This window comes from Oceanotoga sp. (genome assembly GCF_030445905.1).
GTDB classification, from domain to species: domain Bacteria; phylum Thermotogota; class Thermotogae; order Petrotogales; family Petrotogaceae; genus Oceanotoga; species Oceanotoga teriensis.
The window spans coordinates 1-45,212 of the sequence record NZ_JASUSU010000022.1; the positions used below are offsets into that span (position 1 = coordinate 1).

Genomic DNA, 45,212 nt, shown 5'->3' on the forward strand with positions numbered 1-45,212 from the left:
CTTAACAATTTAATTATAACCTATGGAGGTAAATATCCCTTTTAACATCGTTTAAAATTACTTTAAATAAACGTTTTTAGAATTTAGAAAGATACTAATAAAAAAATAAAAGGAGGTAGTACTATGATAAGATTATTGAAATTAAGATATTATATTTTAGCATTTGCGGGAATAGTGTCCCAATTTATCGCTAATTTGCTCAATCCTCAAAAATCATGGGATAGTTCTGCCTCGAAGGTTTTAATTTTTTAAACTAATATCAAAGGCCGTGACTATCTATAGTCACGGCCTTTTTTTGTATAAAAACCGTGACGAAATGGTCACGGTTTTTTTTATTAAAAATAATTAAGGGGATGATACAAATGATGAAAAAAGTGATTAAAAATTAATTAATTAGTTTTTTAAAAAATAAAGTTATATAAAAAATAATTTTTTTGAAATGATTATTGATTAGATTTAATTAAATTAAAGTTAACGGGAGGAAAAGAAATGAAAAGATTAAAATATTTAAATAAAGAACAAAAAAACGAATTAATAGATAAAATGAATCAATATAAAAACATAGTATATGAAATTACGCGAAAAATTTGAGGTGAAAATATGAATAAATACTTAGAAAAAATATTGAATAAAAAACAAAAAAAAGAAATAGAAAACATATATAAATACATTCATTATGATAATATAAGAAAATTCTAAGGAGATAGAGATATGAAAAAATTAAAATATATAGAAATAAAAAAAGATATAAAAAAAACTGAAATAAATATATTTCAAATACTAAAATATGAAGAAATAAAAGTTCAAAAAAAGGTGGCTTAATAAAATGTTTAAAATATTAAAATATTTAAAAAAATATAAATTATTTACGTTTATATCCATATTAGCAATGTTAGGGTTTACGGGATTAGATCTCTTAAACCCTTATATAACAAAAACTCTTGTAGATAAAGTATTTGTTGAACAACAATATGATATATTTTTAAAATTAATATTAATACTTATTGGAATAATGATATTAAAATCAATTTTTGCATATACGAGAGAATTTTTATTTGATTATATAGGAACTAAAGTTATGGGAGATATAAAAAAAGATTTATTTTCGGAAATGCAAAAATATGATTTTTCATTTTTTGATAATAAAAATACTGGAGAATTAATGTCAAGAATAGGAGAAGATGCAGAAAATATATGGAATGCTTTAGGATTTGGAATAGGATTTTTAAGTGAAGCAATAATTACATTTATATCAGCAACAACTATATTATTTTATTTAAATTATAAATTAGCTATATTAAGTGTAATTACAATGCCAATAATATTTTATTTAGCTTTAAAAATGGAAAATAAAATATCAAAATCCTATGATGAAATATCAGATCAAGCAGCAAAAATAAATACAACAGCACAAGAAAATATTTCAGGAGTAAGACTTGTAAAGGCTTATGCGAATGAAAAAAAAGAAGTATTAAAATTTTTAAATCTTAATAAACAAAATTATGATTTAAATATGAAAAAAACAAGAATATTTGGAAAATACTATCCAGCAATAGAATTAGTTGGAAATATGACTATGATAATTGTGATAATTTTTGGTGGAATGCTTACAATTAAAGAAGAAATAACTATAGGTACACTCTTAGCTTTTACAGAATATATATGGCTTTTAATATGGCCTATGAGAACTGTAGGAATGTTTATGAATGTTATTTCACAAGCTAATTCATCAGCAAGAAAAATCCAAAAGATAAAAGATTATGAACCTAAAATAGTAGATAATAAAAAAGATTTAGAAATAAAAGATTCAAAAATAGTATTTAACAATGTATGGTTTAAATATAATGATAAATATATATTAAAAAATATAAATTTGAAAATACAAAAAGGACAAACATTAGCTATAATAGGACCTACTGGATCTGGGAAAACTTCTTTAGTAAACTTAATTGCAAGATTCTACGAAATAGATAAAGGAAATATATATATAGACAATGAAGATATAAGAAATTACTCATTAAAAAAATTAAGAGAAAATATAAGTTATGTATTTCAAGAAAATTTTCTTTTTTCAGAATCAGTAGAAGAGAATATAAAACTTGCAGGAAATGAAAATGATATAAAATTAAATGAAATATTAGAAAATTCTGGTTCAAAAGAATTTGTAGAAAAATTAAAATATCAAGAAAAGACAATAATAGGTGAAAGAGGGCAAGGATTATCAGGTGGTCAAAAACAAAGGCTTACAATAGCGAGGGCTTTAAATAAAAATTCAAAAATTGTAGTGCTTGATGATGCAACATCTGCATTAGATATGGAAACTGAATATGAAGTATTAAAAAATATAAATAAATTAAATAAAGAGCAAATAAAAATAATAATAGCACATAGAATATCGGCTGTAAAAAATGCAGACCAAATAGTATATCTTGAAGATGGTGAAATAAAAGAAATTGGAACACATATGCAATTGATAGACAAAAAAGGAAAATATTATAATATATATTTACAACAATTTAAAGACTTTATAGAAGAAGAAATTGATGAGGTGATATAATGGCCTATAATGCAAGTAAATTAGATGAAAAAACGATAAGAATGTCTCGAAAAGAATTATTTAAAAGATTATTTTCATATTTAAAACCATTTAAAAAAACAATTATATTGATAACATTTGTTATGATAATAATAATGTTTGTAAATCTATTAAATCCATACATATTAAAGATATCTATAGATAATTACATAAAAAATTCTGATGTAAAAGGTCTTTTAATAATTGGGATAATTGGAATAATATTGAATATAATATCTTCAATATTATCTAGATATAGAATAGTAACAATGGGAGATATAACAAATAAGATAGTAGTGAATATAAGACATGATTTATATAAACACATACAAAAATTATCTTTTGATTTTTTTGATGAAAGACCTGTTGGAAAAATATTAGCGAGAGTAATAGGCGATATAAATTCATTACAAAATTTTTTCCATTCAATAATAGTTAATTTTTTTCCGGAAATATTGACCATAATAACAGTGACTATAATAATGTTAATAATGAATTATAAATTAGCAATAGTAACTTTATTAGTAATTCCATTGCTAATAATTACTTTGGCAGTAATTCAAATACTTGTTAGAAAAAGATGGGAGAACTTCAGAAAAAAAAGGTCTAATTTAAATTCATACACACATGAAGAATTTTCTGGAATAAAGGTAATACAAGCTTTTAATGCAGAGAAAAAAGCAGAAAATACATTTTTTAATTATGTAGATGAAATGGTAAATTCATTTATACATGCAGTAAGATTACAAGATTTTTTAGATCCTGCAATCTTTATTTCTCAAGGAGTTGGATTGGTGATAATATATACATATAGTTTTAATCTAATAAAAAATAATCAACTAACAATAGGAGAATTATTTGCATTTACATGGTATATGTCTATATTTTGGAGACCTATATTCAATATAGCTAATTTTTACAATAATTTAATAACAAGTTTTTCAGCAGCTGATAGAGTTTTTGAAATATTTAATATAAAACCATCAGTTAAAGATACAAAAGAAAATAAAATGCCTGAAATAAAAGGAGAAATTGAATTTAAAGACGTGAATTTTTCCTATGATAGAGAAAAAAAGGTTTTGAAATCTATAAATTTTAAAGTAAAAGAAGGAGAATCAATAGCACTCGTAGGTCCAACTGGAGCTGGAAAAACTACTATAATAAATTTGCTGAGTAGATTTTATGATCCAAGCGAAGGTCAAATACTTGTAGATGGTAAAAATATAAAAGATTATTCAATAGAAAGTTATAGAGAACAAATGGGAATAATGTTACAAGATACATTTTTATTTTCAACTACAATAAAAGAAAATATAATTTATTCAAACCCAAATATAAATGAAAAAGAAATAGTAAAATCATCAATAGCTATTGGTTCTCATACTTTCATACAAAATTTAGAAAAAAAATATGATACAAATGTAAATGAAAGAGGAACAAGATTATCAGTAGGTCAAAGACAATTAATTTCTTTAACAAGAGCTATGATAGCAAATCCAAAAATATTAATACTTGATGAAGCAACTTCAAACATAGATACAGAAACAGAACAAAAAGTCCAGCAAGGAATAAAAGAACTATTAAAAAATAGAACATCTTTCATAATAGCTCATAGATTATCAACTATAAGAGATTGTGATAAAATATTTTATATAGATAATGGAGAAATAGAAGAAATGGGAACACATATGCAATTAATGGAAAAACAAGGAAAATATTATGAATTATATATGACACAATTTAAATTTTTAAAAGAAGGAGTATAAAAAAAGTTGGAATTAATTCCAACTTTTTTTATTTTAAATTCAAATATTATCTTTAATTTTTTGAGTCACAAAATGAAGTAAAAAAATACTTCCAATTATAACTATAAATCCTATTATAGATAAAGTTTTCCCAGTTAAAAATCCTTTTATTATATCAGCAGCTAATGTATACAATAAAATATTTGGCATCATAGTAATCCAAGTCCAAAAAGCATATTTATAAAAATCAACTTTAGTCAATCCAAAAATATAATTCATTAAATTAAATGGAAAAATAGGAATTAACCGTGTAATTGCTATAAAAGTAGTTCCTTTTGAGGCAGTTAATTCGTATATTTTATTATAATTAGGTTTTTTAGACAAAAAATTTTTAATAGAATCTTGAGCAAAATACCTTGAAATTAAAAAGGCAAAACAAGCTCCCAATGTAGAGGAAAAAGAATTAATAAAAAAACCATAAAAACTTCCAAAATTAATAGAAGTTAAAACAAACAATATAGAACCAGGAACAGCCATTATAACAGCAATAATGAATATTATTGAATAAATAATAAAATTATTATTGGAGAAAGAATTAATGAAATTAAGTAAAATATTCAAATATTTCTCTACATCCATAGTGCTTCCAATGATCATAAAAAACAGAACTATTGATATTAACAAAATAGGTTTCCATAGTTCTCTAAAAAAGTCTTTCATAAAAAATACTCCCTTAACGAAAATATGATATATAATAGAATTATAACATAGAGATTAATAAAAAATATGGAATAAAATAAAAAATTTTAAAATTGTATAGTTGATACACTCATAAGGTTAATGTATAATTAATGTATATCAATTAAAAATATACTAAATTATAATATTATTCTAATGAAAATAAGGGGGAGATTTTTATGGCAAAGAAAAATAATAAAATATGGCTAATATTATCTATAATAATAGTTATTATATTGATAATATTATTCTCTGTATTAAATATGAATTCAAACAAGGAAGAACAGATAAAAAGTCAAAATGAAGATACAAATCTCCAAAAACTCTATGAAGATGATCAAAAAATAAATAATGAAATAAGTGATGAATCCACAGATGATAAATTAAAAATTGATGAAATAACTGATGAGTCTACAAATATACAACAAAAAATAGAATATTCAGATAACGGCAAAAAAATAAATATGATAATAATAGCTACGAGTGATATACATGGAAGATTTATGCCTTATGAATATGCTATAAGAAGTGAAAATAAAAAAGGATCATTAGCTCAAATTTCTACAATAGTTAAAGAAATAAGAACAAAAAATCCAAATACAATAGTTGTAGATGCTGGAGATACAATACAAGATAATTATGCTGATATATTTATAAATGAAACAAAAAATCCTATAATAGAAGCTATGAATTACATAAATTATGATGCTTGGATACTTGGAAATCATGAATTTAACTTTGGTATAGAACCATTAAAAAAAATAATTAAAGAGTTCAAAAATGAAGTAATTTCATCGAATATATATGATGAAAGTGGTAATAGACTTGTAAAACCATATACAATATTAGAAATAGAAGATGGAATAAAAATAGGAATAATAGGAACAACCCATCCGGATATAATGAAATGGGATAGAGAAAATTTAAATGGTTATACAGTTACAGATCCAGCAATAGAGACAAAAAAAATAATAAATGAAATTAAAGAAAATGTAGATTTTATATTATCTGTAAATCATATAGGAATGAAAACAGATGAAAAAGATATTACAGGAATAAAAAATATCCTGAATAAAAATCAAGAGATAGATGCACTTATATTTGGACATGACCATAAGAAAATTCAATCATATTATTATTCAAATGGTCAAATATATGAAAAACCACAAAATCAAATTAAAGAAAAAATGATTCCTATAATAGAGCCTGGAAAATGGGGAGAAACCTTAGCAAAAATAGAAGTTACTTTCACAAAAGAAAATGGAAAATATGAAATAAAAAATAGAGAAGAAGATATAAAAATAAGTTTAATAGACATACAGACAAAAGAAAAAACAATAGAACCGGATCCGGAAATTGTAAAAATATTAAAACCATACCATGAAAAAGCCTTAAAAGATGCTGATACAGTAATAGGAACTTTAATGGGAGGAGATCTTGTAGAACCAAATCAAATAGAAAATATACCTCAAGTATGGCTTGAACCATCAGCAATGATAGATTTAATAAATAAAGTTCAAATATACTATGCAAACAAATTAACAGAACAAAATGTTTTTATATCTGCTGCTGCTGCATTTAGAGAAGATGCAAATATAAAAAAAGGATCTATTACAAAAGCTGATATATCAAAAATATACAAATTTGATAATACTTTATATGTATTACAAATGACAGGTAAACAATTGAAAGAGTATATGGAATGGAGTGTAGAGTTTTATAATCAATATCAGAATGATGATTTAACAATATCTTTTACTCAAAGACCCGGATATTTGTATGACATGTTTACAGGAATAAAATATCAAATAGACATATCTCAACCAAATGGAAATAGAATAAAAAATTTAAAATATATGAATGATGAAGAAATAAAAGAAAAAGATAAAATAAATATAGCTGTCAATAATTATAGAGCTAATACACAATTATTGACTCCAGGGATAATATTTCAAGAAGAATTACCAAAAGTAATAGCAAAATCAGACTATACAACTTTATTAGAAGATGAAAATATAAGAGAAATGATAATAAGATATATAAAAGAAGAAAAAAATGGAATAATATTTCCAACAAAAGATGATAATTGGAATATAATAGGAAATAATTGGAATTTAGTAAAATGGCATAAAATGATGAAATTAATAGAAGATAAAAAAATAGAAGTAGATCCTTATACATCCGTAAAATGGGAAAATATAAAAGATCTTGCAAAAAATATAATCTTAAAATATAAAGTTATAAAAGGTGATTGGTTATTAAAAATTTCAAGAATGTATGGAATAGAATATATGAAAATAGCCGAAGAAAATAACATAAAAAATCCAGATTTAATATATCCAAATCAGATATTTACAATACCTGAAAATTATATTGAATAATAATGAAAAATATTTCAAAAAATCATATGTTAAAATTTAAGTAATGAAAAAGTCAAAATACTATGTTATTTATATATACATACAAGTAAATAAAAAACGGAGGCGCAATCGAGAAAAGTAAAATCATGGAGCATTGAGAAAAGCTTTGAAATGATTTGAAAGGCGAGATTGCCGAAGAAAATAGAATTCTCAAACTATTTTTTGGGTGTATGATAAACAATCATACAACTGTCACGAATCAATTTCGTGGAGAGCCGTAAAAATCATATAAAAATATTTTTTATATAATAAACTCTCTACGTTAATCGTAGAGAGTTTTTTTTGGAGGTGTAAAAATGAAAATAGCGGTAGTTGGTGCAACAGGAGCGGTTGGGGAAAATATGGTAAAAATATTAGAAGAATTAAAAATAAAAATTGAAAAAATAGATCTTTATTCAAGTTTAAGATCAAAAGGGAAAAAAATAAAATTTAAAGAAAAAGAAATAATTGTAAAAGAATTAAATCAAGAAAGTTTTAATGAGGAATATGATTATGTATTATTTTCTGCAGGAGCATCCGTATCAAAAAAATATGCTCCTATTGCTGCAAAACATGGAAGTGTAGTGATAGATAATTCATCGGCTTTTAGAATGCAAAAGAAAATTCCACTTGTAGTTCCTGAAATAAACAAGCATTTATTAAAAAAATATAAAGGAATAATATCAAATCCAAACTGTTCTACTATACAAATGGTATTAGCTTTGAATCAAATACAAAAAAACATAGGAATAAAAACGATAGTAGTATCAACATATCAAGCCGTTTCAGGTGCTGGTAATCTTGCAATAAAAGAACTTATTGAACAGTCAGGAAATATAAAAAATGATAAAAAAATATTTTCAAAACAAATAGACAAAAACTTAATACCAATAATAGGAGAAACATTAGAAAATGATTTTACAACAGAAGAAGAAAAACTTATAAAAGAAACAAATAAGATATTTAATTCAAAAATTCATATTATTCCTACTGCAATAAGGGTACCGGTTATTTACGGCCATTCAGAAAGTGTTTATATAAAAACAAAAAAAGATACAAATAAAGAAGAAATAAAAGAATATATATTAAAATCGGAGCATGTAAAAATATATGAAAATGATTTATTGACCCCTAAAGATGTTGAAAATAGTAACATAACATATGTAAGTAGAATTAGGCAAATAAAAGAAAAAGAATATGCATTATGGATAGTTGCAGATAATTTAAGAGTTGGAGCTGCAACAAATGCTATAAGAATAATGTTAGAGCATATGAAAATAAATGGTGTTGATCATGAAGAAAATATATAATGCTATAAAACAAATAAATAAAGTTGAAAAAACTCCATATTATATATACTCTCAAGAACAAATAGAAGAAAATATAAAAAATCTTCAAGAAGCATTTAATTGGGCAGATTTCAAAGAATATTTTGCAGTAAAAGCTACACCTAATCCTCATATATTAAAAATAATGAAAAATAAACAATGTGGTGTTGATTGTAGTGGAATAAATGAAATAAAACTTGCAAAAATGGTTGATTATAAAGGTCAAGATATATTTTTTACTTCTAATAATACAACAGAAGAAGAATATAAATATGCAATAAAAAATGAATGTATAATAAATATAGATGATTATAAACATATAACCATGATAAAAAAAATAAAGCAAAAACCAGAAACAATAAGTATGAGAATAACCCCACTTCTAAAAGTTGGAAATGGAATAATAGGAAATCCTGAACAGTCAAAATTTGGCAATACTCCAGAACAGATAAAAGAAGGTTTAAAACAAATAAAACAAATTGGAATAAAAAAAATTGGATTACATACAATGATGGTATCAAATGAATTAAAAATAGAAACTTTGTTAAAAGTATACAAATATATATTCGATTTTGTAAGTCAAATAAAAGAAGATTTAAAAATAGAATTAGATTTTATAAATTTAGGCGGTGGAATTGGATATAACTATGAAAATAGAGAAAAACAAATAGATATTCAAAAGCTTGGCAAAAAAACGCAAGAAATATATTCAAAAAGTTTTAAAAAATTTGAAAATACTCCAAAAATATATATGGAAAGTGGAAGATACATAACAAATAATGCCGGATATTTAATAACTAAAGTAATAAATATAAAAAAAACATATAAAACATATATTGGGGTAGATGCCGGAATGCAAAATCTTATGAGACCTGGAATGTATGGAGCATATCATGAAATAGAAATAATAAACAAAGATTTAGAACAAAGAAAAGAGAATATACAAAAATATGACATAGTTGGATCATTATGTGAAAACAATGATAAATTTGCAATAGACAGATTATTACCAAAAGTTCAAAAAGAAGATCTATTAATAATAAAAGATGTTGGAGCACATGGTTTTTCAATGGGATTTAATTATAATGCTAAATTAAAATCAGCAGAATATCTAATAGAAAAAGATAATATAAAAAAAATAAGAAGAAAAGAAACATTTGAAGACTATATACAAACTATAATGGAGGTATAAAAATGTTTAAAGGCACAGCAACCGCGTTAATAACACCTTTTAATAAAGAAAAAGAATTAGATATAAAAAACTTTGAAAAATTAATAAATGATCAAATAGAAAACAATATAAATGCACTTGTAATACTTGGTACTACTGGTGAATCGCCAACCATAAATGAAAAAGAAAAATATGAAATAATAAAAAAAGCTATCGAAATAACCAATAAAAAAATACCAATAATAGTAGGAACAGGATCAAACGATACAAAAAAAATTTTAAAAAATAATAAAATAGCTGAAGAATTAAATGCTGATGGATTATTAATTGTTACCCCATATTACAATAAAACTACACAAAATGGACTATATGAAAATTATAAATATATATCTCAAAATACAAAATTACCTATAGTACTATACAATGTACCATCAAGAACAGGATTAAACATAGAACCTAAAACTACAATAAAACTTTTGAAAAATATAGAAAATATAATAGGAATAAAAGAAGCAAGTGGAAATATATCTCAAATAAATAAAATATTAAATGAAAAGCCTAAAAATAAATACCTTTACTCTGGAAATGATGATCAAATAATACCTATAATGGCTAATGGTGGTGATGGAGTTATATCAGTTATATCAAATTTAATACCGAAACAAATATCAAAAATGACAGAAAATATTTTACAAAAAAAATATGAAGAAGCATTAGAAATAAATAATAAATATTTAAATTTAATGAATATGATGTTTGAAGAAGTAAATCCAATACCGATAAAATATGCTATGAGTTTAAAATATAAAACAGAAAACACATTAAGATTACCATTAATATCTGTTACTAAAGAATTAGAAGAAAAAATAAAAAAAGAAATGAAAAGAGTTGAAATAATATGAAATATGGATTAATAGGGTATAAAGGAAAAATGGGAAATTCGATAAAAAAGTTGATGGATGAAGAAAATCACCAACTTGTATATAAATTAGATAAAAACATAGAAGAAGAAATAGATATACCTCAATTAATAATAGATTTTTCAAATAAAAGCCTTATAGATAAGGTAATAGAAAAAACACAAAAATATAAATCAAAATTAATAATAGGAACTACAGCATTAGAACAAAAAGACATAGAAAAATTAAAACAAATATCTCAAAATACAGCTATAATACAAAGTTATAATTACTCTATAGGAATACAATTATTAATAAAAGCAGCTCAAATGATAAACAAACAAACACTAGATTGGGATAAAGAAATATCAGAAATACATCATAGATTTAAAGTAGATAAACCTTCAGGAACGGCAATAATGATAAAAAATTCTTTAGACCAAGAAATAAATATAACTTCTAAAAGATTAGGAAATGTATTTGGAGAACATGAAATAAATTTTTCTTCTCTTGAAGAAATAATAACTATAAAACATCAAGCACTTACAAGAGATGTATTCGCAAGAGGAGTATTAAAATCTGTAAATTATATAAAAGATAAAAAAAATGGATATTACACATTCAAAAATGTTATGGAGGGTTAAAAATGGACTCATTTCAAATAATAGAATATATATCAAATTCAGAGAAAAAAACACCTTTAAAAGTTTATCTAAAAGGCGACTTAAATTTTTTAGAAAAAGAAGAGAATTATTATGGTGATGAAAAAAATGGAATATTATTTATTGAAGAAAAAATTTTTCAAAAAATATATCAAGAAAATAAAGAAAAAATAAAAAAATTTAAAATAGAATATGATAGAAAAAATTCAGCTATACCACTTGCAGATTATTCAAAATATAATGCAAGAATAGAACCTGGAGTTAATATAAGAGAAATGGTTGAAATAGGTAGTAATTGTGTGATAATGATGGGTGCTGTAATAAATATAGGGGCAAAAATAGAAGAAAAAACAATGATAGATATGAATGTAGTAATTGGAGGAAGAGCACAAATAGGAAAAAATTGTCATATAGGAGCCGGAGCTGTAATAGCTGGAGTTATAGAACCACCAAGTGCTCAACCAGTGATAATAGAAGATAATGTGTTAGTTGGAGCGAATGCAGTAATATTAGAAGGTGTAAAAATAGGGAAAAATTCTGTAATAGCTGCAGGATCTATAGTTACTAAAAATGTTGAAGAAAATACTGTAGTAGCAGGAGTGCCAGCAAAAAAAATAAAAAAAATAGACATAGAAACAAAAAATAAAACTCAAATAATGGAAGAACTCAGAAATTTATAGGAGATGAAACAATGAATATAATAGTACAAAAATATGGTGGATCATCTGTTGCTGACAGTGAAAAAATAAAACAAATAGCAAAAAAAATAAAAGAAAAGATAAAAGAAAACAATAAATTAATAATAGTAGTATCGGCTATGGGAAAAACTACAGACAATCTCCTCAAATTATCAAAAGAAATATCCAAAAAACCAAATCTTAGAGAATTAGATATGCTTTTAACTACAGGAGAACAAATATCTGCCTCATTATTATCAATAGCATTAAACGAAATAAAAATAAAAGCAAAATCTTTAAATGCATATCAAGCTGGGATATATACAAATAATGAATACAATCACGCAAAAATAGAAAAATTTGATACAAAAAATATATTAAATCATTTAGAAAATTATCAAGTACTTGTTATAACAGGATTTCAAGGAATTAATCAAAATGGTGATCTAACAACACTCGGAAGAGGTGGCTCAGATACATCAGCAGTAGCATTAGCTTCCTCTTTAAATGCAAAATGTGAAATATATAGTGATTACCCTGGTATATATACAATAGATCCTAAATTATATCCGAATGCAAAAAAAATTAAAAAAGTTAATTATGATGAAATGTTAGAAATGTCAAGACTTGGCTCAAAAGTATTACATTATAGATCTGTTGAAATAGCCAAAAAATATAAAACAATAATATATTGTGGAGCAACATTTAGTGAAGAGGAGGGCAGTTATATAATGCCAGGCATAGAAGACTCAGTAGTTACAGGATTAAGTGTTGACAGAGGTCAAACACAAGTTAATATAATAAACTTACCAATAAATTATAGTTTAATAAATGAAATATTTAAAATAACAACAGAAAAAAGTTTCAATGTAGATATGATATCCATAATAAATGCAAATGATAAAATAAATGTTTCATTTAGTATAGTTGAAAATGATAAAGCAGATATGGACGAATTTTTAAAAACACATTTAAAAGAATTTAAAGATGTGAAATTAAGCTATAGATATAATTTAACAAAAATATCTGTAGTTGGAGTTGGAATGAGAAGTAGCAAAGGAGTTGCAATGAGATTTTTTAAATCATTAGATAAAATACCTATAACTCTTGTAACAACATCAGAAATAAAAATATCTGCTTTAATAGATGAAACAAATTTATCAAAAGCGATAAAGAATATAGCAGAGGAGTTTAGCTTATGAATTATTTAAAAATGTATGATTCATTTGATATAGAAATTCAAAATACAGATAGAATGTATATATATGATATAAAAGGGAATAAATACATAGATACTTTTTCTGGAATAGGAGTAAATGCATTTGGCCATAGCTATAAACCATTAATAGAAACAATGGAAAATAAAATGAAGAAGTTTATACATATATCAAATTTAATTTTAGATAAAGAAATACTTCAAGTAAGTGAAAAAATATCAAAAAGAGTGGATAAAAAATCAAAAATATATTTCTCAAATTCTGGAGCAGAAGCAATAGAAGCTTCTTTAAAAGCAATAAAAAAAATATCAACGAAACAAAAAAATAAAATAATTTACTTTACAAATTCATTTCATGGAAGAACACTAGGAGCTTTATCAATAAATGGATTTGAAAATCTAAAAAAACCATTTTATCCATTATATGAAAATACTGTAGAATTACCTTTTAATGATTCAAAAAAATTAAAACAATATTTTGATAAAAATGCAGAACAAATAATAGCTTTATACATAGAAACTATACAAGGATCAGGTGGAGTAAATCCAATAAATCAAGAATTTGCTAATACTATAAATGACTTAAAAGAAAAATACAATTTTGTATTAATAGCTGATGAAATACAAAGTGGACTTGGAAGAACAGGAAAATTTTATTCATATGAAAATTTTAATATAAAACCTGATATAATAACATCAGCAAAAGCACTTGGCGGAGGATTACCACTTGGTGCAACAATATTCACAGAAAAATATGCAGATATATTACAAAAAGGAGATCATGGAACAACATTTGCACCAAATCCAGTAGCTATAAGTGCTGCAAACTATCTCATAGAAAATATAAACGAATTGATGCAAAATGTAAATGAACTATCTCCTTATTTTATGAATAAATTATCAAAGCTCTCAAAAGTAAAACAAATAAGGGGAAAAGGATTTATGATAGGAGTAGAAATAATAAAAGAAGATCCTGAATTAAAACAAAAAGCTTATGAAAATGGAATATTATTAAATATAATAAAAAATAAAACTATAAGATTATTACCTCCTTTAAATACTACAAAAGATGAGATAGATGAAATAATAAAAAAATTGGAGAGTGTAATATGATAAAAAGTGCTGAAGAAATAAGGCATCATCTTCATATGAATCCTGAAATCTCATTCGAAGAAAAAGAAACTACAAAATATTTAAAAAACCAAATAAAAGCTCTTTCGAAATACTATAAAAAAGAATTAAAAATATATACACCTTTGGAAACGGGATTAATAGTAGAATATAGTTATGGAGAAGGAAATTACGTACTATATAGGGCTGATATAGATGCATTAGAAATAAAAGAAACTACAGAATATGAATACAAATCAAAAAATGGAAAAATGCATGCATGTGGACATGATGTACACACATCTATACTCTATGGACTATTAGAATACTTATTAAAAAATGAAATACAAAAAAACATATTATTATTATTTCAACCCGGAGAAGAAACTGGTGGTGGAGCTTTAAAAATACTTCAAACGGGAATATTAAAAAAATTTTCAATAGAAAGAGCACATGCTCTTCATGTAACAGATGAATATGAAAAAGGGACATTATATACCAATGATGATATACTATTCTCATCTGCAATGGAAGTAAACATAGAAATTATTGGTAAAGCTGCTCATTGTGCATTTCCTGAAGATGGTATAAATGCAATGGAAGCAATGATAAATTTAATACAAAAAAGTAAAACAATAGAAAATCCTGAAAAATATATATTTGCAATGGGAAAATTAAAATCTGGTAATATAAGAAATGTAATACCAGAAAAAGCTAAAATAGAAGGAACAATAAGAACAAAAAAATCTAAAAATGCTGAAATAATATATAAAGAAATAGAAAAAATATTAGAAGAAATAAAAAACGAAATGAAAATAGATTATAAAATTGAAAAAGGCTCATTTTATAAAGAAGTAAAAAATGATGAAATATTATATCAAAAAATTATCAAAAAAATACCTGAAATTAGAAAATGTGATTACAAATTTACTGGAGAAGATTTTGGATTTATCAGTCAAGAATATCCATCAATAATGTTTTGGTTGGGAACTAAAATAGAAAATCATTATGGACTTCATTCGCCAAATTTTTTGCCAGATGATCAAAATATAGAAATTGGTAAAAATTTTTTAATAAAAACATTAGATATATAAAGGAGGCTTAAAAATAAAATTATCAATAGTTCAAATGTATTCTAAATTCAATGATATAAACCAAAACTTAGAAAAACATATACAATATATAAAAAAAGCTCATGAGAATAATTGTGACACAATATTATTCCCAGAGTTATCATTAATTGGTTATGATCTTAATCAAATTAGCAATTATAAAAGCACATATGAACAAGAACAAATATTAAAAGAACAAGCATTAAAGTATCAAATGAATATATTGTATGGAACTATTCATGAAACAAATGATAAAAAATATATAACACATAAATTAATAAACAAAGATAAAGAAGAAAAAATATATAAAAAAATACACTTAGGTAAAAATGAAAAAAAATATTTTAACGAAGGAAATGAAATTCCAATATTCCAAATACAAAGTAAAAAAGAAAAAATATCAATTGCTTTTGGAATATGTTATGATATGCATTTTCCTGAATTATCTTCAATATATGCAAAAAATAATGTAAAAATAATATTTTCGCCTCATGCATCATATATAAATGCAAATATGAGATTAAAAATATGGAATAAATATATGATGGCAAGAGCATATGATAATCAATTATACATAATAGCTTGTAATAACATATTTTATAAAGATGATCAAATATTGGGAGGTGGAATAGCTGTTTGGAATAAAAAAGGTGAAATAGAAATAAAAGAAGAAACAAATAAAGAAAAAATGATAATACATAAAATAAATCCATTCCAATATGAAGGAAAAAGAAGTAATTACTTAAAAGATAAAAAATATGAACTATACAAAAAATACATATAAAAAGACAAAAAATGAAATAGAGCTATTTTATATTAAATAGCTCTATTTTTATTTAATCGCTTATAATTGGTCTTTTTGGTGAATTTTGGAATAGACTATAAAAAACCTTCCAAAAAAATGGCAAAAGAATGTAAATTGACTGTAACCTAATTTACAACTATAATTAAAACGGTGATCAAAATGTTAAATCAAAGAGAATTAGAAATAATTAAATTTCTTATAGAAAATAAAAAAATAAGTTCTGAAGAACTTTCTGAAAAATACAATGTATCAGAAAGAACTATAAGACAAAATATAAAAAATATAAACGATTTTCTAAACATAAAAGGACTATCAAAAATATATACAAAAAATAGTCTTTATTTTATGGATACAGATCAAGACTTTCAAAAAATACAAAATATATTTTATGATATAAGATTATTAACTCAAAATGAAAGATTAGATCTAATGGAATTATATTTATGTTTAGAAGATAGTTTAAACCTTACAAGAATATCAGAAGAACTTATGGTATCAAGAACAACGATAAAAAATGATTTCAATTATTTGATGCAAAAATTATTAAAATATAATATACATTTCAAGTATTCACAAAAAATAGGTTATTACATAGAAGGAAATAAAAGTACTTTGAATGATTATATATACAACAGATTAAATAAATTTTGTAAATATTTTATAAAAGATAATATAGAAGACTCATTTCAAAATAAAATAAATGAATTATTTCTTGAAAAATTACCTAAAAATATAAAAATAAGTATAAAAGAATTTTTGAAAAATATAGAAAAAAAATTACAAATAGAACTCACAGTTGAATCATATAAAATAATATTTTTAAAAATAATATTGATAATGCTTAAAAAAAATTGTGACATAGAAAATAGAGAATTATATGAAAGTTTTTTGAAAGATACTCAAGAATATAAAATAATAGAAAAAGATATAAAAATCTTATCAAAAAAAATAAAATATGAATTTACAAAAGAAGAAATACTTGAAATAACTGACTATATAATGGGAATGACAATATCGCATAATAACGATTATTTTCTTGAAAATTGGATACATGTTGAAATATTGGTTAAAATGTTAATAAATACATTCAATAAAATGTCAGAAATAGACATAAGTAATGACAAGATATTATTCGATTTTTTAATATATCATATAAAACCTACATTGTATAGAATAATGAGAGGGTTAAAATTAGATAATATGATAATAGAAGACTTTGTGATAAAAGAAACTCCTGTTATAGAAAAAACAAAAAAATTAATAAAGATAGCAGAAAAAAACTTAAAAATAAAATTTCCAGAAGAAGAAATAATATTATTAGCTTATCATTTTAAAGCGGCGATACAAAGAAATATAAACAAAAAAAATGTGAGAATACTACTAGTATGTGGACTTGGTTATGGTACATCAAAATTATTAGAAAAAACAATATTAGAAAATTTCAAAGTAGACATAATAGATACGATACCAAATCATAAGCTTCAAGATGCTTTAAAACAATATAAAAATATAGACATAATACTAAGTACGATAAATATAAATACAAAAACGGAAAAACCAATAATAAAAATAGATCCTTTCAAAGAAAATGATGTAATAGAAAAATTAGATGAATACAAAATAGAAAGAAATCATTCGAAAATAAAAATAACAGAAATATTTGAAATAATAGAAAGTTCACAAAAAATAAAAAACAAAGAATTACTTGCCGAAAGATTATATAAAAAATATCCAAATATATTTATAAACAATTTAAAATCAAATGTAAAAAATATATCAAATTTTATAAATGAACAAAATGTAAAAATAATTCAAAAAGCTGAAAATTGGGAAGATGCTATAGCAAAAGGTGGTGAACTACTACCTTTAAAAGGAATAAAAAAACAAGACTATATAAATCAAATGCAAAGAATAGTAAAAGAATACGGTACTTATATCGTATTTGATGAAGGTGTAGCAATACCACATGGTTCTATCGAACCAGAATTAAAAAACTTTGTAATGAGTATTTTAGTCTTAAAAGAACCGGTATACTTTCCGGATGGCCGAAGTGTAAATATATTATTTTGTTTTGCGACAAATAATAAAAATTCTCATATGTTCTTTTTAGATGATTTATTCTATATGATGAGAAATCTAAATATTAGAGAAGAATTTACAAAATTTAAAGAAGAAAAACAATTAATAAATTTCATAAAAAAAATACTATGTGATTAAAAAACCTCTAATAAAAAGGAGTCAAAGAAATGTTGGAAATATCAAATTTACTAAATGAAGATTTAATACTATTAGACTTAGAAGCAGAAGATTGTGAAGACGCCATAAAAAAGATGTCAAGTAAATTAATTGAAAAAGGATATGTAAAAGAAAGTTATAAACAAGCAATACTCAAAAGAGAACAAACATTTCCTACAGGATTAGACACGGGAGAAATCAAAATAGCTATTCCACATACAGACTCAACACATGTAATAAAACCTGGAATATTTGTAGCGAAATTAAAAAATGAAATAGAGTTCAAAGACATGGGAAATCCATCTAATAAATTAAAAATAAAAATGGTATTCATGCTTGCAGTAAAAGATCCAAAAGCACAAGTACCAGTGCTTACAAAATTGATGGGAATATTTTCAGATCAAGAAGGAATAAAAAAAATATATGAATCAAAAACAGAAAAAGAATTATTAAATTCAATATTAAACACAATTGATTCAAAAAAATAAAACACAAAGTATGGGGAGGAAGAAATATGAAAAAAATAGTTGTAGCATGTGGTTCAGGAGTAGCAACATCTCAAACAATAGCATCAAAAATTGATAGTATGTTACAAGATGAAGGAATAAAAGCTAGTGTAGAAGCAGTAGATATAAAATCTTTAGACAATATAATAGATCAAGTAGATGTATATGTAAAAATAGTTTCAGGACCTACAAATTATGATATTCCAACTATAAATGGAATACCTTTCTTAACAGGAATGGGAAGAGATGCAGAATTTGAAAAATTAAAAGAATATTTAAAATAAAATTTTTTTAAACGATAAAAAACAGGGGAGGTTCTAACATGTTTGCCGATATTCTTAATTATATATTAGACTTAGGTGCAGCAATATTTTTACCTATTATAATGATAATACTCGGATTAATTATGAAAATGAAACCTAGAAAGGCGATAATTGCTGGATTAACACTTGGTGTGGCTTTTACAGGAATGAACTTAGTGTTAGGATTTATGTTTGATACAATAAGTCCAGTTGCACAAGAATTTGTAAAAAATACAGGGATACAATTTAATACAATAGACGTTGGTTGGTCACCTATGTCAGCAATATCATGGGCTTGGCCATATGCGCTTTTAATGTTCCCAGTTCAAATAGTATTAAATATAATAATATTAGCTTTAAATAAAACAAATGTATTAAATGTAGACTTATGGAACGTATGGGGAAAGATATTTACAGCCACTATGGTAGCAGCTATAACAAACAGTGTAATATTAGGATTTGCTGCAGCTATAGTACAAATAATTTTAGAATTGAAAATTGGAGAATTAAATCAAAAACAAATATATGAAGTAACAAAAATACCTGGAGTAACTTGTACACATTATATGACATTACAATGTGTAATAATGAATCCTGTAAACAAATTATTAGATTTTATACCAGGATTAAAAGATTCGAAAATGAATGCTGATAAATTAAAAGACAAAATAGGAATATTTGGTGAAAATAGTGTTATGGGTTTCATAATTGGTGGAATAATAGCATTAGTTGCAGGTTATACAGTTAAAGATTCATTAAATATAGCAATAAAAGTTGCAACAGCATTGGTTTTATTCCCAATGGTAGCAAAATTATTCATGCAAGCTTTAGCTCCAATAGCTGATGCTGCTGGTGAATATATGAAGAAAAAATTTAAAGATAGAGAAATATTTATAGGATTAGACTGGCCATTTATGGCAGGACAATCAGAAATATGGGTTGTAGCTATATTATTAGTTCCATTAGAATTATTATTTGCAATATTAATGTCAAAAATGGGACTTAGCAATATATTACCTCTTGCAGGTATAGTAAACATAATAGTGGTTGTTCCAGCTTTAATAGTAACAGGTGGAAATTTAATAAGAATGCTTATATTAAGTATAATATTCACACCGTTTTACTTATTTGTATCATCAAGTTTTGCTCCATTTGTAACAGATCTTGCAAGAAAAGTAGGTACTATAAATATACCTGATGGTCAAATGATATCATATTTTGGAGTTGAAGCTCCTTTCTTTAGATGGATAATTTCAAATGGACTTGCTGGAGATATATTAGGTATAATTGGAATGATAATATTCGCAGTATGTTATTATTTCTTTGTAAAAGAAATGAAAAAAAGAAATGCAAACTTATAAAGGTACGGTGATAAAATGTTAGAAAATTTAAAAAAAGAAGTAATAAGAGTTGCAGTACACGCTCAAGAAACAGGACTTTGCAAACACAAATCAGGAAATTTTAGTATAAGAGATAAAGAAACAAACTATGTAGTAGTAACTCCTTCGGCAGTTGATAGAACAGAACTTACAGTAGATGATATGTGTGTTTTAGACTTAGATGGAAATGTAGTTGAAATAGTAAATAAAAATAGAAAACCATCGAGTGAAACAATGATGCATCTTGAAATATATAAAACAAGAGATGATGTTTTTTCAGTTGCACATACACATTCAAAAATGGCAACATCATTTGCAGTTCTTGCAAAACCAATACCTGCTATAATTTATGAAGTTGCTGGTTTTGGATTGAAAGATGGCATAGTACCAGTTGCACCATATGGAAGACCTGGTACAAGAGAGCTTGCATTAAGTGTAGTTGAACCAGTTAAAAGATCTGATATGTTCCTACTTGAAAAACATGGAGTTGTTGCGGTAGGTATAAATATAGATGATGCATTATTAAAAGTTGAATATGCTGAAGAACTTGCTGAAATATATTTCAATGCTTTATTAATAAATGGAGGAAAAGAACCGGATGCATTTACTCCAGAAGAATTAAGAGGATGGAAATACCCTGAAAAATTTCAAAAATAAATAAAATAAGACACTCTTATATTAAAAATATAAGAGTGTCTTAAAAATGGAGGCAAAAATGAAAAAAATAATAAATAATCCAGAAAATTTTGTCAAAGAAACTGTTGAAGGAATAAAACTTGCATATCCTGAAAAAGTTGATACACTTGAAAATGATTTTAGAATATTAATAAGAAAAAATAATCCAAAAAAAAATAAAGTGGGAATAGTTACAGCCGGTGGAAGTGGACATCTCCCAGTATTTCTTGGATATGTTGGAGAAGGCATGATAGATGGATGTGCTATAGGAAATGTATTTGCTTCTCCATCATCACAAAAAATGTATAAAATGATCAAAGCTTGTGACTTTGGAAAAGGTGTTTTATGTCTGTATGGAAACTATGGTGGAGATAGAATGAATTTTGAAATGGCATGTGAAAATGCAGATTTTGATGACATAAAAACAGCTCAAGTTCTTGTGAAAGATGATGTTGCTTCTGCAGATGAAAATAAAAAAGATACAAGAAGAGGAGTTGCGGGTCTTGTATATGCTTATAAAATAGCTGGAGCAGCGGCAGAAATGGGATATGATCTTGAAAAAGTAGTGGAAATAACTCAAAAAGCTTTAAATAATATAAAAACAATGGGTGTAGCCTTAACACCATGTATAGTCCCAGAAGTTGGAGAACCTACATTTAAAATAGAAGAAGGTAAGATAGAAATAGGAATGGGAATACATGGAGAACAAGGAATAGAAATAAAAGATATGATGAATGCAGATGAAATTGCACAATTAATATTTGAAAAATTAAATAAAGAATTAAAATTACAAGAAAATGATGAAGTATCAGTTATGATAAATGGACTCGGTGCTACCCCTCTTGAAGAACAATATATAGTATTTAGAAAAATTGCAAAAATATTAAATGAAAAAAATATAAATATAATAATGCCTCATATTGGAGAGTATGCAACATCCATGGAAATGGCTGGTTTATCAATTACCATATTCAAACTCGATCAAGAACTAAAAGAATTATTAAAAAAACCTGCAAATACTCCATTTTATACAAATATAAACAAATAAAGGTGGAATAAAAATGAAAAAAGAAGACTTAAAATCAATCATAAATAATATACATGAATTAATAAAAGAAAATAAAAAATACCTTATAGAACTCGATCAAATGTTTGGTGATGGAGACTTAGGAATATCTATGGAACAAGGATTTGAAGGAGTAAAAAAATCACTTTTAGATGAAGAAAAAGATATGGGAAAAGTATTTAGAAATATGAGTACAGCCTTAAATGAATCAGCACCATCTTCATTGGGAACAATAATATCATTTGGAATACTTGGAATGGCAAAACAATTAAAAGGAATAGAAGAACCAAATACAAATCAAATGTCTGAAGCATTTGAAAAAGGATTAGAAACAATAATGCAAAAAGCAAGATCTGAAAAAGGTCAAAAAACAATATTAGATTCTATTATACCTGCAATAGAAACCTTCAAAAAATTATCTCAAGAAAATAAAAACATAAATCAAATAACATATGAAACATTTAAAGCAGCAGAAAAAGGTTGTGAATCAACAAAAGAAATGATGGCTGTTCATGGAAGAGCTGCATACCATAAAGAAAAAACACTTGGAGTAATAGATGGAGGTTCAGTTGTTGGAAAATTAATATTTGAAGGAATATGCAAATATTATAATGATTAATGGTGAAAAAAATGATAAAATTAATAGCTTTAGACTTAGATGGAACATTATTAAATTCTCAAGGTAAAATAACTGAAAAAACTATACAAACGATAAAAAAAGCTCAAAATATGAATAAAATAATAACCCTATCTTCAGGAAGAACAAAAAAAGGACTTGAAGAATATATAAAAATTTTAAAATTAAATAATACAAACAGTTTCATAATAGCAAATACAGGCTCATACATATATGAATTAAATACAAATCAAATAATTCATATGGCTACAATTGATATCAATATAGCAAAAAATATTTATGAAAAAACTAAAACAGAAAATATACAAATATGTATGTATGATGAAGAAACATTATACTATTATGGAGATAAACCGAATGAAGCCCTAAAAAAAGATGCTTCAATACTAAAAATGAATACAAAATATATAGATATATATAAAAAAGAAAATCAAACAAAGAAATTTGGTAGGATAAATATAATGGGAACAAAAGAAAATATAGAAAAATCATTAAAAAAAATTGATAAAGAAATTTTAAAAAATTATTATACAGTTTGGAATATAGAATCTAGTTTTGAAATATTAAACAAAAAAGCTAACAAAGCAAATGCTTTAAAAATTTTGGCAAAATATTTAAAAATAGAAAAAGAAGAAATAATGGCAATAGGTGACAATAACAATGATAAAGAAATGCTTGAATATGTAGAAAATTCTGTTGCAATGGGAAATTCAAATCAAAAAATAAAAAAAATATGTAAATATACGACAAAAACAAATGATCAAGATGGAGTTGCTCACGCAATAAATAAATGGGCATTATAGTATACTTCTCAATATATAGCATATGATCAAAATGGAGGCTTTGCCTCCATTTATCATTTATAAAGGTAAAGTAAAATAACTATCATATATAAAACAATTAAAATTCAAATCCCAATCAAAAATTAAAAGGTTAGAATTTATATCCTTAAAAGAAAAAATTCTTTTACCCTCAACAATCAAAGAACTTTCAGCATTCCAAAATTTTAAAGATTTTTCTTCACCAGTTCTATTACAGACAAAAAAAGGAATACCAGTTTCAATACTTCTACTTTCCCATTCCCCATTAGGTCCATAAAGACCAGGCCCCCATGATGAAGGTGCTAAGACAATATCAACATTCTGAGATTTTAAGTAATTTGAAAATTCTTTTTCATATGCATCTGCACATATAACAATACCAAAACGTTTATTAAAAATTTCGAAAACTTCTATAATATTACCTGGACTTGACCATTCATCTATAAAACTTGAAAATTTTCTTTGTTTACCTACTAATACACCATCACTATTAATAAAAAAAATAGAATTATAATACTTATTATTGAAAAAGTCTTTCTCTGGAGAACCTAAAAAAAGATTCAAATCATACTTTTTACATTTACTCATAATAGATTTCATCCAATTATCTGGCTGAACACATATCTTATTAATAATTTTTTTAGAAAAAAATTGTAGTCCAGAAACAGCTAATTCAGGAGTTAAAACAATATCAACATTATTTTTATAAGCTAAAAAAAGACCTTTTTCTATATATTTTTTATTAAAATCAAAATCATCGCATAAAAGATTCAAATGTAAAAAAGCAATTCTAATAGTATTCATAAACACCTCCAAAATTTTAGAATAATTTATAAAGTGTTATAATTATAACAAACAATTAATACAAAACTTAAATGAATTTATAAAAATAGGGGGAAACAAATGAATAATGATTATAAACTTGAAAACAAAATATTTGATATTATACTTATAATATCTATAGTATTATCTATATTTTCTATGATAGGAAACATACTTTTTAAATTTCCTCTAAATGTAAACATAAAATGGATAGGGTTTATATTAATTTCTTTGATAACTTATATAAAGAAAAATGATGAAGAAAGAAAAATCGGTAAAATACTATACTTTTCATTTCTTATATTTTTTATGATACCATATGGATGGTTTAATTCTGGTGGAGCGGCTAATAACACTATGGGATATGCATTTTTATTATTAATTGCAATTACCTACTTAGTATATGGAAAAACAAGAATATTTTTTATAACATCACTAATAGCAATGCTCACAATTCTACATATAATAAGTTATTATTATCCTAGTTTAGTTGCTATATATGACTCAAAAAGTCAGTTTTATGATAGACTTATACAAATTCCTTTAACCTTCATAGGTACATATTTACTCGTAAAAAAATTTTCAGATGCATATAGAAATGAAAAAGAAAAACTTGAAAAAACCAATAATAAATTAAAATTTTATGCCAATAAAGATACAATAACAGGACTATACAATAGAAGATTTTTAGATCAAAAATTAAAATTAATAATAAATAATGCTGATTGTGAAAAAAAAGAAATTTATTCAATAATATATGATATAGATAATTTCAAAAAAATAAATGATAATTACGGTCATGATTATGGAGATTTAATAATAAAAGAAATTGGAAATATAACAAAAAATATTTTCAAAGAAGATTCTTTCAATGCAAGATGGGGAGGAGATGAATTTTATACAATATATTTTGGTGAAAAAGAAAAATTAATAAAAAAATTAGAAATGTTAAAAAAAGAAGTACAAGAAAAAACAAATATAAAAAGTATTAAAATTACAATAAGTATAGGATATACAAGAATAAAAAATGTTGATACCATAGAAAGCCTTTTAAAAAGAATAGATAAAGCTTTATATACATCAAAAAAAGCGGGTAAAAATCAATATACATATTTATGAAAGGAAGGGGAAAATGAAGATAATACATACAGCAGATTGGCATCTTGGTAAAATAATATATTCAAATTATATGACTCAAGAACAAGAATATATATTAGAACAATTCATAAATTATGTAGAAAAAAACAAACCTGATGTAATAATAATATCTGGTGACATTTATGATAGATCAATACCTCCTTCAGAAGCTGTAAACTTATTAAACAAAGTTTTATCAAACATAGTTATAAAAAATAAAATACCGACTATGATAATATCTGGAAATCATGATAGCGAAGAAAGATTAGAATTTCTCAATGGAATACTTTCAGAAATGGACTTACATATAGAAGGAAAAATAAAAAAACAAATAAAAAAAGTTATAATAAATAAAAATTCTAAAGATAAAACAAATTTTTATTTATTGCCATATATAGAAATGCAAAAAGTAAAAGATCTATATGAAATAGATTTCCAAACAAAAAATGAAGCTATGAAATATATAATAAAAGAAATGAAAATTGATACAAATGAAATAAATATATTAATATCACATGAATATGTTGCTGGAGGAATAGAAAGCGATTCTGAAAGAATATTATCAATAGGAGGAACAGAATATATTGATCCTCAAATATTGAAAGACTTCGATTATGTTGCACTTGGACATTTACATGGACCGCAAAAAATAAAATATGAAAAAATAAGATATTCAGGTTCACTCATGAAATATTCATTCAGTGAAACTAATCAAAAAAAAGGAATGAATTTAATAGAAATAAATCAAAAAAATGATATAAAAATAAAACAAATAAACTTCAAACCAAAAAGAGATATGAAAATAATAAAAGGGTTATTCAATGAAATAATAAAAATGGAAAATACTGATGATTATTTACACATAATAATAGAAGATCAAGAACCAATATATGAAGCAATAAACAAACTGAGAATAAAATATCCAAACGTACTATCATTAGAATTTCCTAATCTAAAAACTAATAATGATATAAAAACAAATAAAAAAAATATCAAAAATATATCACCAAATGAATTATTCTATTATTTTTATGAAGAAATTAAAGGGAAAAAAATAAATGAAAATCAAAAAACATATACAAATAAACTTTTTGAAGAAATACTAAAAGAAAGAAGTGAAGAATAATGAAACCTATAAAATTAAAATTAAAAGCATTCGGCCCATTTCTTGAAGAACAAAACATAGATTTTTTAAAATTACAAAAAGAAGGTTTATTTTTAATAACAGGACCTACTGGAGCTGGGAAAACAACTATTTTTGATGCTATATGTTTTGCTTTATATGGAATTGGATCGATGGGAGAAAGAGGGAACTTAAACTCAAGATCCGACTTCGCAGATGAAGAAACTGATACTAAAATAGAATTCGAATTTATGCTCAAAGAAAAACTCGTGAAAATAAAAAGGAATCCTTCGTATATAAGAAAAAGAAAAAGAGGAGAAGGAATAACAGAACAAAAAGCAGATGCATCATTAAAAGTTTATGAGAATGAAAAATTAATAATACAAGAAAATGGATACATTCAAGTAACAAAGAAAGTAGAAGAAATATTAAATTTAAACTATGAACAATTCAGACAAATAATGATGATACCTCAAGGTGAATTTAGGACATTCTTAACGGCTGATTCAAATCAAAGAGCTGATATTTTTAAGAAAATATTTAATATAAAAATATATGAAAAATTTGAAGATAAAATAGATGAAAATTATAAAAAAATAAGTGCAGAACTCGAAAAAAATAAATTGAAGATAAAAACAATATCAGAAAAAGTACAAATAAACACAAAAGAATACACAGAATTAATAAAAAACGATTACATAAATACAGAGGATATAAAAATACAAATAGAAAAAGAAATAAAAAAAATAGAAGAAGAAAAACAAAAAACAATATTAGAAAAAAATAAAAAACAAAAAGAACAAAAAGAAAATAATCAAAGATATGAACAAATAAAAAATACAAATGAATTAATAGCAAAAAAGGAAAACATAGAATTAGAAATAAAAGAACTATTAAATAAAGAAAAATATATAAAAGAAATAGAAAAAATATTGGAAAAAATAAAAAAAGCAGAGAAAATAGTACCTTATGAAAAAAAATACGAAGAACAAATATCTGAAAGATCAGAAAAACAAGAAAAAATAAACTCAGAAGAAAAAGAACTAAGAAAAAATATAGAAAAGCAAAGTATAATATCAGAAAATTTATTAAAAATAGAAAAAGAATATCAAAAAATATCAGCAATAAAAAAATCAAATGAAGAATTAGAAGAAAATATAAAAAAAATACAGATTTTAAAAGAAAAAGAAGAATTTTATAAAAAAATAATCAAACAATTATATGAAAAAGAAAAATATATAAAAGAAAAACAAAAAATTATAGAAATAAATAAAAGAAATCTTGAAAAAAACGAAAAATATATAGAAAAAAGTGAAAATATAGATTCAACAATGACAAACGAACATATAAAAGAAAAACAAAAAATCTTAAAATCAATTAAAATTATTGATCAAAAATACCTACAATTTGAAACAACTTTAGAAGAATATGAAAAAAAACAAAAAGAAAAAAATTCTATCGAAATGAACTTACAAAATCTCAGAAAAGAACAAAATGAAAAAATAGAAAAATTATTAAAAAACCAGTCTTATAAAATTGCAGAAACATTAAAAGAAGGTCAACCATGTCCAGTATGTGGTTCTATAAATCACCCAAATCCAGCAAAAACTCACACCGAAATCATAAATCAAGAAGAAATAGAATATTTAAATAAAAAAATAGAAAAAGAAGAAGAAGAAAAACAAAATATACAAAAAAACTATGAAATAATAAATAAAAAATACAATGAATTAGAATCATTTATAAAACATGAATATACAAGAATATGTCAAGAAAAAAATATAAAAAATGAATTAGACCAAAAAGAACATATAAAAAATTTAATTAAAGAAACTCAAGAAGAATTAGAAAAATTAATGGAAAAATATGCAAAAGAAAGAAATCAAATAGAAGAAATAAAACAAATAAAAGAAAATAATAAACAAATAAAAGAAAATTTAAAAAAATATGAGAAAGAAGAAAAAAGTATACAAATTGAAATAGATCAAATAAAAAAAATTGAAACAGAAGAAAAAATAAAAATAGATCAAATAAAAAATGAAATAAAAAATAAAACAGAACAAGAAATAATAAAAGAAAGAGATAAAAATATTAAATTTATACAAGAAATAGAAGAAAAATATAAATTTTATAAAAAAGAAAATGATCAATTATTAGAAAAAATAAACTCCCAAAAAGGTATAATAAATTTATTAAAAGAAGATATTGGAATTTTAAGTGAAAAAATAGAATACACATTAAAAGAACTAAAAGAAAAATTAGAAGAATATAAAATGAAAGATTTAGAAGAATATAAAAAATTTAAAAATAAAATAAATGAAATAAAAAAATTAGAAGAAGAAATAAAAGAATATGATGAACAAACTCAAAATAAAAAAATTATATTAAAAGATCTTGAAGAAATGACAAAAAATCTACAAAAAACAGATGAAAATCCAATATTAAAAGAAATAGAAAAAACTGAAAATGAAATTGAATTATTAATAAAAAAAGAGTCAAATATAGACTATAAAATAAAGGATTTTAAATCAATTATTGAAGAAATAAATGAAATTCAAAAAGAAACAGAAAAACAAGAAAAAAATTATAAAATGATAAAAGAATTGAGAGATATTGCAAAAGGCAATAATGAATCTAGAATAAGTTTAAGCAAATATGTACTTGCTTATTATTTTGAAGAAATATTAGATCAATCAAATCAAAGATTAAAAAAATTAACTGAAAATAGATATAAACTTTTTAGAGCTTCAAAAGTATTAGATGCAAGAAAAAATGAAGGACTTGAAATAATGGTATTTGATAATTATACAGCCAAAGAAAGAGAAATAAAAACTTTATCCGGAGGAGAAAGTTTTAAAGCGGCGTTATCGTTAGCTTTAGGCCTTGCGGATATAGTACAAAAACATTCTGGTGGCGTATCTTTAGATACTATATTTATAGATGAAGGATTTGGAAGTCTTGATAATAACTCTTTAGATAATGCAATAGAAGTATTGTCTCAATTAAATGCAAATGGAAGAATGGTTGGAATAATATCTCATGTAAATGAATTAAAAGAAAGAATAAATTCGAAGATAGAAATAATACCGAATAAAAAAGGAAGTATTATAAAAAGAGGGATTTAAATGAATAAAACAAAAATTTATGAACTCTATAAAAAAATAAAAAAAGATCAAGTAAATGCAATAAGTGGAGAACTAACATATTTTCTAATACTTTCTATATTTCCATTTTTGATATTCTTTTTAAATATATTAAATTATACTGGAATACCCCATGAAATACTGATAAGCGAGTTAATAATAACATTACCGGAACAAACTCAACAACTTTTAAATAACATAATAAAAGAAATATCTTATAATAGTTCTGGAACTCTTTTATCTATAAGTTTTATATTGACATTATGGACTGGATCAATAGGAATAACAGCGATGATAAGAGCTATAAATAAAGCTTATAACATAATAGAAAACAGATCATATATAAAAATAAAATTAATTTCATTAATTTTTACAATATTCTTGGCATTATTAATAATAATAGTTTTAACAATGCTTGTATTTGGACAAATAATAGGAAACAAAATATTTGTATATTTTGGAGTTTCAAAATTTTTTAAAGATTTTTGGGAAATAATAAGAAAAGTAATACCTTTAATCGCTATGATATTGACTTTTGCAATGCTTTATAAAATAGCTCCTGCACAACAAAAAAATTTAAAAATAAAATTAAAACAAACAATTCCTGGTGCAGTATTCACAACTATAGGTTGGATAATATCTTCTCATATATTTTCATTATATATAAACAATTATGCAAATTATTCTACAATGTATGGTAGTTTAGGGGGAATAATAATACTATTAATTTGGTTATATATAACAAGTATGATGATAATAATAGGTGCTGAAATAAATGGAATAAACATAAATCCAATATAAAAAAGGGCATTTTAAAAATTTAAAATGCCCTTCAGTATTAAACATCAAACTGTGAGATAATATTTTTTAAATTTTTAGAAACAGTATCAAGATTTTCAGCTTTATAATGTAAATCATTCTGTACTGTAGAAAGACTGTCTATTGCTTTAGAAGATTCTTTTATTTGTAAAGCAATTTCATTTACAATAGAAGAAACTTTTGTCATTGCAGCTCCCATTTCTTCAGCTGAAGCACTTTGTTCTTCACTTGTAGCTGTCATATTTTCTATTTCTGAATTCATCTTCTCAACCATATTTTTAATTCTATCAAATTGAGAGGTTACTCTTCCCATCTCATTATAAATTTGAGTTATTATATTAGTATTTTCTATTGATGAATCATTAACAGAAGAAGTAGAACTTCTAATATCCTGTAAAATAATACCTATTTCAGAAGTTGCTTTAGAACTCTCTTCAGCAAGTTTTCTGATCTCTTCTGCTACAACTGCAAAACCTTTACCAGCTTCACCTGCTCGAGCTGCTTCAATGGCTGCATTTAAAGCTAATAAACTTGTTTGTTCAGTTATAGAATTAATAGTCTCTATAATCTTACTAACATTATCAGCACGTTCTTTAAGTATGGAAACTTCTTTTTGAGATTCTTCTGATTTATTTTTTGCCAAATTAATAGTTTGTTCTATTTTTTTTATTATTTCGGAACCAGACTCAGAAGCTTCGGTAGTCTCTTCAGCTGAAATATTAATCCCCTGAGCTGCTTTTGCAACCATTTGAGCACTTGTTGCAACTTCATGAACTCCAGAAGAGATTTCTTCTACATTAGAACTTGCATTTATAGCATTATCGGTTATATTATCAGTTTGAGCGACGAGTTCTTCTGTAGAAGAAGAACTTTCTTCAGAAACTTTTTTAAGTTCATCACTTGAAATATTTAAATTGGAAGTAATTTCTATAATATCAGAAACAATAGTTCTTAGTTTTGAGACCATAATATTTAAATTATAGGACATATAAGAAATTTCATCAGAACCTTTTTCTTCAAAAGAAACTTTTAAATTTCCAGAACCAAAATCTGCAATTTTTTCATTAATGCTTTTAATCCTCTTCCTTATAAAAAACCCTATAAAACTTATAATGATTATAGAAATAATAGTTGATATTATAAAAAGTATCAAATCAGATATAAAAACATTAAGAACTTCTTTTTGAATATCATCTATATAAAACCCAGTTCCCCAAAAGAAATCTAAACTATTAGAAGAATCGATATAAGAAAGTTTTGGCGCAACTAAATTAGAATTAGGTTTTTCAAAATTATAATCATAAAATCCACTTTTATCTTTCTTAGCGATATCTATAAAATCTTGCACAATATATTTTCCATCACTATCTTGCATATTTATAAAATTCTCACCTATTTTTCTTCCACCATAAGGAACTACAATATTCCCTTTAAAATCATAAACAAAAATATAATTATTATCATCATACTTCATCTGAGGAATTAAAATTCTCAACTGCTCATAAATATCTTCTAAAGAAATTTCATTACTCTCAAATTTTTCTTCAAAAGAATTAATAATTCCACTTGAAATATCAACTAGATATAAAAGGGTTTCTTGTTTTTGTTTATAAATAGTATTATATATCTCATTATAAAGCCTTGTTAAAAATAAACTACTCAAAACAATTAAAATTATAACTATAGGTATCAGAAATTTCATTGTAAGACTTAGTTTTGATTTCATAATAATACCTCCAGTCTATTTGGTTTCAAAAAGCAAAAGTTAACTTATTATTAGAAAATATATTACAATATTTATTATATCATAACTTAAATTAAAAAAAACGTTTAAATTTTAATCATTTATTTCATTTATCCAAATATTAACAAGATTTATAGCTCCTCTATAACCAATAAAAGGAACAGAATAACCATGTAAACGCCATTTAGTATCTGGGTTAGAAATTTGAAGTTCATCATTTTTATCAATCCATTTTAAAATTTCTCCACTGGTCATTAAAATTCCTTTATCATGTTTATTCACAAAATTTAACCAAATTTCTTCTTCTAAAAATGGAATATCATCATCAAAAAAATCAGGACAATTACTCCAACAAAATCCTTTTGGGAGATTTATTTCATTACAACCAAAATTTAAAATACCTCTTACAACATCAACATGTCCGCCTAAAGATAATAAAGATTCTTCTGTATGATCTCTTATAATATGTTTGAAATGAGGAATAACATTAAAAGATTGTTTTTTAAACAAATCCTCTTCTAAATTTATATAATCTAAATTTAAATTAAAATTACATAAATTTGATATTTTTTTTAACCAAGAAGAAGTTCCTTTAATGCCATAAGGTCTTTCAAAAATAAAAGGAGTACCAAATTTTTTTTCCAAATATTTAGCTGATTTAACCCCTTCACGACGAATAACAATATTTAAATGAGCAGCTCCTATTTTTTGAATATCATCTATAGAAGTATTAGAACTTAAGACACATAAAGGGTCAATATCAAAAGCATTTTTCATAATACGTATAATTTCATTCGAATCTTCTTTAAACTTAAAAATATCAGCACATGAACCTATTATATTAAAAGTTGGTCTTTCAGTTTTTTTTAATTTTACTGGAATTGATTTACATAAAGAAAAAAGAGTTTCCTGAACCCCTTTATTTTTATTAATATTAAAACCTCCAAAGCCAAAAGGAATAAATATAATCTCTGGATATTTATATTTAATTTCTTCAGTCATTGAAAAAATATCACTTCCAATCATTTCAGGAATAGCAGAAGGAATTAAAAAAATAACTTTTGGATTTTCAATTTTTACAACTTCATCAATAGTATCTTCAAATCTTTTAACTTGCCCAAGAGAAATATCAGTTTCATCAATATGAGTTGAATAAAGCTTACTTCCTTCATAAATTCCAGCTCTTTTTAAACTAACACTACTATAATGCATATGGCCCATACATCCAAATTCTATAATTGCAGAATTTTTAATAGTAGAAAGAGTCCACAAAATTCCCATTCTTCCCGAAGGAACAGGTTTAAATCTATGCAATCCCATTATAAAAACCACCTTTAATAGCATCATAAACTTTCAAAATTCTATTTAATAAATTTAGAGTACGTTCGTAACCAACTTGACCATAAAAATCAAACATGTTACCTATATTTGGAATATTTTGGTTATATGGAATATATCCAAAACACATATCAAAATTTAATTTTTTTATTATTTCAATATCTGAATCAATATTAGTAATCTTACATATAAAAGGATCAACACCCATAGAAAAAAGTTTATTTGAATCTTCTTTATCATGATTATAAAATTCTTCTATATGAAAAAGTAATGGAATCATACCAAGTTCTGTTAAATAAATTCCAAGAGGAATTGGTAAATCTATTCTAAGAGATAATATAAAACTTAAATCTTTTAACTTCTTTTTCGCTTCTTTTTCAATTTTTAAAGATTCTTTTCTTAAAGAATTGAAAGAATTTAAATCAAAATTAAAATATTTTGAAATTTTATTATAGGCATTATCTATACTTTTAATATCATATATATCATGAAGAGAAATATATGGAATTTTAAATTCTTCATACATTTTTATGGCCAAAGGTTTCATATAAGGTGAAAAAACTATATTTAAAACACTATCAGTTGAATTTTGGAAATCATATAAACTTGAATCTGGTGATAAATAACGAATATTAGCATCAATTTTTTTTAATTCTGAAACTAATAACGGAATAGAACTGTGACCGTCTAAAGAGACTCCTAAAAGATTAACCTGATTATTTTTTTGTTCTTTTTTTAACATCAATTTATGCATAGCTTCCATTGTTTTCCAAGAACCTGAAGGAAAACTTATATGTTTAAATTGTCCAAGCATAATAAAAGTAACTTTAGCATCTATTTCATGATTAATTTCTTCTAAAATACCTTCCATATCTTCACCTATAAGTTCAGGAACACAGGTTAAAATAACTAGTATAGCTTTAGAACCTAATTTATCCATTTTTTTTAAAGAATCTATAATTCCTTGACGGCATCCAAAGACAACTTCATTAGAGTTTAAAACATATAACCAATGAAATTCATTATTTTCACCTTCTGGATTAGGACTAAAAAGTCTTGAATGTATTGTACATTCTGGCATTCCTACCAATAAAGTTGATAATCCTTTAATATTTTCTGCAATTATAGATGCTCTATGCATAGGACAATGACTTCCATTATGAACAGCAGGAGTTAAAAACTTAACACCTCTATTTGAATTAACTTTAGATAATTTATTTAAATGAGAAAATTCATTCAATTTATTTCACATCCTCCAAAAGTAATTTTGCAAGATTTTTATAATGCTCGCTCATATCTGATTCTGGAAAAACTTCTATTACTGTTTTAAAATCGATCTCTGCATCTTGAACATAATGACTACGTGGAATTTGATAAACAACTGGAATACCTATTTCATCAGCAGCCTTGTCTACAAGCATTCTTTCATTTTCTATATTTTTTGAATTTAAAATCAAACCTTTTAAAGAAGCGTAACCACGTTTTTCAAAATTTTTAACAGCATAAGAAATATTTGAAGCTGCATATAAAGACATCATTTCTCCCGAAGTTACGATATAAACTTCATCAGCATAACCACCCCTTATAGGCATTGCAAAACCACCACAAACAACATCACCTAAAACATCATATAATACAATATCTGGTTTATATATTTCATAAGCATTTAATTCTTCAAGTTTTTCAAAAGCCGTTATTATACCTCTTCCAGCACAACCAACACCGGGAACAGGACCTCCTGCTTCTACACATAAAACATTTGTATTACTTAAAGCGACGAGTTCTTCAAGAGTAGCATCACCATTAACTCTTAAAGTATCTAAAACTGTTGGAATTTTTTTACCCATTAAATTACGAGTTGAATCAGCTTTAGGGTCACAGCCAATTTGCATAACTGTAAATCCCATAGAAGCCATTGCAGCGGATATATTTGAAGTTGTTGTTGATTTCCCAATTCCACCTTTTCCATAAATAGCTATTTTCTTCATAAAAGAGAACCCTCCTAATTTTTCAAATCAATATTATACTTTTATTAAATCATAAGAAATACATGTAGGTTTTTTTGTTTTTGGATCATTTATGATATTTGCATCAATGTTAAAAGTTTTTTCTAAAATATCTTTTTTCATAACTTCCTCAGGTGTTCCATAAGAAATAATTTTTCCTTTTTTTATAGCTATCATATAATCTGCAAATCTTGAAGCGAGATTGAGATCATGAAGAACCATAACAATAGTACGATTTTGTTCTCTATTTAATTTATATAAAAGTTCCAGTAAATCTAATTGATAAGAAAGATCTAAATAAGTTGTAGGTTCATCCAATAAAATTAAATCTGTTTGTTGTGCGAGAGCCATTGCAATCCAAACACGTTGCCTTTGTCCGCCTGAAAGATTATCAATAGGAATATTTCTAAAAAATTCTAATTTAGTTACACTCAAAGCCCAATCAATTATTTTTGTATCCTCAGAATTTAATTTTCCAAAACCTTTTTGATGAGGAAATCTTCCATAAGAAATAAGTTCTTCAACTGTTAAACCATCGGGTGCTTGAGGTGTTTGAGGTAAAATAGCTATTTGTTTAGCTATTTCTTTAGTATTCAAACTATTGATATCTTTTCCATTTAAATAAATCAATCCACTCTTAGGTTTTAATAAACGGCCTAAAGCTTTTAAAATAGTTGATTTACCACAACCATTTGAACCAATTATTGTAGTTATTTTTTTTTCGAAAATTTTTATATTCAAATTTTCAACGATTAAATTATTATCATAAGCTATATTTAATTCTTTTGAATTCATACATTCCATACAAATCTTCCTCTCATTATAATTTACTTTTAATTAAAAGATATAAAAAATAAGGAGCACCAATTATTGCAACAACTATTCCTGTAGGTATTTCAGATGGTTGTACTATAGTTCTGGCAATTGTATCAGCAGCTAATACAAGTATAGAACCTGTTATAGCACAAGTTGGTAATAATATAGAATGTTTGGGACCTACTAATCTTCTTGAAAGATGTGGGGCGATTAATCCCACAAAACTTATACCTCCACTTATTGATACAGCAGAAGCAGCAAGAATGACAGAAACCATTAATAATCTTCTTTTTTCTTTATTTATAGAAACCCCAAGGCTTTTAACTACATCATCATCAAGATTTAAAATATCGAGTATTTTTGATTTAAAGAGTAAATATGGAACAAAAATCAAAATCCAAGGTAAAAGTGCTAAAACAAAATACCAATTACTTCCCCAAATACTCCCCGCTTGCCATGAAGCAACAAAATCAAATTGTGTATCATCCAATTTAACGACTAAAATAGTTGTTAAAGCAGAAATACCTGCTTGAATTGCTATACCATTTAAGATTAATCTAATTGGTTTTATACCTTCATGTTTATTTTTACTTAAAATATAAATAATTATAGCAGTTATACCAGCGCCAATAATTGCTAAAAAAGGTAAAGTAAAAATAGAAAAAAATGTATTAGTTCCAAATAATAAAACATAAACAATTATCATCAAACCAGCTCCTGCATTAATACCCAGAAGTCCAGGATCTGCTAGAGCATTTTTACTTATATCTTGAATTATACAACCCGACAAAGAAAGAGCCATACCTACTAAAATAGAGATTACAATTCGAGGCAATCTAAACTTAAACAAAATAAGATTTTCTTTTGTTGATCCTCCTCCAAATAAAGTTTTTAAAGTATCCAATGGAGAAAGTTTTATATATCCTGTATTCATACTCAAAATGAAAAAAATTAAAATTAAAATAAAACATATAATTAAAATATTAACATTATATAAATTTTTTTTGTTTTTATATTCCATTATAATTTTCTCCTCTCATTATTAGCAAGATACAAGAAAAAAGGAGCACCTATAAGAGAAATTATAGCTCCTATAGGAGTTTCAAATGGAGGATTTAAAGTTCTGGATCCTAAATCGGCAAGGACCATCAATAAAGCACCTAAAACTGCTGAAGAAGGAATGATTTTTCTATAATCAACACCAACGAAATATCTTGAAATATGTGGTATAATCAAACCTACAAATCCTACAGAGCCAACAACAGCAACAGAAACTCCTGCAAGGATCAAAACTGTTAAAGTTGACAAAATAGTAATAAATTTTATATTAAGACCAAGACTTTTAGCAACATCTTCTCCAAGGCTTAAAAGAGAAATTGATTTAGATAAAAGTATTGACAAAATCAAAGCTAATAAAATCCATGGAGTAATAATTTTTAATTGAATCCAATTAGAACCAGCAACACCACCAACTGTCCAGAACATTATATTTTGTGCTACATTAAAATAAAGAGCAATACCTTGACTTAATGCAGATAAAAGGGCACTAACAGCAACTCCAGCTAAAACAAGTCTCATTGGTGAAGATTTTCCATGTCTAAAAAAAGTTGCTCCTTTAACTAAAAAAGAACCAAAAGCTGCACCTAAAAAAGAAAAAAATACTATGTATATATAACCAATATTAGGAAAAAAAGCAAAACAAATTGATAAAGCAAAAGCTGCACCAGCATTTAAACCCATGAGCCCAGAATCAGCAAGAGGATTTCTCGTTGTTCCTTGCATAATAGCTCCAGAAACTGCAAAAGCTGCACCAACCAAGGCACTTGCAATTATTCTTGGCAAACGTAAATCTATTATTATTAAATGTTTCATATTTTCATTGTCAAACCTAAAAAAAGCTGTCCAAACATCTTTAAAAGAAATATCAGAAGCACCTCTTGTTATTGAAAACTGTATCAATAAAAAAAGTAAAAAACTTCCAAAAGTCATAATAATAAAAAATATTTTGGAATTTTTTCTTTCATTTTTAATTTTTGTACTCAAAAGATTACCTCCTATAAAAATCAAAATATAAAAAAATTGGTACAGTCTATATAAAAGGCTGTACCGCTTATATATCAAAAATTATTTTGAATAAATTTCAAGAAGTTTTTCAGCTGTAACTCTTAAAGCAAGAGGTCCAAAAGTATTTAAAGAATCATCGAAATAAAAAATATGATTATTTTTAACTGCTTTTATTAAATACCAAACTGAAAAAGACTCTTGGGTTTTAACAAATGTTTTTGAAAGATCTACATAATTTTGAAAAGCTATATAATCAGGATTCATTTCGGCGACAGTCTCTAAAGAAATAGTTTTATAATCATAAGGGTAATTTTCAGGAGCCTTCAATCCAAAAGTCTTATAATAAAATTCATTGCCACGTGTTATAAAAGATTTACCATCAGTACGAAATAAAGCGAATGTTTTATCATTTTTTTCACTTAAAATTTTTCTTGTGTTTTCAATTATTTCTTCAGTTTCTTTGATAAATTCTTTTGCAAACTCTTCTTTTCCAACTATTTTAGCTGCATCCATAGTTTGTTCTTGCCAAGATTTTGAAAAATCAAGTAATATAACAGGAGCAATTTCATTTAACTGATTATAAAGTTCATTAACATGACCCTGTCCTTTAAAAGTAACTATTACATCAGGATTTGATGCAAGAATTGCTTCTAAATTTAAACTACGAGCACTACCTAAATCAATTATTTTTTCACCATTAGAATAAGGTTTAAGTGTTTCCCATTCTTCTAGAGCTTTCATAGCTGTACCAGTTGAAGATCCTGCAGAAGCAGCTGGTGGAGTACCTAAAGCCATAAAATATTCTAGATATAAAGAATGAAGAATAGCAATTCTTTTTGGTTGAGATTTAAGAACAATTTTTTTGCCAGTGGCATCTATAATAGTTTTTGGCCATTCATTGTTATGAGCAAAAGCCAACAATGATGAAAAAATAGAAATTGATAAAATCAAAACTAAAATTTTTTTCATGAATATTCCTCCAATATTTTTAATTCTACAAAAATTAGTTTACGCTAATTTATTCAAAAAATATTATATCAAAAATCAATTTATATTGGAATAGCAATATCCTGAAAATCATATGGACAATTCCTGAATTTTTTTCTATAATTAGTTGGAGAAATATTATAATATTTTTTAAATAATCTACTAAAATATAAAGCATCCGGATATCCAACATTCTTTGCAATGACATTTATAGGATAATTATTATTTATTAAAAATTCTTTGGCTTTATCAAGTCTAATTTTAATGATATAATCCCCTGGGCCCATATTAATATGTTTTCTAAAAATATAATATAAATGATTCTCATTTATATTATTTTTATTACATATTTCTTTAACGCTTATATTATTCATATAATTATCCATTATATAAGAACATACTTGATTAAAAAGGTGAGAAGAATTTTTTTTATCTATTTCATTATTTTGGGTGCTTATAAAAATTTCTTCAAGGATATTTCTGAAAAGAGTTTCTGTTCTAAATTCAGAAATTAAAGTTTTTTCATTAAACTCTTTATAGATTTTAAATAAAAATTCATTTAATTTTATATTATTATATGTATTAACTTCAAAATGAACATTTGATAAACTTATATCAGTTTTTATTTCTTTGGTATCATATAAAATAGAAATAAACTCCCAATAATCAGTTCCAAGTACTTTTTTTTGAAGTTTAGAAGAAGCAGAACCATGAATTATGTTCCCTGTACCAGCAATATATGGATTATCATTAAAAGAAAATTTTGCTTTACCATTAAGAGGAAAAATAAACCCAGGAAAAGGAGCTGATCTTTGTACACCAAATCTTCCAGGATTTATTTTACAATGATAAACTCCTTTTATATTGAAAGACATATTTCCAAAATATTTAATAAGATCATTTAAATCCATTCGCATATAAAATTCCTCCAATTAAATCATAAAATATAATTAGATTAGCCTAACTTATGTAAATTATATCATTTAAAATTAACAAAAAAAATAAAAATTGCTCATCTTTTTTACAGATGAGCAAATTTTTCAATCTTTTAAAATTTTCCAACCTTCAGCATTTTTTCGAATATCTAAAAATTTTTTATAAAGGCCATTTTCTTTTATAAGTTCAGAATGAATTCCCTTTTGAACAATTTTTCCATTATCTAATACCAATATTTGGTCAGCATTTTCGATTGTTGCTAAGCGATGAGCTATTATTATTATTGTTTTTCCATTTGTTAATTCATTAAGTGCCTCTTGTATAAAATGTTCATTTTCTGGATCAATACTTGCAGTAGCTTCATCTAAAATTACAATTGGAGAATTTTTTAAAATAGCTCTTGCTATTGAAATTCTTTGTTTTTCTCCACCAGAAAGTGAAGCTCCAGATTCTCCAATTAAAGTATCATAACCTTTTGGAAAAGACATTATAAAATCATGGCAACGAGCTTTTTTAGAAGCAATGATGACCTCTTCTCTGCTTGCATTAGGATTTCCAAATTTTATATTATTAAAAATACTATCATTAAATAGATAAACTCTCTGAAAAACCATACTAATATTTTTTAAAAGACTATCACAAGTAAAAAGTTTTATATTCTCATTTCCAATAAAAATATTACCTGAATCTATATCATAAAATCTTGCAATTAAATTACATATAGTTGTTTTTCCACTTCCAGATGGACCTATAATAGCTGTTGTAGTATTTTGATCTATATTAAATGAAACATTATTTAAAACTAAATTTTTATCATAAGAAAATGAAACATTATCAAATTTTATATCAAAAGAATTCAACTTAATATCAGAACCATCTTTATCTATAAATTCGGCATTTTCAATTTTTTCTATTTTATCCATATTTGTATCTATCATTTTCAAAACATGTACAGCATTATTAATAGTTTCAACATGACCAAATATAACAAAAGAAAATATCATCATCATTGCCATATATGGAATACTCATATCGCCATTTAAAGCAAAATATGCGGAAAGAAATATTAATAAAACAGAAGCTGATTTAAGACTGAAAAGATGAAAACAATTGAATGGAACAAAATTTTTTTCAATTTTAATATTAATATTTTTACTTTCTTCATAAGCTTTTTCTATATTTTTTATGGCAAAATTTTCTTTACCAAAAGATTTTATAATAGGAATACCTTTAAGATATTCAATAGTTGAGCCAACCATACGACTTTGAGATTTCAAATGTGCAGATGAATTATTTTTGCTTTTAACCCCAAGAAAATGTAAAGCTAATGTTGAAAAAATAACACCTATTAAAGCAGAAAAAGCAAGATAAATATTAAAAAAGCATAAACATAAAATAAGCGTAAAAACACTTATATAACCATTTATAACGGTATCTATCATTTTCATACCATACATTTCTAAATATGAAAGATCATTAGTTACAGATGTAGTAATATCACCAGATTTATTACTTTGAAAAAAACCAAGTGGAACACGTTTTAAAACATCTCCTATATAAATTCTTTGTTTTGCAGTTAATTCATATATTATACTATCTTGTAATACTGCACGACGATAAGAAGTATAAAAACGTCCCAAAACAGATAAAAATATAAACAAAGTTATGTATAATATCCAAATAGGATTAATTTTTTGTACATTTTTAAAATCATCATATATCATATTCATTGCAAAACCACCAGCCATAATAGGAAATGCAATAAATAATGAATTAAAAAAAGAATAAACAAAACCTTTATACAAACGTGATTTATAATCACCTATCCAAATTATAATTCTTTTAATTATTTTAAACATAAAAATCTTCCTTTCTATTTCCTGCGGCCCAACTTTTAGAGCCTATATGAGATTTCCACATTTCAATATATAAATTACAATTTCTTAAAAGATAATCTTGTGTTCCTTGTTCTACAATTTTTCCATTATTTAAAACTACAATATTATCGGCATCTTTAATTGTTGAAAGACGATGAGCTATGACGATTAATGTTTTATTTTTAGTTAATTCTGAAATAGATTTTTGAATATTATCTTCATTTTCAGAATCTGTAAAAGCTGTTGCTTCATCAAGAATAAGAATTGGAGAATTTTTAAGCATTGCTCTTGCTATTGTTATTCTTTGCATTTCTCCACCAGAAAGTTTTTTGCCAGCTTCACCAGCTTCTGTATGATAACCATTAGGTAATTTTTTTATAAAATCATCACATTGAGCTTTTTTGGCAATATTAAAAACTTCTTCGTCAGTTGCATCTGAATTTCCAATTCTTATATTTTCTAATATAGAACAATCAAATAAAAAATTATCTTGAGTTACAAAACTTATAATATTTCTTAATTGAGTTAAAGGTATATCTTTTATATCAACTCCACCTATTTTTATAGAACCCGAATCAATATCCCAAAATCTACTAATTAACCTTGCTATAGTTGATTTTCCTCCACCTGAAGGACCAACAAGAGCATGAAATTCTCCTTGAGGAATATTAAGAGTTATATTATCAATGGCATTAGATTCATTATTATAAGAAAATGAAACATCATTTAAATTGATACTATAATCTTTTAAATCAATACATAATTCATTATCTTTCAATTCTTCAATATTTAAAATTTTATTAACATCGTTTACAGCATATTCGATTGTTTTTAAATCATTAATAGCCGTTGTAAACCACATCAAAGGAGATATTATTCCCATAGAAAGAATTAAACACATTACAAATTCAGATGGGCTTAATGAACCATTAATATATAAAATCATACCTATAGGAATTGTACCTAATAATGAAGAGGGTAAAAAAGTTGCTGTAAAATTCATCAATTTCCATGTACTTCTAAACCAATCTAAAGTATAATCTTTAAAAAATTTTACAGAATCACTGAATTTTTCATAAGATTTTGAAGATTGATTAAAAGTTTTAATAACTTCTATACCATTTATATATTCAACAATAACACTGTTAACATGATTTGAAGCTTTCATATAATCGGAATATTTTTTATTAAATTTTTTCATTTCAAAAGAAAATAAAATTAAGGGTAAAGGTACGGTTATTAGTGAAGCAAGGGCCATACGCCAGTCAATAAATAATAAATAAGAAAAAACAAATAATGGTAGAATTAAATTAGAAATACCTTCTGGAATCATATGTGCAAGAGGTAATTCAATTGTTTCAACTCTATCAACAATAACATTTTTAAATTTACCAGAAGTTTCATTCAAAACAGTTCCAAGTGGTGCTTTAAGTAATTTGTTGATCAAACGTAAACGTATTTGTTCCAAAATGGAATAAGCTGAAATATGAGAAAGTGTAGTTGAAAAGGCATAAAATAACAATTTACCGAAATAGCCAAGAAAACATATCAAAGACCAAAAAATAATATCTTTTAAATCAGGATTACCTTCAAAAAAAATATTTAAAATATTATAAACAGCAATATAAGGAATAAATCCACCTAAAACACTTATAATTGCAAAAATAACTGAGAAAAAAATCTTCCATTTACAAAAAGTTGCAAATTCAAAGACAACTCTCATCCATTTTTTATTCTTCATGGATAAAAACACCTCACAAAAAAAAAAATTAGTTAGGTATGCCTAACTAAAGTAATTATAGCTTATAATAAAAAAAACTTCAGCTCCATAAAGATAAAAAATATACCATTTAGACATTTAATACGATAAAATTATGAATTATAAAAAAGATTTTCTATATTCTAAAGGAGTTTTTCCCATAATATCTTTGAAAGCAACAGAAAATTTACTTGGACTTTCATAACCAACATCACCAGCAATAAAAGCAATACTTTTTTTTGTGTGTCTTAACATAATAGCAGCTTGGTTTATTCTATAAACTCTAATATAAGAATAAATAGAATTTCCATAAATAGCTTTAAAACAATTCTTCATAGAAGTTAATGATATATCAAACCTTTTAGCTAAAAAATCTAAAGTATAATGTTTTTCAATATCTTCAGTTATAAATTTTTCAATTGATTTTACTTTTTCTACTTGAGACCTATAAATAGTGACTTGAAAAATAGAGCAATAAAAAAGAGATATGAAATAAAAAACAAGTAAATGAAAAGCAACAAAAATAAAAACAAGTAAAAAAAGGAATAAAAAGCGATAAAAAAGAGAAAAAAGAGAAGGGAAG

The 45,212-nt window shown here is 24.6% G+C and carries 39 protein-coding genes and 1 riboswitch; of the genes, 25 read left to right on the forward strand and 14 right to left on the reverse strand.

Annotation, left to right across the window (positions count from 1 at the left end; all coding sequences use genetic code 11):
* Positions 1–123: 123 nt before the first annotated feature.
* The 3 genes from PWP28_RS07740 to PWP28_RS07750 all read left to right on the forward strand — a co-directional run bounded on the left by PWP28_RS07740 (position 124) and on the right by PWP28_RS07750 (position 4,341).
* Positions 124–252, forward strand: a complete 129-nt coding sequence (locus tag PWP28_RS07740; RefSeq protein ID WP_264150290.1) for a hypothetical protein — start codon at positions 124–126, stop codon at positions 250–252.
* Positions 253–826: 574 nt separating this feature from the next.
* The gene (locus PWP28_RS07745) at positions 827–2,557 is read left to right on the forward strand and encodes an ABC transporter ATP-binding protein (RefSeq protein WP_308644526.1); all 1,731 of its coding nucleotides are present in this window, start codon (positions 827–829) and stop codon (positions 2,555–2,557) included.
* Positions 2,557–4,341 carry an ABC transporter ATP-binding protein gene (locus tag PWP28_RS07750; protein ID WP_264150288.1) on the forward strand — a complete coding sequence of 595 codons (1,785 nt, stop codon included), beginning with the start codon at positions 2,557–2,559 and terminating at the stop codon, positions 4,339–4,341. Before PWP28_RS07745 ends, PWP28_RS07750 begins: the two co-directional genes overlap by 1 nt.
* A gap of 39 nt (positions 4,342–4,380) precedes the next feature.
* Here PWP28_RS07750 and PWP28_RS07755 read toward each other — a convergent pair whose 3' ends face one another.
* Entirely contained in the window at positions 4,381–5,040 is a 660-nt protein-coding gene (locus PWP28_RS07755) for a TVP38/TMEM64 family protein (protein WP_109604509.1), read from the reverse strand.
* 197 nt (positions 5,041–5,237) lie between these two features.
* Here PWP28_RS07755 and PWP28_RS07760 point away from each other — a divergent pair, with 197 nt between their 5' ends.
* The 18 genes from PWP28_RS07760 (at position 5,238) to PWP28_RS07845 (ending at position 24,040) form a co-directional block, all read left to right on the forward strand.
* Positions 5,238–7,439, forward strand: coding sequence for a 5'-nucleotidase C-terminal domain-containing protein (locus PWP28_RS07760; protein ID WP_308644527.1), 2,202 nt, complete (start codon positions 5,238–5,240; stop codon positions 7,437–7,439).
* 89 nt (positions 7,440–7,528) lie between these two features.
* Positions 7,529–7,704, forward strand: a riboswitch (Lysine riboswitch).
* Between the two features lie 70 nt (positions 7,705–7,774).
* Positions 7,775–8,767, forward strand: coding sequence for an aspartate-semialdehyde dehydrogenase (locus PWP28_RS07765; RefSeq protein ID WP_308644528.1), 993 nt, complete (start codon positions 7,775–7,777; stop codon positions 8,765–8,767).
* The gene (gene lysA, locus PWP28_RS07770) at positions 8,751–9,977 is read left to right on the forward strand and encodes a diaminopimelate decarboxylase (protein WP_308644529.1); all 1,227 of its coding nucleotides are present in this window, start codon (positions 8,751–8,753) and stop codon (positions 9,975–9,977) included. The genes PWP28_RS07765 and lysA overlap by 17 nt, the downstream gene beginning before the upstream one ends.
* A gap of 2 nt (positions 9,978–9,979) precedes the next feature.
* Positions 9,980–10,858 carry a 4-hydroxy-tetrahydrodipicolinate synthase gene (gene dapA, locus PWP28_RS07775; protein WP_109604513.1) on the forward strand — a complete coding sequence of 293 codons (879 nt, stop codon included), beginning with the start codon at positions 9,980–9,982 and terminating at the stop codon, positions 10,856–10,858.
* Positions 10,855–11,499, forward strand: a complete 645-nt coding sequence (locus PWP28_RS07780) for a dihydrodipicolinate reductase C-terminal domain-containing protein (protein WP_308644530.1) — start codon at positions 10,855–10,857, stop codon at positions 11,497–11,499. Before dapA ends, PWP28_RS07780 begins: the two co-directional genes overlap by 4 nt.
* 2 nt (positions 11,500–11,501) lie before the next feature.
* The gene (dapD, locus tag PWP28_RS07785) at positions 11,502–12,197 is read left to right on the forward strand and encodes a 2,3,4,5-tetrahydropyridine-2,6-dicarboxylate N-acetyltransferase (RefSeq protein WP_308644531.1); all 696 of its coding nucleotides are present in this window, start codon (positions 11,502–11,504) and stop codon (positions 12,195–12,197) included.
* 11 nt (positions 12,198–12,208) lie between these two features.
* Positions 12,209–13,396, forward strand: a complete 1,188-nt coding sequence (locus tag PWP28_RS07790; protein WP_308644532.1) for an aspartate kinase — start codon at positions 12,209–12,211, stop codon at positions 13,394–13,396.
* The gene (locus PWP28_RS07795; RefSeq protein WP_305081720.1) at positions 13,393–14,523 is read left to right on the forward strand and encodes an aspartate aminotransferase family protein; all 1,131 of its coding nucleotides are present in this window, start codon (positions 13,393–13,395) and stop codon (positions 14,521–14,523) included. The genes PWP28_RS07790 and PWP28_RS07795 overlap by 4 nt, the downstream gene beginning before the upstream one ends.
* Positions 14,520–15,614, forward strand: coding sequence for an amidohydrolase (locus PWP28_RS07800; RefSeq protein WP_308644533.1), 1,095 nt, complete (start codon positions 14,520–14,522; stop codon positions 15,612–15,614). Before PWP28_RS07795 ends, PWP28_RS07800 begins: the two co-directional genes overlap by 4 nt.
* A 25-nt stretch (positions 15,615–15,639) precedes the next feature.
* Positions 15,640–16,416, forward strand: a complete 777-nt coding sequence (locus PWP28_RS07805; RefSeq protein ID WP_305081741.1) for a carbon-nitrogen hydrolase family protein — start codon at positions 15,640–15,642, stop codon at positions 16,414–16,416.
* Between the two features lie 180 nt (positions 16,417–16,596).
* A complete protein-coding gene (locus PWP28_RS07810) occupies positions 16,597–18,654 on the forward strand; it encodes a BglG family transcription antiterminator (protein ID WP_308644534.1) in 2,058 nt (685 codons plus the stop codon).
* Between the two features lie 29 nt (positions 18,655–18,683).
* Complete coding sequence (locus PWP28_RS07815) at positions 18,684–19,160, forward strand: PTS sugar transporter subunit IIA (protein ID WP_308644535.1); 477 nt, start codon at positions 18,684–18,686, stop codon at positions 19,158–19,160.
* Positions 19,161–19,186: 26 nt separating this feature from the next.
* Complete coding sequence (locus PWP28_RS07820; RefSeq protein ID WP_109604521.1) at positions 19,187–19,462, forward strand: PTS sugar transporter subunit IIB; 276 nt, start codon at positions 19,187–19,189, stop codon at positions 19,460–19,462.
* A gap of 38 nt (positions 19,463–19,500) precedes the next feature.
* Positions 19,501–20,841, forward strand: a complete 1,341-nt coding sequence (locus PWP28_RS07825; protein ID WP_109604522.1) for a PTS galactitol transporter subunit IIC — start codon at positions 19,501–19,503, stop codon at positions 20,839–20,841.
* A 15-nt stretch (positions 20,842–20,856) separates the two neighbouring features.
* Complete coding sequence (locus PWP28_RS07830; RefSeq protein ID WP_109604523.1) at positions 20,857–21,516, forward strand: class II aldolase/adducin family protein; 660 nt, start codon at positions 20,857–20,859, stop codon at positions 21,514–21,516.
* A 58-nt stretch (positions 21,517–21,574) separates the two neighbouring features.
* Complete coding sequence (locus PWP28_RS07835) at positions 21,575–22,582, forward strand: dihydroxyacetone kinase subunit DhaK (RefSeq protein WP_305081724.1); 1,008 nt, start codon at positions 21,575–21,577, stop codon at positions 22,580–22,582.
* A 13-nt stretch (positions 22,583–22,595) separates the two neighbouring features.
* Complete coding sequence (locus tag PWP28_RS07840) at positions 22,596–23,219, forward strand: dihydroxyacetone kinase subunit L (protein WP_305081725.1); 624 nt, start codon at positions 22,596–22,598, stop codon at positions 23,217–23,219.
* A gap of 11 nt (positions 23,220–23,230) precedes the next feature.
* On the forward strand, positions 23,231–24,040 hold the full coding sequence (locus PWP28_RS07845; protein WP_158274792.1) for a Cof-type HAD-IIB family hydrolase: 810 nt from the start codon (positions 23,231–23,233) through the stop codon (positions 24,038–24,040).
* Positions 24,041–24,097: 57 nt separating this feature from the next.
* On the opposite strand, the gene PWP28_RS07850 is transcribed toward PWP28_RS07845, so the two are convergent.
* Positions 24,098–24,862, reverse strand: coding sequence for a carbon-nitrogen hydrolase family protein (locus tag PWP28_RS07850; protein WP_308644536.1), 765 nt, complete (start codon positions 24,860–24,862; stop codon positions 24,098–24,100).
* A 99-nt stretch (positions 24,863–24,961) separates the two neighbouring features.
* On the opposite strand from PWP28_RS07850, the gene PWP28_RS07855 reads away from it, so the two are divergent.
* From PWP28_RS07855 to PWP28_RS07870, 4 genes are read left to right on the forward strand one after another with little or no spacing between them, the layout of a single operon-like run.
* Positions 24,962–25,999 carry a GGDEF domain-containing protein gene (locus tag PWP28_RS07855; protein WP_109604528.1) on the forward strand — a complete coding sequence of 346 codons (1,038 nt, stop codon included), beginning with the start codon at positions 24,962–24,964 and terminating at the stop codon, positions 25,997–25,999.
* A 13-nt stretch (positions 26,000–26,012) separates the two neighbouring features.
* Positions 26,013–27,143 carry an exonuclease SbcCD subunit D gene (locus PWP28_RS07860; protein ID WP_308644537.1) on the forward strand — a complete coding sequence of 377 codons (1,131 nt, stop codon included), beginning with the start codon at positions 26,013–26,015 and terminating at the stop codon, positions 27,141–27,143.
* Positions 27,143–30,265, forward strand: coding sequence for an AAA family ATPase (locus PWP28_RS07865; RefSeq protein ID WP_308644538.1), 3,123 nt, complete (start codon positions 27,143–27,145; stop codon positions 30,263–30,265). The genes PWP28_RS07860 and PWP28_RS07865 overlap by 1 nt, the downstream gene beginning before the upstream one ends.
* Positions 30,266–31,084, forward strand: coding sequence for a YihY/virulence factor BrkB family protein (locus tag PWP28_RS07870; RefSeq protein WP_308644539.1), 819 nt, complete (start codon positions 30,266–30,268; stop codon positions 31,082–31,084). It abuts the gene before it with no gap.
* A 37-nt stretch (positions 31,085–31,121) separates the two neighbouring features.
* On the opposite strand, the gene PWP28_RS07875 is transcribed toward PWP28_RS07870, so the two are convergent.
* From PWP28_RS07875 to PWP28_RS07930, 12 genes are all read right to left on the reverse strand, one after another.
* Positions 31,122–32,828, reverse strand: a complete 1,707-nt coding sequence (locus PWP28_RS07875; protein WP_109604532.1) for a methyl-accepting chemotaxis protein — start codon at positions 32,826–32,828, stop codon at positions 31,122–31,124.
* 111 nt (positions 32,829–32,939) lie between these two features.
* A complete protein-coding gene (locus tag PWP28_RS07880; RefSeq protein WP_308644540.1) occupies positions 32,940–34,166 on the reverse strand; it encodes a nitrogenase component 1 in 1,227 nt (408 codons plus the stop codon).
* On the reverse strand, positions 34,153–35,424 hold the full coding sequence (locus PWP28_RS07885; RefSeq protein WP_308644541.1) for a nitrogenase component 1: 1,272 nt from the start codon (positions 35,422–35,424) through the stop codon (positions 34,153–34,155). The genes PWP28_RS07880 and PWP28_RS07885 overlap by 14 nt, the downstream gene beginning before the upstream one ends.
* 1 nt (position 35,425) lies before the next feature.
* Positions 35,426–36,172 (reverse strand): AAA family ATPase, encoded by a 747-nt coding sequence (locus tag PWP28_RS07890; protein WP_109604535.1) that lies wholly within the window; start codon positions 36,170–36,172, stop codon positions 35,426–35,428.
* Positions 36,173–36,205: 33 nt separating this feature from the next.
* Positions 36,206–36,994, reverse strand: coding sequence for an ABC transporter ATP-binding protein (locus PWP28_RS07895; RefSeq protein ID WP_264150272.1), 789 nt, complete (start codon positions 36,992–36,994; stop codon positions 36,206–36,208).
* A 16-nt stretch (positions 36,995–37,010) separates the two neighbouring features.
* Positions 37,011–38,027, reverse strand: a complete 1,017-nt coding sequence (locus PWP28_RS07900) for an iron ABC transporter permease (protein WP_109604537.1) — start codon at positions 38,025–38,027, stop codon at positions 37,011–37,013.
* Entirely contained in the window at positions 38,027–38,995 is a 969-nt protein-coding gene (locus tag PWP28_RS07905) for a FecCD family ABC transporter permease (RefSeq protein ID WP_369426096.1), read from the reverse strand. Before PWP28_RS07905 ends, PWP28_RS07900 begins: the two co-directional genes overlap by 1 nt.
* A gap of 135 nt (positions 38,996–39,130) precedes the next feature.
* Positions 39,131–40,039 (reverse strand): ABC transporter substrate-binding protein, encoded by a 909-nt coding sequence (locus PWP28_RS07910; RefSeq protein ID WP_264150270.1) that lies wholly within the window; start codon positions 40,037–40,039, stop codon positions 39,131–39,133.
* Between the two features lie 80 nt (positions 40,040–40,119).
* On the reverse strand, positions 40,120–40,974 hold the full coding sequence (locus tag PWP28_RS07915; RefSeq protein WP_305081734.1) for an AraC family transcriptional regulator: 855 nt from the start codon (positions 40,972–40,974) through the stop codon (positions 40,120–40,122).
* 123 nt (positions 40,975–41,097) lie between these two features.
* Positions 41,098–42,852, reverse strand: a complete 1,755-nt coding sequence (locus PWP28_RS07920; RefSeq protein ID WP_305081735.1) for an ABC transporter ATP-binding protein — start codon at positions 42,850–42,852, stop codon at positions 41,098–41,100.
* Positions 42,845–44,611, reverse strand: coding sequence for an ABC transporter ATP-binding protein (locus PWP28_RS07925; RefSeq protein ID WP_109604541.1), 1,767 nt, complete (start codon positions 44,609–44,611; stop codon positions 42,845–42,847). The genes PWP28_RS07920 and PWP28_RS07925 overlap by 8 nt, the downstream gene beginning before the upstream one ends.
* A 138-nt stretch (positions 44,612–44,749) precedes the next feature.
* Positions 44,750–45,212 (reverse strand): AraC family transcriptional regulator (locus PWP28_RS07930; protein WP_308644542.1); only part of this gene is annotated, 463 nt, incomplete at its 5' end.

Excerpts from the sequence above, each read along its gene's own strand:
- PWP28_RS07840 (WP_305081725.1), top strand. The coding sequence starts at position 22,596 with ATGAAAAAAGAAGACTTAAAATCAATCATAAATAATATACATGAATTA.
- PWP28_RS07795 (WP_305081720.1), top strand. The coding sequence starts at position 13,393 with ATGAATTATTTAAAAATGTATGATTCATTTGATATAGAAATTCAAAAT.
- PWP28_RS07760 (WP_308644527.1), top strand. The coding sequence starts at position 5,238 with ATGGCAAAGAAAAATAATAAAATATGGCTAATATTATCTATAATAATA.
- PWP28_RS07830 (WP_109604523.1), top strand. The coding sequence starts at position 20,857 with ATGTTAGAAAATTTAAAAAAAGAAGTAATAAGAGTTGCAGTACACGCT.
- PWP28_RS07740 (WP_264150290.1), top strand. The coding sequence starts at position 124 with ATGATAAGATTATTGAAATTAAGATATTATATTTTAGCATTTGCGGGA.
- PWP28_RS07780 (WP_308644530.1), top strand. The coding sequence starts at position 10,855 with ATGAAATATGGATTAATAGGGTATAAAGGAAAAATGGGAAATTCGATA.
- PWP28_RS07745 (WP_308644526.1), top strand. The coding sequence starts at position 827 with ATGTTTAAAATATTAAAATATTTAAAAAAATATAAATTATTTACGTTT.
- PWP28_RS07870 (WP_308644539.1), top strand. The coding sequence starts at position 30,266 with ATGAATAAAACAAAAATTTATGAACTCTATAAAAAAATAAAAAAAGAT.
- dapA (WP_109604513.1), top strand. The coding sequence starts at position 9,980 with ATGTTTAAAGGCACAGCAACCGCGTTAATAACACCTTTTAATAAAGAA.
- PWP28_RS07815 (WP_308644535.1), top strand. The coding sequence starts at position 18,684 with ATGTTGGAAATATCAAATTTACTAAATGAAGATTTAATACTATTAGAC.
- PWP28_RS07855 (WP_109604528.1), top strand. The coding sequence starts at position 24,962 with ATGAATAATGATTATAAACTTGAAAACAAAATATTTGATATTATACTT.
- PWP28_RS07860 (WP_308644537.1), top strand. The coding sequence starts at position 26,013 with ATGAAGATAATACATACAGCAGATTGGCATCTTGGTAAAATAATATAT.
- PWP28_RS07880 (WP_308644540.1), bottom strand. The coding sequence starts at position 34,166 with ATGGGATTGCATAGATTTAAACCTGTTCCTTCGGGAAGAATGGGAATT.
- PWP28_RS07915 (WP_305081734.1), bottom strand. The coding sequence starts at position 40,974 with ATGCGAATGGATTTAAATGATCTTATTAAATATTTTGGAAATATGTCT.
- PWP28_RS07890 (WP_109604535.1), bottom strand. The coding sequence starts at position 36,172 with ATGAAGAAAATAGCTATTTATGGAAAAGGTGGAATTGGGAAATCAACA.
- PWP28_RS07850 (WP_308644536.1), bottom strand. The coding sequence starts at position 24,862 with ATGAATACTATTAGAATTGCTTTTTTACATTTGAATCTTTTATGCGAT.
- PWP28_RS07755 (WP_109604509.1), bottom strand. The coding sequence starts at position 5,040 with ATGAAAGACTTTTTTAGAGAACTATGGAAACCTATTTTGTTAATATCA.
- PWP28_RS07925 (WP_109604541.1), bottom strand. The coding sequence starts at position 44,611 with ATGAAGAATAAAAAATGGATGAGAGTTGTCTTTGAATTTGCAACTTTT.
- lysA (WP_308644529.1), top strand. The coding sequence starts at position 8,751 with ATGAAGAAAATATATAATGCTATAAAACAAATAAATAAAGTTGAAAAA.
- PWP28_RS07750 (WP_264150288.1), top strand. The coding sequence starts at position 2,557 with ATGGCCTATAATGCAAGTAAATTAGATGAAAAAACGATAAGAATGTCT.
- PWP28_RS07800 (WP_308644533.1), top strand. The coding sequence starts at position 14,520 with ATGATAAAAAGTGCTGAAGAAATAAGGCATCATCTTCATATGAATCCT.
- PWP28_RS07765 (WP_308644528.1), top strand. The coding sequence starts at position 7,775 with ATGAAAATAGCGGTAGTTGGTGCAACAGGAGCGGTTGGGGAAAATATG.
- PWP28_RS07820 (WP_109604521.1), top strand. The coding sequence starts at position 19,187 with ATGAAAAAAATAGTTGTAGCATGTGGTTCAGGAGTAGCAACATCTCAA.
- PWP28_RS07900 (WP_109604537.1), bottom strand. The coding sequence starts at position 38,027 with ATGGAATATAAAAACAAAAAAAATTTATATAATGTTAATATTTTAATT.
- PWP28_RS07905 (WP_369426096.1), bottom strand. The coding sequence starts at position 38,995 with ATGACTTTTGGAAGTTTTTTACTTTTTTTATTGATACAGTTTTCAATA.
- PWP28_RS07895 (WP_264150272.1), bottom strand. The coding sequence starts at position 36,994 with ATGGAATGTATGAATTCAAAAGAATTAAATATAGCTTATGATAATAAT.
- PWP28_RS07865 (WP_308644538.1), top strand. The coding sequence starts at position 27,143 with ATGAAACCTATAAAATTAAAATTAAAAGCATTCGGCCCATTTCTTGAA.
- PWP28_RS07790 (WP_308644532.1), top strand. The coding sequence starts at position 12,209 with ATGAATATAATAGTACAAAAATATGGTGGATCATCTGTTGCTGACAGT.
- PWP28_RS07835 (WP_305081724.1), top strand. The coding sequence starts at position 21,575 with ATGAAAAAAATAATAAATAATCCAGAAAATTTTGTCAAAGAAACTGTT.
- PWP28_RS07825 (WP_109604522.1), top strand. The coding sequence starts at position 19,501 with ATGTTTGCCGATATTCTTAATTATATATTAGACTTAGGTGCAGCAATA.
- dapD (WP_308644531.1), top strand. The coding sequence starts at position 11,502 with ATGGACTCATTTCAAATAATAGAATATATATCAAATTCAGAGAAAAAA.
- PWP28_RS07875 (WP_109604532.1), bottom strand. The coding sequence starts at position 32,828 with ATGAAATCAAAACTAAGTCTTACAATGAAATTTCTGATACCTATAGTT.
- PWP28_RS07910 (WP_264150270.1), bottom strand. The coding sequence starts at position 40,039 with ATGAAAAAAATTTTAGTTTTGATTTTATCAATTTCTATTTTTTCATCA.
- PWP28_RS07810 (WP_308644534.1), top strand. The coding sequence starts at position 16,597 with ATGTTAAATCAAAGAGAATTAGAAATAATTAAATTTCTTATAGAAAAT.
- PWP28_RS07920 (WP_305081735.1), bottom strand. The coding sequence starts at position 42,852 with ATGTTTAAAATAATTAAAAGAATTATAATTTGGATAGGTGATTATAAA.
- PWP28_RS07845 (WP_158274792.1), top strand. The coding sequence starts at position 23,231 with ATGATAAAATTAATAGCTTTAGACTTAGATGGAACATTATTAAATTCT.